The 54,717-nt window shown below is 37.7% G+C and carries 62 protein-coding genes, 5 tRNA genes and 1 pseudogene (2 of these 68 only partly in view); 24 read left to right on the top strand and 44 right to left on the bottom strand.

The window, feature by feature from the left end:
* Nucleotides 1-436, top strand: partial view of a ferritin family protein gene (locus tag CVT13_RS06035; protein ID WP_021091887.1) — the 3' portion only. 209 nt of this gene lie to the left of the window's left edge; the window shows 436 of its 645 coding nt (coding positions 210-645); the start codon falls outside the window, past its left edge; its stop codon occupies nt 434-436.
* Between the two features lie 99 nt (nt 437-535).
* Nucleotides 536-826 (top strand): DUF5339 domain-containing protein, encoded by a 291-nt coding sequence (locus CVT13_RS06030; RefSeq protein ID WP_084109925.1) that lies wholly within the window; start codon nt 536-538, stop codon nt 824-826.
* A 29-nt stretch (nt 827-855) separates the two neighbouring features.
* On the opposite strand, the gene rmuC is transcribed toward CVT13_RS06030, so the two are convergent.
* Together rmuC and ilvD are read right to left on the bottom strand one after the other, a co-directional pair.
* Entirely contained in the window at nt 856-2,424 is a 1,569-nt protein-coding gene (gene rmuC / locus CVT13_RS06025; protein ID WP_107811942.1) for a DNA recombination protein RmuC, read from the bottom strand.
* 80 nt (nt 2,425-2,504) lie between these two features.
* The gene (gene ilvD / locus CVT13_RS06020; RefSeq protein WP_107811941.1) at nt 2,505-4,178 is read right to left on the bottom strand and encodes a dihydroxy-acid dehydratase; all 1,674 of its coding nucleotides are present in this window, start codon (nt 4,176-4,178) and stop codon (nt 2,505-2,507) included.
* Between the two features lie 318 nt (nt 4,179-4,496).
* Between ilvD and CVT13_RS10550 the strand changes: the two genes are divergently transcribed.
* Both CVT13_RS10550 and CVT13_RS06015 read left to right on the top strand, forming a co-directional pair.
* Nucleotides 4,497-4,625, top strand: a complete 129-nt coding sequence (locus CVT13_RS10550; RefSeq protein WP_258030572.1) for a hypothetical protein — start codon at nt 4,497-4,499, stop codon at nt 4,623-4,625.
* Nucleotides 4,626-4,700: 75 nt separating this feature from the next.
* Entirely contained in the window at nt 4,701-5,051 is a 351-nt protein-coding gene (locus tag CVT13_RS06015) for a hypothetical protein (protein WP_107811940.1), read from the top strand.
* 35 nt (nt 5,052-5,086) lie between these two features.
* Here the strand turns inward: CVT13_RS06015 and CVT13_RS06010 are convergent, their stop codons facing one another.
* The 4 genes from CVT13_RS06010 to CVT13_RS05995 all read right to left on the bottom strand — a co-directional run bounded on the left by CVT13_RS06010 (nt 5,087) and on the right by CVT13_RS05995 (nt 9,991).
* The gene (locus tag CVT13_RS06010; RefSeq protein WP_107811939.1) at nt 5,087-6,856 is read right to left on the bottom strand and encodes an aryl-sulfate sulfotransferase; all 1,770 of its coding nucleotides are present in this window, start codon (nt 6,854-6,856) and stop codon (nt 5,087-5,089) included.
* 265 nt (nt 6,857-7,121) lie between these two features.
* A complete protein-coding gene (gene cydB / locus CVT13_RS06005; RefSeq protein WP_107811938.1) occupies nt 7,122-8,246 on the bottom strand; it encodes a cytochrome d ubiquinol oxidase subunit II in 1,125 nt (374 codons plus the stop codon).
* On the bottom strand, nt 8,239-9,774 hold the full coding sequence (locus CVT13_RS06000) for a cytochrome ubiquinol oxidase subunit I (protein ID WP_107811937.1): 1,536 nt from the start codon (nt 9,772-9,774) through the stop codon (nt 8,239-8,241). The genes cydB and CVT13_RS06000 overlap by 8 nt, the downstream gene beginning before the upstream one ends.
* A 1-nt stretch (nt 9,775) precedes the next feature.
* Nucleotides 9,776-9,991 (bottom strand): DUF4492 domain-containing protein, encoded by a 216-nt coding sequence (locus tag CVT13_RS05995; protein WP_072595258.1) that lies wholly within the window; start codon nt 9,989-9,991, stop codon nt 9,776-9,778.
* Nucleotides 9,992-10,117: 126 nt separating this feature from the next.
* Between CVT13_RS05995 and CVT13_RS05990 the strand changes: the two genes are divergently transcribed.
* From CVT13_RS05990 to CVT13_RS05970, 5 genes are all read left to right on the top strand, one after another.
* On the top strand, nt 10,118-11,752 hold the full coding sequence (locus CVT13_RS05990) for a CTP synthase (protein WP_107811936.1): 1,635 nt from the start codon (nt 10,118-10,120) through the stop codon (nt 11,750-11,752).
* Between the two features lie 161 nt (nt 11,753-11,913).
* The gene (locus CVT13_RS05985; RefSeq protein WP_107811935.1) at nt 11,914-12,522 is read left to right on the top strand and encodes an outer membrane beta-barrel protein; all 609 of its coding nucleotides are present in this window, start codon (nt 11,914-11,916) and stop codon (nt 12,520-12,522) included.
* Between the two features lie 312 nt (nt 12,523-12,834).
* Nucleotides 12,835-14,409, top strand: a complete 1,575-nt coding sequence (gene recJ / locus CVT13_RS05980; RefSeq protein WP_107811934.1) for a single-stranded-DNA-specific exonuclease RecJ — start codon at nt 12,835-12,837, stop codon at nt 14,407-14,409.
* 226 nt (nt 14,410-14,635) lie between these two features.
* Nucleotides 14,636-16,645, top strand: coding sequence for a TonB-dependent receptor domain-containing protein (locus tag CVT13_RS05975; protein WP_107811933.1), 2,010 nt, complete (start codon nt 14,636-14,638; stop codon nt 16,643-16,645).
* Between the two features lie 186 nt (nt 16,646-16,831).
* Nucleotides 16,832-17,416, top strand: a complete 585-nt coding sequence (locus CVT13_RS05970; protein ID WP_107811932.1) for a hypothetical protein — start codon at nt 16,832-16,834, stop codon at nt 17,414-17,416.
* A gap of 36 nt (nt 17,417-17,452) precedes the next feature.
* Here the strand turns inward: CVT13_RS05970 and CVT13_RS05965 are convergent, their stop codons facing one another.
* From CVT13_RS05965 to CVT13_RS05900, 14 genes are all read right to left on the bottom strand, one after another.
* On the bottom strand, nt 17,453-18,085 hold the full coding sequence (locus CVT13_RS05965; RefSeq protein WP_072595253.1) for a protein-L-isoaspartate(D-aspartate) O-methyltransferase: 633 nt from the start codon (nt 18,083-18,085) through the stop codon (nt 17,453-17,455).
* Between the two features lie 60 nt (nt 18,086-18,145).
* The gene (locus tag CVT13_RS05960; RefSeq protein WP_107811931.1) at nt 18,146-18,913 is read right to left on the bottom strand and encodes a carbon-nitrogen hydrolase family protein; all 768 of its coding nucleotides are present in this window, start codon (nt 18,911-18,913) and stop codon (nt 18,146-18,148) included.
* Nucleotides 18,914-19,402, bottom strand: coding sequence for a hypothetical protein (locus tag CVT13_RS05955; RefSeq protein WP_107811930.1), 489 nt, complete (start codon nt 19,400-19,402; stop codon nt 18,914-18,916).
* Entirely contained in the window at nt 19,392-20,414 is a 1,023-nt protein-coding gene (locus tag CVT13_RS05950) for a ribonucleotide-diphosphate reductase subunit beta (RefSeq protein ID WP_009494790.1), read from the bottom strand. Before CVT13_RS05950 ends, CVT13_RS05955 begins: the two co-directional genes overlap by 11 nt.
* Before the next feature lie 71 nt (nt 20,415-20,485).
* Complete coding sequence (locus CVT13_RS05945; RefSeq protein WP_107811929.1) at nt 20,486-21,610, bottom strand: PepSY-associated TM helix domain-containing protein; 1,125 nt, start codon at nt 21,608-21,610, stop codon at nt 20,486-20,488.
* A 75-nt stretch (nt 21,611-21,685) separates the two neighbouring features.
* A complete protein-coding gene (locus CVT13_RS05940) occupies nt 21,686-22,420 on the bottom strand; it encodes a spore coat protein (RefSeq protein WP_107811928.1) in 735 nt (244 codons plus the stop codon).
* Nucleotides 22,421-22,852: 432 nt separating this feature from the next.
* Nucleotides 22,853-23,131, bottom strand: coding sequence for a type II toxin-antitoxin system RelE/ParE family toxin (locus CVT13_RS05935; RefSeq protein ID WP_107811927.1), 279 nt, complete (start codon nt 23,129-23,131; stop codon nt 22,853-22,855).
* On the bottom strand, nt 23,125-23,367 hold the full coding sequence (locus CVT13_RS05930; RefSeq protein WP_107811926.1) for a hypothetical protein: 243 nt from the start codon (nt 23,365-23,367) through the stop codon (nt 23,125-23,127). The genes CVT13_RS05935 and CVT13_RS05930 overlap by 7 nt, the downstream gene beginning before the upstream one ends.
* A gap of 117 nt (nt 23,368-23,484) precedes the next feature.
* Complete coding sequence (locus CVT13_RS05925) at nt 23,485-23,817, bottom strand: hypothetical protein (RefSeq protein WP_107811925.1); 333 nt, start codon at nt 23,815-23,817, stop codon at nt 23,485-23,487.
* Nucleotides 23,814-24,260, bottom strand: coding sequence for a hypothetical protein (locus tag CVT13_RS05920; RefSeq protein ID WP_107811924.1), 447 nt, complete (start codon nt 24,258-24,260; stop codon nt 23,814-23,816). The genes CVT13_RS05925 and CVT13_RS05920 overlap by 4 nt, the downstream gene beginning before the upstream one ends.
* A complete protein-coding gene (locus CVT13_RS05915; RefSeq protein ID WP_107793616.1) occupies nt 24,257-24,448 on the bottom strand; it encodes a helix-turn-helix domain-containing protein in 192 nt (63 codons plus the stop codon). Before CVT13_RS05915 ends, CVT13_RS05920 begins: the two co-directional genes overlap by 4 nt.
* A gap of 100 nt (nt 24,449-24,548) precedes the next feature.
* The gene (locus CVT13_RS05910) at nt 24,549-24,887 is read right to left on the bottom strand and encodes a hypothetical protein (protein WP_107811923.1); all 339 of its coding nucleotides are present in this window, start codon (nt 24,885-24,887) and stop codon (nt 24,549-24,551) included.
* Nucleotides 24,884-25,120, bottom strand: coding sequence for a hypothetical protein (locus CVT13_RS05905; RefSeq protein ID WP_107811922.1), 237 nt, complete (start codon nt 25,118-25,120; stop codon nt 24,884-24,886). The genes CVT13_RS05910 and CVT13_RS05905 overlap by 4 nt, the downstream gene beginning before the upstream one ends.
* A complete protein-coding gene (locus CVT13_RS05900; RefSeq protein ID WP_107811921.1) occupies nt 25,117-25,350 on the bottom strand; it encodes a hypothetical protein in 234 nt (77 codons plus the stop codon). The genes CVT13_RS05905 and CVT13_RS05900 overlap by 4 nt, the downstream gene beginning before the upstream one ends.
* A 147-nt stretch (nt 25,351-25,497) precedes the next feature.
* Here CVT13_RS05900 and CVT13_RS05895 point away from each other — a divergent pair, with 147 nt between their 5' ends.
* A complete protein-coding gene (locus CVT13_RS05895; protein WP_107811920.1) occupies nt 25,498-25,722 on the top strand; it encodes an acyl carrier protein in 225 nt (74 codons plus the stop codon).
* A 197-nt stretch (nt 25,723-25,919) separates the two neighbouring features.
* Here the strand turns inward: CVT13_RS05895 and CVT13_RS05890 are convergent, their stop codons facing one another.
* The 11 genes and pseudogenes from CVT13_RS05890 to CVT13_RS05840 all read right to left on the bottom strand — a co-directional run bounded on the left by CVT13_RS05890 (nt 25,920) and on the right by CVT13_RS05840 (nt 33,160).
* Complete coding sequence (locus CVT13_RS05890; RefSeq protein WP_107811919.1) at nt 25,920-26,786, bottom strand: TIGR01777 family oxidoreductase; 867 nt, start codon at nt 26,784-26,786, stop codon at nt 25,920-25,922.
* A 103-nt stretch (nt 26,787-26,889) separates the two neighbouring features.
* Nucleotides 26,890-26,955: pseudogene (locus tag CVT13_RS05885) on the bottom strand (30S ribosomal protein S18); the annotation flags it as partial.
* An 858-nt stretch (nt 26,956-27,813) separates the two neighbouring features.
* Nucleotides 27,814-28,572, bottom strand: coding sequence for an aspartate carbamoyltransferase (locus tag CVT13_RS05880; RefSeq protein WP_107811918.1), 759 nt, complete (start codon nt 28,570-28,572; stop codon nt 27,814-27,816).
* 62 nt (nt 28,573-28,634) lie between these two features.
* Nucleotides 28,635-29,465, bottom strand: coding sequence for a phage antirepressor KilAC domain-containing protein (locus CVT13_RS05875; protein ID WP_107811917.1), 831 nt, complete (start codon nt 29,463-29,465; stop codon nt 28,635-28,637).
* On the bottom strand, nt 29,462-29,698 hold the full coding sequence (locus tag CVT13_RS05870) for a hypothetical protein (protein WP_107811916.1): 237 nt from the start codon (nt 29,696-29,698) through the stop codon (nt 29,462-29,464). Before CVT13_RS05870 ends, CVT13_RS05875 begins: the two co-directional genes overlap by 4 nt.
* A gap of 94 nt (nt 29,699-29,792) precedes the next feature.
* Complete coding sequence (locus CVT13_RS10410; RefSeq protein WP_234411983.1) at nt 29,793-29,930, bottom strand: hypothetical protein; 138 nt, start codon at nt 29,928-29,930, stop codon at nt 29,793-29,795.
* Nucleotides 29,927-30,385, bottom strand: a complete 459-nt coding sequence (locus CVT13_RS05860) for a hypothetical protein (protein ID WP_107811915.1) — start codon at nt 30,383-30,385, stop codon at nt 29,927-29,929. The genes CVT13_RS10410 and CVT13_RS05860 overlap by 4 nt, the downstream gene beginning before the upstream one ends.
* Nucleotide 30,386: 1 nt before the next feature.
* A complete protein-coding gene (locus CVT13_RS05855) occupies nt 30,387-30,578 on the bottom strand; it encodes a helix-turn-helix transcriptional regulator (protein ID WP_107811914.1) in 192 nt (63 codons plus the stop codon).
* Between the two features lie 242 nt (nt 30,579-30,820).
* Nucleotides 30,821-31,672, bottom strand: a complete 852-nt coding sequence (locus tag CVT13_RS05850; RefSeq protein ID WP_107811913.1) for a hypothetical protein — start codon at nt 31,670-31,672, stop codon at nt 30,821-30,823.
* The gene (locus tag CVT13_RS05845) at nt 31,673-32,893 is read right to left on the bottom strand and encodes a tyrosine-type recombinase/integrase (RefSeq protein WP_107811912.1); all 1,221 of its coding nucleotides are present in this window, start codon (nt 32,891-32,893) and stop codon (nt 31,673-31,675) included.
* A 191-nt stretch (nt 32,894-33,084) separates the two neighbouring features.
* A tRNA-Ala gene (locus CVT13_RS05840) sits at nt 33,085-33,160 on the bottom strand.
* Between the two features lie 105 nt (nt 33,161-33,265).
* On the opposite strand from CVT13_RS05840, the gene CVT13_RS05835 reads away from it, so the two are divergent.
* The 5 genes from CVT13_RS05835 (at nt 33,266) to CVT13_RS05820 (ending at nt 33,850) form a co-directional block, all read left to right on the top strand.
* Nucleotides 33,266-33,340: transfer RNA gene (locus CVT13_RS05835), tRNA-Gly, on the top strand.
* An 8-nt stretch (nt 33,341-33,348) separates the two neighbouring features.
* Nucleotides 33,349-33,435: transfer RNA gene (locus tag CVT13_RS05830), tRNA-Leu, on the top strand.
* 6 nt (nt 33,436-33,441) lie between these two features.
* A tRNA-Cys gene (locus CVT13_RS05825) sits at nt 33,442-33,515 on the top strand.
* Nucleotides 33,516-33,547: 32 nt separating this feature from the next.
* Nucleotides 33,548-33,703 (top strand): hypothetical protein, encoded by a 156-nt coding sequence (locus CVT13_RS10275; RefSeq protein ID WP_199907278.1) that lies wholly within the window; start codon nt 33,548-33,550, stop codon nt 33,701-33,703.
* Nucleotides 33,704-33,760: 57 nt separating this feature from the next.
* Nucleotides 33,761-33,850 (top strand) — tRNA-Ser (locus tag CVT13_RS05820).
* A 472-nt stretch (nt 33,851-34,322) separates the two neighbouring features.
* Here the strand turns inward: CVT13_RS05820 and frr are convergent.
* From frr to CVT13_RS05795, 5 genes are all read right to left on the bottom strand, one after another.
* Nucleotides 34,323-34,880 (bottom strand): ribosome recycling factor, encoded by a 558-nt coding sequence (gene frr, locus CVT13_RS05815; RefSeq protein WP_107811911.1) that lies wholly within the window; start codon nt 34,878-34,880, stop codon nt 34,323-34,325.
* A complete protein-coding gene (locus CVT13_RS05810) occupies nt 34,870-35,829 on the bottom strand; it encodes a polysaccharide deacetylase family protein (protein ID WP_107811910.1) in 960 nt (319 codons plus the stop codon). Before CVT13_RS05810 ends, frr begins: the two co-directional genes overlap by 11 nt.
* 2 nt (nt 35,830-35,831) lie before the next feature.
* Nucleotides 35,832-36,161, bottom strand: a complete 330-nt coding sequence (gene secG / locus CVT13_RS05805) for a preprotein translocase subunit SecG (protein WP_107811909.1) — start codon at nt 36,159-36,161, stop codon at nt 35,832-35,834.
* A gap of 66 nt (nt 36,162-36,227) precedes the next feature.
* The gene (locus CVT13_RS05800) at nt 36,228-36,611 is read right to left on the bottom strand and encodes a thiamine-phosphate pyrophosphorylase (protein ID WP_107811908.1); all 384 of its coding nucleotides are present in this window, start codon (nt 36,609-36,611) and stop codon (nt 36,228-36,230) included.
* Entirely contained in the window at nt 36,604-37,302 is a 699-nt protein-coding gene (locus CVT13_RS05795) for a Bax inhibitor-1/YccA family protein (RefSeq protein WP_021091071.1), read from the bottom strand. Before CVT13_RS05795 ends, CVT13_RS05800 begins: the two co-directional genes overlap by 8 nt.
* Before the next feature lie 170 nt (nt 37,303-37,472).
* Between CVT13_RS05795 and CVT13_RS05790 the strand changes: the two genes are divergently transcribed.
* The 5 genes from CVT13_RS05790 to CVT13_RS05775 are packed head-to-tail and all read left to right on the top strand — an operon-like array spanning nt 37,473 to nt 42,294.
* Complete coding sequence (locus tag CVT13_RS05790) at nt 37,473-38,117, top strand: carbonic anhydrase (protein WP_072595207.1); 645 nt, start codon at nt 37,473-37,475, stop codon at nt 38,115-38,117.
* Complete coding sequence (locus CVT13_RS05785; RefSeq protein ID WP_107811907.1) at nt 38,110-39,954, top strand: mechanosensitive ion channel domain-containing protein; 1,845 nt, start codon at nt 38,110-38,112, stop codon at nt 39,952-39,954. Before CVT13_RS05790 ends, CVT13_RS05785 begins: the two co-directional genes overlap by 8 nt.
* Before the next feature lie 10 nt (nt 39,955-39,964).
* Nucleotides 39,965-40,123 (top strand): hypothetical protein, encoded by a 159-nt coding sequence (locus CVT13_RS10270; protein ID WP_021091126.1) that lies wholly within the window; start codon nt 39,965-39,967, stop codon nt 40,121-40,123.
* A 46-nt stretch (nt 40,124-40,169) separates the two neighbouring features.
* A complete protein-coding gene (locus CVT13_RS05780) occupies nt 40,170-41,249 on the top strand; it encodes a GGDEF domain-containing protein (RefSeq protein WP_234411982.1) in 1,080 nt (359 codons plus the stop codon).
* Nucleotides 41,242-42,294, top strand: a complete 1,053-nt coding sequence (locus CVT13_RS05775; protein ID WP_107811906.1) for a GGDEF domain-containing protein — start codon at nt 41,242-41,244, stop codon at nt 42,292-42,294. Before CVT13_RS05780 ends, CVT13_RS05775 begins: the two co-directional genes overlap by 8 nt.
* 25 nt (nt 42,295-42,319) lie before the next feature.
* Here the strand turns inward: CVT13_RS05775 and CVT13_RS05770 are convergent, their stop codons facing one another.
* Genes CVT13_RS05770 through CVT13_RS05760 form a run of 3 tightly spaced genes read right to left on the bottom strand, consistent with a single transcriptional unit; the run spans nt 42,320 to nt 45,149 of the window.
* Nucleotides 42,320-43,603 carry a TRAP transporter large permease gene (locus tag CVT13_RS05770; RefSeq protein ID WP_107811905.1) on the bottom strand — a complete coding sequence of 428 codons (1,284 nt, stop codon included), beginning with the start codon at nt 43,601-43,603 and terminating at the stop codon, nt 42,320-42,322.
* A gap of 11 nt (nt 43,604-43,614) precedes the next feature.
* The gene (locus CVT13_RS05765; RefSeq protein ID WP_087578033.1) at nt 43,615-44,157 is read right to left on the bottom strand and encodes a TRAP transporter small permease; all 543 of its coding nucleotides are present in this window, start codon (nt 44,155-44,157) and stop codon (nt 43,615-43,617) included.
* On the bottom strand, nt 44,157-45,149 hold the full coding sequence (locus tag CVT13_RS05760; RefSeq protein WP_103559406.1) for a DctP family TRAP transporter solute-binding subunit: 993 nt from the start codon (nt 45,147-45,149) through the stop codon (nt 44,157-44,159). The genes CVT13_RS05765 and CVT13_RS05760 overlap by 1 nt, the downstream gene beginning before the upstream one ends.
* Before the next feature lie 442 nt (nt 45,150-45,591).
* On the opposite strand from CVT13_RS05760, the gene sodB reads away from it, so the two are divergent.
* Nucleotides 45,592-46,209: a superoxide dismutase [Fe] gene (gene sodB / locus CVT13_RS05755; RefSeq protein ID WP_107811904.1), complete on the top strand. Its 618-nt coding sequence runs from the start codon at nt 45,592-45,594 to the stop codon at nt 46,207-46,209.
* A gap of 502 nt (nt 46,210-46,711) precedes the next feature.
* Here sodB and CVT13_RS05750 read toward each other — a convergent pair.
* Nucleotides 46,712-47,878, bottom strand: coding sequence for a MalY/PatB family protein (locus CVT13_RS05750; protein WP_107811903.1), 1,167 nt, complete (start codon nt 47,876-47,878; stop codon nt 46,712-46,714).
* Nucleotides 47,879-47,977: 99 nt separating this feature from the next.
* Between CVT13_RS05750 and CVT13_RS05745 the strand changes: the two genes are divergently transcribed.
* The 3 genes from CVT13_RS05745 to tpx all read left to right on the top strand — a co-directional run bounded on the left by CVT13_RS05745 (nt 47,978) and on the right by tpx (nt 50,331).
* Entirely contained in the window at nt 47,978-48,433 is a 456-nt protein-coding gene (locus tag CVT13_RS05745) for a DIP1984 family protein (RefSeq protein WP_085658451.1), read from the top strand.
* Nucleotides 48,434-48,649: 216 nt separating this feature from the next.
* The gene (locus tag CVT13_RS05740) at nt 48,650-49,792 is read left to right on the top strand and encodes a trans-sulfuration enzyme family protein (RefSeq protein WP_107811902.1); all 1,143 of its coding nucleotides are present in this window, start codon (nt 48,650-48,652) and stop codon (nt 49,790-49,792) included.
* 14 nt (nt 49,793-49,806) lie between these two features.
* Nucleotides 49,807-50,331 (top strand): thiol peroxidase, encoded by a 525-nt coding sequence (gene tpx / locus CVT13_RS05735; protein WP_103624906.1) that lies wholly within the window; start codon nt 49,807-49,809, stop codon nt 50,329-50,331.
* Between the two features lie 45 nt (nt 50,332-50,376).
* On the opposite strand, the gene CVT13_RS05730 is transcribed toward tpx, so the two are convergent.
* From CVT13_RS05730 to CVT13_RS05715, 4 genes are all read right to left on the bottom strand, one after another.
* A complete protein-coding gene (locus tag CVT13_RS05730) occupies nt 50,377-50,928 on the bottom strand; it encodes a ribonuclease HII (RefSeq protein WP_107811901.1) in 552 nt (183 codons plus the stop codon).
* On the bottom strand, nt 50,928-51,782 hold the full coding sequence (locus tag CVT13_RS05725) for an S-adenosylmethionine tRNA ribosyltransferase (protein ID WP_107811900.1): 855 nt from the start codon (nt 51,780-51,782) through the stop codon (nt 50,928-50,930). The genes CVT13_RS05730 and CVT13_RS05725 overlap by 1 nt, the downstream gene beginning before the upstream one ends.
* Before the next feature lie 78 nt (nt 51,783-51,860).
* Nucleotides 51,861-52,955 (bottom strand): ATP-binding protein, encoded by a 1,095-nt coding sequence (locus tag CVT13_RS05720; protein ID WP_107811899.1) that lies wholly within the window; start codon nt 52,953-52,955, stop codon nt 51,861-51,863.
* 36 nt (nt 52,956-52,991) lie between these two features.
* A protein-coding gene (locus tag CVT13_RS05715; protein ID WP_107811898.1) for an Eco57I restriction-modification methylase domain-containing protein crosses the window boundary here: on the bottom strand, nt 52,992-54,717 show its 3' portion. 1,238 nt of this gene lie beyond the right edge of the window; only the last 1,726 of its 2,964 coding nucleotides appear in the window; the start codon falls outside the window, past its right edge; it ends in the stop codon at nt 52,992-52,994.

Genomic DNA, 54,717 nt, shown 5'->3' with positions numbered 1-54,717 from the left:
CTATCACGCAATAGCTAGACACTTTTACGAAGCAGCTGAAAATGAGAAATGGCATGCAAGAGCTGAGTTTAAAAAATATCACGAGCTAATGAACGATCCGATCGATAAGATGGATAAAAATTTACTTGATGCGGCAGCTGGTGAAAACTACGAGCATACGACGATGTATCCAGACTTTGCAAAGATCGCAAAAGAAGAAGAGTTAAGAGATGTTGAGAGGCTATTTAACGCGATCGGCAAGGTTGAGGTTGAGCATGAAAGAGAGTATTTAGAGCTTAAAAAGATGCTTGATGAAGAGGGCTTTTTTGAGAGCGACGAGGAAGATATCTGGGTTTGTGAGGTATGTGGACATGTTCATAGAGGCAAAAAAGCTCCAGGCGCTTGCCCGCTTTGCAAAGCTCCAAAAGAGTATTTTAAACGTGAATTTCTAGGCTAAAAGCCAAAATAGTCAAGGTGTTTACCTTGACTATTAATTTAAGTTATAAAATATTATAAAAATGATACAATCCTTTCAAATTTTCACAAGGAGAAAGAGATGAAAAAATCACTTTTAGTTTTAGCTACTCTTGGCTTTGCACTAAGCCTAAACGCTGCAGATCTTACAGATACTTGCAAGTCTTACTTCTCAGACATCGATAAGATGGTCGAAGCTTACAAAAAAGCTGGTCAAGAGCAACAAGTAAAAATTTATGAAGACCAAAAGAAACAATCAATGGATCAACTTGCTGCACTTCCAAAAGAGCAACAAGACGCTACTTGCAAGCAAGCTAAAGAGATGTTTGCTCAAGTAATGGAACAAATGAAAAAACAAGGTCTTTTAAAATAAATTTTATGGCTAGTTTTTCTAGCCATATCCTAATCCTCTTTTTCTAATTCGTTATTTACGCCGATCTCTTTTACTTCTATATCTTTTTGATCGTCTGGAGACAAGCGTTTAAAATTTTCAAGTCTACTAACAAGACCATCTCTACCACTAAAACTTGATGCAAGGGCGTTAAAGTGTTTATTTGCAGTATTTAGTGTATTGCTAAGTCTATTCATGTGCTCGGCCACATTGCGGACTTTATCATAAATTTTAATCGCACTCTTTACGATATTTTTGGCCTCTTCATTGCCACGCTCTATGCGCCATAAATTTGCCACTGTACGAAGAATAGGCATAAGCGTAGTGTGAGATACTAGTATTACGCGCTTTTGAAATGCGTAGTCAAAAAGAGAACTATCAAATTTCATAGCCTCGATATATGCTGGTTCAATTGGTATAAACATCAATACAAAATCAGGACTATCAGGTACGATCTCACCGTAATTTTTACTATTTAAGCTATCTATGTGATTTTTCATAGAAGCAATATGCTCTTTCAATGCTAAATTTAGCTCCTCTTCATTGCTGGCTGTGATAGCCTTTTCGTAAGCTATAAGTGAGACTTTAGAATCAACTATTAGGTGTTTGCCATCTGGTATCTTTACTATAAAATCAGGAATAAGACGTTTGCCTTCTTCGTTCTTAAAATTTTGTTGTGTCAAGTAATGCTCATCTTTTACAAGTCCAGAAGCCTCAAATGTGCGTTCAAGCTGTATTTCACCCCAGTTTCCAAGTGTTTTATTGCTACCTTTTAATGCAGTAGCTAGTGAGTTTGCCTCTTTTGACATTGAGATACCAATTTCACCTATGTGCTTAATCTGCATTCCTAGCGCGCTCATGCCTTTAACGGATTCGTCGTGGACTGCATTTACGCGCTCTTGAAAGGTTGAAATTTGCTCCTTTAGTGGCTTTAGTAAAAGATCTAAAGAATTTTGGCTATTTTGTGTGAAATTCGCACTTTTTTCTTCAAATATTTTATTTGCAAGATTAGAAAATTCCAAATTTAACTCATTTTTTACTTTTAATAAATTTGCCTCTTGCTCTTTTAGGCTATTTTCTTTTGCTTCTATTTCATTTCTAAGCACAGCCATATCACGTTTTAATCTATTTTCTCTCTCACTTGCTTCAGCTAAAGCATTTTTATTTTGATTTAGTTCAGCTAGTGTTGCAGTAAAATTTGCCTCGTTATTCTTGGCTCTTTCATTTGCTGTACCGATACTCTCTTTAAGCTCATTAATCATGCGCTCCATAGCATCTTCGGCTTCATCTTTTTGCGCTATTTTGGTTTTTAGCGCATCGATCTCACTGATGAGCTCGTCTATTTGCTCGTGATTTGACATAAGCCTTGCTTTTTGCTCGCTAATTAGTTGCAGATTTTCACTATTTTTAGATACTAAATTTGTTAGATTTGATGAAATTTCAAAATTTTCTTGCTCTTTTTGTGTCAAATTTCTTTTTAGCTCGAGTTTGTCCCTATTAAATGAATAGATGACAAATATCGCAATCAAAAATAGTACTCCTAAAAATATGGCAGCATAAAAATAGAAATCTTGTTGCATTTAGTATCCTTAAAAAATGAAGAAATTTTTATATTTTTACAAAAGCAAAGAGACTACTCCTTACTTTTGTAATAAATTTTTTATGCTTCTAGTACTGCTCCGTTGCTTGCGTTTGTGACTAGTTTGCGGTACTGCCTTAGCCAGCGAGATGTTAGCGCTTTATCAACTGGCTTAAATTCCGCTCTTCTCTTTGCGATCTCAGCTTCGCTTAGGCGAACGTTTATCTCGTATTTATCGACGTCTATATCGATTATGTCGCCATCTTGTAGCAAGCCTATCATGCCGCCCTCGGCTGCTTCTGGGCTTACGTGGCCGATGCTTAGACCTCTTGTCGCCCCGCTAAAGCGACCATCTGTGATGAGCGCTACATCTGCACCAAGGCCTCGTCCCATGATGAGTGAAGTAGGGCTTAGCATCTCTTGCATGCCAGGGCCTCCGCGTGGGCCTTCGTAGCGGATGACGACGACATCGCCTTTATCTACTTTACCGCTTGAGATGCCAGCTATTGCTTCATCTTGTGAGTTAAAGCAGACCGCTTTACCGCTAAATTTACGCTCACCAACGATGCCAGCTGTCTTGATGACACAGCCTTGCTCAGCTAAATTTCCAAATAAAATGGCAAGTCCGCCAACTTGTGAATAGGCGTTTTCTACTTTGTGAATGATGCTTTCATCTTTGATGTCACTTATCTTTACGCGCTCTCCAAGAGTTTCGCCGCTAACTGTTAGGTTGTCCAAATTTAGCATGCCATTATCTCTGCGTGAAATTTCTTTTATCACTGCATTCATGCCACCAGCTCTGCCGATGTCCTCCATGTGCACGTTTTGCAAGCTTGGACTGATCTTGGCGATGTGAGCGATGTTTTGGCTGATTTTATTTAGCTCTTTGATGTCTAAATTTACGCCAGCCTCTCTTGATATGGCTAGCATGTGAAGGACGGTGTTGCTGCTACCACCCATTGCCATATCAACGACAAGTGCGTTGCGAATCGCTTTTTCATTTAGTATATTTCTGATTTTAAATTTCTCATCAAGTGCGATCTCACAGATTCTGCGAGCAGCCTGCCTGATGAGCTCCTCACGCTCTGGGGTTAGTGCAAGGATAGTGCCGTTGCCAGGGAGCGCTATGCCCATCGCCTCGCAAAGCGTGTTCATAGAATTTGCTGTAAACATACCGCTACAGCTACCACCACTTGGACATGCGTTGCACTCGATATCTTTTAGTTCAGCCTCATCTATCTCTTTGGTCTCAAATTTACCAACCGCCTCAAACGCAGTCGCAAGATCAATTGGCTTGCCATCTTTTGTGTAGCCCTTTTTCATTGGGCCACCGCTTACAAACACGGTTGGTACATTTACTCTTAAAGCGCCCATAACCATGCCAGGGACGATCTTGTCGCAGTTTGGCATACAAACAAGTGCGTCAAGTGCATGAGCGTTCATCACGGTTTCTATCGAGTTTGCGATGATCTCGCGGCTAGGCAAGCTATATAGCATGCCTCCATGCCCCATCGCTATGCCGTCATCCACACCGATGCAGTTAAACTCAAATGGAATACAGCCATTTTTGCGAATTTCATCTTTTAAAATTTGTGCGTATTTGTTTAAGAAAAAGTGCCCTGGAATGATCTCTATAAAGCTGTTTGCAACTCCGATAAAGGGTTTAGCAAAGTCATCGTCTTTTAGCCCGGTCGCACGTAAAAGTGAGCGGTGCGGGGCTCTTGTGTAGCCTTTTTTGATTATGTCGCTTCTCAAATTTGATCCTTTTTTAAAATTTGAGAGGATTTTATCACATATAAAGTATCAAAGATTTTAAAAAAAAATTGCAAATTTAAAAATTTTTTTATTACATAAATAACACATTAAATTTTTAAAATTTAGTCAAAAAGGATGAGCTAAATAGCTATGAAATTTCGGTAATTTTAATCAAAGCAGTATGCAAAATAATAACGTAAAAATATTATCAATGTGTTATAAATATTGATTTATAGGGCTTTATTGTACTCTGGTACAATTTACAAGATTTATGAAAATTTATACAATGCGATAAAATTTTTTAACAAGGATGAGAAAATGATCGCAAAAACAGAGGGCATAAAAGTGATGCCAATGCAAACTAAAATTTTAAATTCTGGCGCAAACTTTTATGAAAATAACTTCACAAATACAACTTTAATTTTTCCTTTTTACGCGAAGAAGTAAAACAACTTCTAATCTCCAAAACAAGAGCGATTTAGCTTTTATTTTAAATTTAATTTATAGTTAAGAGAGTTTTATATGCAAAGTGAAAAAACAGAAATTTTACTTGATGAAGTGAATGAAACAATAGATTCGATATTTAGAACCTGTAATAAAAATGGTGGAACAAAGAAAGCTTTGGAAAATAGAAAGCTAAATAAAGAAATTTTGAAAGATAAATTTGTATCGATCTTTTTAAAATTTGACCAGATAGACGATGATAATTTTAAAAGCATAGTTCTTGCAAGTGATGAAACAAAAGAGCTAAGCGATATGGTAAAAGCTTTTGAAGCGGATAAAGATATAGACTTGCCAGAACTAGAGCGAGCGATAAATTTTAACCTTACTAGAATAAAAGAAGCAATCTACAAATTTCAAAATAACAACTAAAAGCTGGTGCGAGAAATATCTCACACCAGATACTGCTAATAACTAAATACCTCCGGATCAATAACCATCGCCCTATAAGCGACATCATCTCTTGAAGCAGAGTCCACATCCATCTCAAATTTGATCTCATTTGTCTTTGGATCGATCTCAACTAAGACCATTTTGATAGTCTTGTCAGGACGGAGTAAATTTACATTTGAGCTTGAGATGAAGTAGGTATTTTTATCCTTTTGCCACTCGACGTTGCTAGTAACTGCGCTATAAAAGTCAAATCCACGCTCTTTGCCAAACTGCCAAGTTTGTTCAACCGTGCCCTTTTTCTCATCTATCTTATATTCAACCGCACGGGAGTATTTATCCTCTTTAAAGGCTGGCTGCTCCATGCCCCTTGCATCGCCATTGTCAAATACGCTTAGGTGTTTTATGCTGCCTTTGTTGTCGTATCTTGGCGTTAACCATGCGGTGTGCTGAGTCCATGACCAGTCAAATTCGCCCTCGCATTTTGAGTTTTCGCATTTTATCTTATTGCCTTTGCTATCGACTGGAGTTAGCACTTTGGCTTTAAATTCTTCACTCCAGCCCTCAGGCGAAGCTAATATCCATTTTACTTTCTTGTCACGTCCTATCTTTACGATGCCTTGGTGACGAAGTGAAAGGATGATACTATCGTCGCTCTCATCATATGAGATAGAGTTTACGTGAGCCCAGTTTCTACCTGTGCCAGTAGAGGTGATGTCGCCAAATGGCTGATCGTCGCTTATCTTGATCTCTTTTGCGTCCATATCAATATTTAGGCAAACAGCTCTAGCATCAAGCGCTTTTATGAGGTTGCTGCGGTAGACATTGTTGCCAAAAATTTCATTTAGATCCCACTCTTCGACCACCTTACCGGTGCTATCGACCTCTATGATGTGGTCTCTTATGGTGTGAGAAATTTTGCCATCTTTGTGGTGGTAGTTGTATTTGCCAACCCTAAGAAGTGCGTGATCATCCTTTAATGGCATAACTTCATGGCTTAGATCGATGTAGCCTCTTGGAAGCGGGCGGTTATAAATTTCTTTTCCCATAAGGTCATATCTTAGATATCTTTGAGCCATGCCAAAGCTGATATCGCCGTTTTTTAGCTGATGAAAGCCCATCATCATGCCTCCATCCATCACTCTGCGCTCGCTGCGGTCGTAAAATTTCTGATAGTCAAGGTACCATCTAACCTCGCCTTTGGTATCTACGATGTAGTTTTCGGTAAAGTCATTCCAGCTAGCAGCTCCGCCATTTTTCCAATCAAGTGGTTTATAGACGCTTGTGATCGTGTTATTTATGAGATAGAGCCTGTTTTTAAAGGCAGGATCGACCTTTTTGACGCGAGTCTTTTGCATGTGAGAAAATCTAAAATCACGGCTATATGTGACGATAGGCTGGGCGTAAATTTTATACGTTTCTACCTTTTTAGCTCCGTTAAATGTGTAGCTTACGACTACTTCATTTAGATAGTCAGGGTAAAGTCCCCAAATAGGCACGCCATCATGCGTAAGCAAAGCATGCTCTGAGACGTTGTAGTCGATGTCGATACCGCCATCTGGCTTGCCTTTTACTTTGACATGGATATCTTTGATGTCTTTACCAGCTCTATCAATGATAGCAGTTAGAGGCGATACGTCGTAAGGATTTATAAAGACTGATCCAAGCTCACCTTGAACCTTTACGTGATGAGCCAGGACTCCAGCCTCTAGTGGTGTGATACCTATACTAAGACCACTAACCAAAACAGCCGCAAGGGCAACAGAACCTAAGAAATTCTTGCTCATTTTCGCTCCTTTAATAAAATTTAATGATATCTTACTACCCAAATTTCACACAAAACTAACGCTTATATGAAAAGTGGCTTAAATAAATTTATAAAAGAGTTGTTTTAAAGGGTAAAAATAAAAAGAAGAATTTAGGAGCAAATGCCCCTAAATTTTAGTTATTTGCGTCAAATTTCTTAAGAGAAAAAAGAACAAATTTATAGCTAGCAAATAGTGTCACTGGCCAAAGTATCAAAAAAATTCCTGCTTCTAACATCTTTTATCCTTAGTATGCGTGATGATCGTTTTTGATCTCGTCTTGCGTGATCTTCTTGCTATCTATCGCTCGCCAAACGACGATGATATAAGCAAGTACTACTGGCACTAGCAAGCTAACATATGCCATAACGCCAAGTGTGTAGTGGCTAGAGCTTGCATTTTTGATAGTTAGTGAGCTAGCAAGGTCGCTAAATGACGGATAAAATGCTGTGCCATTTAGCCCCGATATCAAAAATAACGCGGTAACTACGAGCACGACGCCCACGCCGAAAGGCACGATACCGTAGATGCTTTTCGTAAACGCGCCCTTAAATACGCCAAACAGTACGCCGCAAACGCCCGCGACCGCCGCAATGGCTACTATCGGCATATCGGCGAAATTGCGAGCGTATTTAAACGTGACTATGGAAACTTCGCCCGCTTCGTCGTAACCAAAGCCCGGCTTACTAAGCACCCAAGCGGCAAAAGCTAGAAAGAACGGCAAAAAGAAAATCGTATTTTTTAGCGCCGCTTTTCTAGCATTGGCTCTTATCTCCGCATCGTCGATGTTGTTGATGAGGTAGAGCGCTCCGCCCACGCGAGCCAGGAAAAACATCGCGATGCCTAGCGGATAGAGCATGATGTTGCCCAGCGCTTCAAGCCCGCGAAACGGCGTCTGCCACTGCACGAAGTTGTGCTCGTTTAGTAAAAAATAGCTTCCCGAAAAAAACGTACTAACCGCCATACCGATAAGTATAACGCCTAAAGAACCGTTTATGAAAAGGAAAATTTCATAGGTTTTTTGGCCTAGGAAGTTGTCCGGTTTTTTGCGGTATTCGTAGCTCACGGCTTGGAGGATAAAGCAAAACAAAATCGCCAGCCACACCCAGTATGCACCGCCAAAGCTTGTGGCGTAAAATAGCGGAAATGCCGCAAAGCACGCGCCGCCGAACATTACGAGCGTGGTAAAAGTAAGCTCCCATTTGCGCCCGATAGAATTTATCACCATGTCCTTTTGAAGCTCGTTTTTGCAAAGCCCAAAAAGCAGCGTCTGCCCGCCCTGAACGAACATCATAAATACCAAAAGTCCGCCAAGAAGGCTAACTATAAACCACCAATAAATTTGTAAATTTTCTAAGCTTAAACTATGCATGGTCGTTAAATCCTATCTTTATTTGCTTAAGCATGATTTTGATCTCGGCAATCAGCAAGACCGTAAATAAAACAGCAAATAATATAAATGAAATTTTCACATTTGAGTCAGATAAATTTGTAGCTCCTACGCCAACGGTCATGAGATCTTGTATCACCCAAGGCTGACGACCGACCTCTGCTACTATCCAGCCAGCTTCAGCTGCGATGTAGCCAAGCGGTATGGTAAAGAGGCAGATCCACAAAAACGCTCTTATGTTTTCAAATTTATATTTTCTTGAAAGATTTAGATAGAGCGTAATAGCAAAAAGAGCTATGAAGTAAGTGCCAAGTACAACCATAATATGGAAGCTATAAAATGTCAGCCCAACTGGTGGCACAGCCTCTTTTGCATCTTTAAGATAGCCATATCCTAAGAAATTTAGATTGCTCTCTAAATTTGAAAGCGAGCTTTTCATAAGGCTCTCATCATTTGCTTTTTTAGCCTCTTTGTAGTTTTTAAGAGCTTCGATAGCTACTTTACCTTTTGCCATCTTCTCTTCAACGCTTATTAGATTGTGCTCGCTATTGCCATAAAGTAGGTCATTTATACCTGGTGTAAATGAGTCAAGCCCTCTGTTTGCCATGATGCCAAGTGCGTAAGGCACCTTTATCTCAAGCAAAAATGGCTCGCTCTCGTCGCCAAGCTCTTTAGCTAGGTTTAAAATACCAGCGGCAACTAGACCAGCGTTTTTCTCGCCATTATAAAGTCCTTCCATCGCAGCAAGCTTCATAGGCTGCTTTTGAGCTACAAAATATGCGCTCTCATCGCCGCTAAGTAGTAAAAATGCCGAAGTGATAAGACCAAATGCGCTAGCAACGACGATACTTTTTTTAGCTAGCAAAATATGGCGTTTTTTGATTAAAAACCAAGCAGAAATTCCTATCACAAAGATAGCCGAGATAGTGTAGCCACTAGTTACTGTGTGTAAAAATTTGCTAATTCCAAGAGGATTTAGCGCAACTTCGAAGAAATTCTCCATCTCCATTCTAGCAGTATCTGGGTTAAATTTCATGCCGATAGGATACTGCATCCAGCCATTTGCGATCAAGATCCAAAGCGCGCTTAAATTTGAACCGATCGCGACAAGCCAGGTTGAAAGTAGGTGAAATTTCTTGCTGACTTTATCCCAGCCAAAAAACATAATGGCAAAAAATGTACTCTCCATGAAAAATGCGAGCAAGCCTTCTATTGCAAGTGGAGCGCCGAAGATATCGCCGACAAACCAGCTGTAGTTTGCCCAGTTTGTACCAAACTCAAACTCCATGATGATGCCAGTAGCAACGCCGATAGCGAAATTTATACCAAAGAGCTTTAGCCAAAATTTCGTTATCTCAAGCCAGACTTTATCGCCGGTTTTAACATATATCGTCTCCATAATGGCGATGATAAAACTTAGCCCCAAAGTAAGCGGGACAAACAAAAAGTGGTAAATGGCAGTCAGCGCAAACTGAGCCCTAGACCAATCAACAAAATCCATCTCAGACATTTTATTCCTTTATTAAATTTCGAATTACAAATTCGCTTTTTTCTTCGTCGGTTTGAAATTTGGTATTAAGAGTCTCATCAAAGATGAAGACCTTTAAAATTCCAAACATAATGATAAGCTTTATTATTATGAGAAGCCATAATTTTTTGCCTATTTTCATATTTTTAAAGCCCTCTATATATAAAGAGGCAATGATGTTTAGGTAGTTTTTTATCATGATTTTTGAAGTCTATAACAAAAAGACTTAAAGAATAATTTTTAAAATTTGCACGATTAATGCCTTACTAAATATTTAAGGGGTATAATCGGCAGATAAAAAAATAAATAAATTTAAGGAAATTTAATGGCAAAAGAGACGAAGTATATTTTTATCACAGGTGGCGTTTTAAGCTCACTTGGAAAAGGTATTGCAGCTGCGTCCATCGCGACTCTTTTAAAAAATTCCGGACTAAAAGTAAGTGTTTTAAAAGCTGATCCATATATCAACGTAGATCCTGGCACGATGAGCCCGCTTGAGCACGGCGAAGTTTTTGTTACAGATGATGGCGCGGAGACAGATCTTGACCTTGGCCACTATGAGAGATTTTTAGATGAGAGCCTAAGTCAAGATAATAACTTCACAACGGGTAGAGTTTATAGCTCGGTCATCGAAAAAGAGCGCCGTGGTGACTACCTTGGAAAGACTATACAAGTGATCCCTCACATCGTTGGCGAGATCGTTGATCGCATAAAAAAAGCAGGCGAGGGTAAAGATGTGCTAATCGTTGAGATCGGTGGAACTGTTGGCGACATCGAAGGCTTGCCATTTTTAGAGGCGATAAGAGCGCTAAGAGTAGAAGTTGGTAAAAAAAGAGCGCTAAATATCCACCTAACGCTTGTGCCATTTATCAAAGTAGCTGGAGAGTTAAAGACAAAGCCAACCCAGCATAGCGTAGGTGAGCTAAGACGTATAGGCATAACACCAGATATCATCATCTGCAGATCTGAAATGCCACTAAACCGCGAGCTAAAAGATAAGATCGCAGCAAGCTGTGGTGTTGAGAAAAATTGTGTCATAGAGAGCTTAGACAGCGCAAGTATCTATCAAATTCCACTTTCATTTTTAAAGCAAGATATACTAACTCCAATCGCTGAAAATTTAGGCTTTAATGAGCTAAAACCAGACATGGCAAAGTGGGATAGTCTAGTAAAAAGAATCATAGCTCCAACAAATGAAACTACAATAGCATTTGTGGGCAAGTACATCGATCTAAAAGAGAGTTACAAGAGCCTAACTGAGGGCATCATCCATGCTGGAGCAAATTTAGACGCTAGGGTAAATTTACGCTGGATAGATAGCGAAAAGATAGAAGAGAACAATGTAAATGAGCTTTTAAAAGATGTTGATGGCATCTTGGTCGCTGGCGGCTTTGGTGAAAGAGGCGTTTTAGGCAAGATGCAGGCTATAAAATTTGCTCGTGAAAATAAGATCCCTTATCTTGGAATTTGCCTTGGTATGCAGCTAGCGCTCATTGAGTTTGCAAGGGATGTTTTGGGCTTAGAAGATGCAAATTCTATGGAATTTGACAAAGAGTGTAAAAACCCTATCATCTATCTAATTGATAGCTTTATCGACGCTCACGGCAAAAAACAGATAAGAACGCACACAAGCCCACTTGGCGGCACGATGAGGCTTGGAGCATATAACTGTGAGATAAAACCAAAGACACTTCTAGCTGAAATTTATGGTAATGCAAAGAGCGTAAAAGAGCGTCACCGCCACCGCTACGAGGCAAATCCAAAATATAAAGAAATTTTTGAGAAAAATGGTCTTTTAGTAAGTGGCGAGAGCGATGGGCTGATAGAGGCTATCGAGCTCAAAGGCCATCCATGGTTTGTGGGCGTGCAGTGCCATCCTGAATTTACTAGCCGTCTAACTAAGCCAAATCCTGTGATATTAGGCTTTATAAAAGCAAGCTTGGCTAATCACGTAAAATGATAAATTTGGCAAGCTTTCTTGCCAAATTTTCTTTGAATTTCTCTCAAAATTTATATTAAAAATAAAAGTAAATGTATTATTGATAAAATTTAAATTATTTAAGTATTTTTTAATCTTGCTAAACATACAATGCTTACGCAATCATTTATAAAGGAGAAAAAATGAAAAATTGCGTTTTAAAAAGTGTTTTGGCACTTTCACTTGCTGGCTCATTTGCTTTAGCGCAAGGTGGATTTGTCGGAGTTGAGGGCGGCTATGATTTTAGCTCAAAGCTAAAAGACAATGATGGTCTTAGTTTTAAGGATAATAGACCAAATCTTGGCATTAAAGGCGGTTATGACTTTGACGTAGCTAGAGTTTATGGTGGATACTTCTATCATACAGAGGCAAAAGATAACTTTAACTATACTGATGATGGCGTAAAACACGATGTTAGTATAAAATGGACAACACATAAATTTGTAGTAGGTGGCGATTATACTCCAGCTATAACAGATAACTTTAAGTTAATAGCAGGCTTATACACTGGCGTTTCAGTTGTAAATTTTAAAGCAAGACTTTATACAAATACACTTAAAGCGACTTATGATACAACAAAGGCTGGTTGGTTAGTTGGCACAAGACTTGGTACAGAGTATAGCTTTGATAAAAATAATGCACTTGAATTTGGTATAAAAGCAGATAGATCTTGGTATAGCACTGATGAAGATCTTGATAACCTTAAATCAACAGATATCGGCGCTTACCTAGGCTACACATATAAATTTTAATTTTTGGGGTCTTATGACCCCTTATTTTTACTTAAAATTTCTCTCATTTTTTACTTCAAATTTACAATGGCTAATTTATAAAGAGTATCAATTTAACAAAAGTTTTTTGCCCTAAAAATCTTACTTTCAATGAAAATTATAAGAAATTAAATTTCAAAAAGATATAATCAAAGTATTCAAAATAAAGACGAAAGATTGCAATGAAAAAGAAGTATTTTTATAACCAATTTTTTGGCAATATGGGTGTAAATTTAAGTGAACAAGTGGCATTAAATAAAGTTGGCAAGTTCTTCAAAAAATCTTGCCAAAACCATGCTAAATAAAGAGGACATAAGGAATTTACTAGCGCATAGATTTTGTAACGACATACATAAAAAAATTAGTGAAATTCCGACACCAAGTGCCTTAAAAGATATCTACAAGGGCGCTAATCGCATAAAAGAAGCGATCGAAAAAAACGAGCGCATAGCCATTGTGGGCGATTATGATGTTGATGGTGTTGTTTCGAGCGTAATTTTGGCCGAGTTTTTTGATGATCTTGGCGTGAAAGACTACCTAGTAAAAATTCCAAATAGATTTAAAGATGGATATGGGCTAAATCCTGAGATAATAGACGAACTCTCAGCCGATGTAAGCTTGATTATCACCGTTGATAACGGTATCTCTGCAAACGATGCGGCCATTATCTGTAAAGAAAAAGGCATCGATCTTATTATCACTGATCATCACATGCCTCCAGCTGTTCTCCCAGAAGCTTATGCGATCATCAATCCAAAACAAGAAGACTGCAACTTCCCAAATATCGAAATTTGTGGCGCTGAGGTCGCTTGGTATTTGGTTGGAGCGCTAAAGGATGTTTTTGGACTAAATTACGATATGAGCAAATTTCTAGAGCTTTTAGCTATCGCAATAATCGCTGATATGATGGAGCTAAGAGATATGAATAGAATGCTTGTTCGCCTTGGCATTTGTAAGCTAAATGCGTCTAAGCGTTCCGCATTTCACGCTATAAAAGAGTTTTATGGTAAGGAAAAATTTGAGTGTGATGATATTAGCTTTCTTATAGCTCCGCTTATAAATTCAGCCGGACGCATGGACGATGCGATGAATTCATTTGACTTTTTACGTGCTAAAAGTATCGAGGAAGCTTACAACTACCTTGATACGATCATTGAATTTAACAACTCCAGAAAAGAGGAAGAGCGCCAACTCTTTGAGTGCTCGCTAAAGGACGTAAAAGAGGACGATGAAGTCATCATCACTTGGGGTGAGCAGTGGCACGAGGGCGTGATAGGTATTGTGGCTAGCCGCTTAGCAAAGCACTTTGCAAAGCCAGCTATTGTCTTTAGCATCGATAAAGGTCGTGCAAAAGGTAGTGCTAGAAGCATTGGTAAGCTTGATATCTTATCTCTTATAGCAAGCCACGAAAATTTACTAACAAGCTACGGTGGTCACAAAGGAGCGGCTGGACTTACGCTTGCGCCTGAAAATTTGGTGAAATTTAAAGAAGCGATAAATAAAAGTTGCTCATTCCTAAATATGCAAGATTGCAAAAGCTCAGACGAGCTACTTGGCGACATAATGCCAAGCGAGATAGACTTTGAGCTGCTTGAAATTTTAGAATTTTATGAGCCATACGGACAGAAAAACCCTCGCCCAGTCTTTAAGATAAAAAATGCTCTTGTTAAAAACGAAAGACTTATAGGCAGGGATCAAAACCACTTAAAGCTCATCTTGCAAAAGGATAATAAAACGCTTGAGGCTCTATTTTTTAACTTTACAAGACATGCTAGAGTTGGCGAGATGATAGATATTATCTTTTGTATATCAAAAAATTCATTCCGCGGACTTGTTACTCCACAACTACTCATAAAAGAGATTTTATAAATTTTATCTCGGTTTTATAATGCTAAAATTTTAATAAAACCGAGATTTCTTCGGTTTTAATTCACAAAAATCGTTTCTTTATATATTTAATGCAGTCCAACTAAAATAATACTATTTGACTCAAATTTCTGTATTGTAAAATTAATGTTATATAAATATTTATACTTTATTTAAGTTTATTTTTGCTTTAATTTTAATTTTAAATATTAATTTCATAGGACTAAACATGAAAATTTCTTACGTTTTAGCATTTGCTCTAGTACCAAATTTAATGCTTGGTGCTGAAGAAACGATAGACTTGGCTCCGGTTACCGTTTCTGCAAAGATACAAAAGTCCGTTCTTGACGAACCGACAAAGGCTCAAATAGTAGGCAAAGGCGCTATACTAGAAAACAGCGATATCGCCAAATCGCTTTTAAATTTGAGCGGCTTTACGATGGAGCGCAAGGGCGGAGGCGGCAGCGAGGTTTATTACCGCTCGCAGACGGCGGCCAGACTGCCGGTGCTAATCGACGGTAGCACGCTAAACGGCGGTTGCGGTATGCGCATGGATACGCCCATCACTTACATCTCGGCGCAAAATTATAGCTCGGTTCGCATCGTAAAAGGCCCACAAGACGTCAGATACGGCGCGCTCATTAGCGGCGGTATATTTTTCGATAGAGAGATAGCAAGGCTATCTAAACCGAGCTTTGGAGGAAACGTAAGCGTACTTGGCGGTAGTTTTAGAAGATTTGAAACTGCTGCAGACGTAGCGGCGGGCAACGAGCTGGGCAGCTTAGAAATTTCCGGCGGACACTACCAGAGCGGCGATTATAAAAGCGGCGACGGACAGAAAATGCATACGCACTATAAACGCAACAGCGTCTCACTCGTGGGTACGCTAACGCCCACAGATACTACCGCATTGCAGTTAAGCGCGGATCTAGGCGATGGCGAAGCAGCGTATGCCGATAGGATGAGGGACGGCATACAGTTTGACCGCAAGTCTTTCGGACTAAAATTTGAACAAGACGTCGGCGAACATAAAATTAGGCTAAGTTCGTATTATCATCAAATCGATCACATAATGGATAACTTTACCATGCGTCCGGTGCGTCCGATAATAGTGCCTGGTAATGTAATGGGCAGAGGATATAGCATCAGCCACCCGATACGAGATATGTACGGCTTTAAGGCTGAGGGCGAGTTAAATTTCGATAATCTAACGAGCTACCTTGGTGCTGGATATTCGCAGGATACATTTAAATGGCGAGGTGCTGGTACTGGCGGAGCCGGCGTGCCTAAAGCCGAAATGGACGCCGCCCTATCAAAACCGCACGTAAAACAGCGCAAGGTAACGTATAAAACTATATACACTCAAAACGAATACATCCTTGAAAACGACTACGGACTTTTCGGCGGACTTAGGCTAGATGTCGGCGAGAGGAAGCAGCTACTAACGCATAAAAGTAGGAGCGAAAATTTATTCTCCGGCTTTTTTAGATACGAAAAATATCTACAAAATTTAACGCTTTATGCGGGACTAGGTCATGCGCAAAGGTTACCGGATCACTGGGAAACGAATCAAGACCCAGATCTTAAGCTAAATAAAGAAAGAAACACTCAGCTTGACTTCGGTACCGTGCTAAAAGATAAAAACTACGAGCTAAACGCGAATTTCTTCGTCTCGAAGATGGATGATTACATAATGATAAAATATAGTCCTATGGGCATGTCATCAAACGTATTTAATACCGATGCTTTACTATACGGCGGCGAGATCGAGGGCGACACGCTACTAGCCGATATATTTAGACTGGGTGCCGGCGTATCCTACGTCTACGGAAAGGTGACTAAAAACGCGGGCGGCCTAAAAGACTGCGACGCGCTGCCTAAGGTTTCTCCTCTAACGTTTAAACTAAGCGCCGGCCTAGAAAAGCCAGACTGGTTCGTCAAAGCCGACTTCTACGCTAACGCGTCGCAAAACCGCGCGCAAAAAGGCTACGGCGACATGGGCGGCATGGACCTGGGCAAGAGCGATAGCTTTTGGACGCTGGGGCTAAGCGCGGGCTATAAATATAAAAATTATCAATTCTTGCTAGCGGCGGAAAATCTAAACGATGCCAAATACTCCTATCATAACTCAAAAGGCGGCTACGGTGGCGGTATCGCAGGATATGAGACTATCCCGAACGGCACGAGGCTTTATGAGCCTGGCAGAAGCTTTTGGGCGAAATTTAAGGTGCATTTTTAGGGCTTAACTTAATAAATTTGGCATGGCTGTGGGCTTAGGATTTGCCCTAAAGCTGTGCTAAATTTAAGTATTTCTACTCTTATCTTCTTAATAATACTCACGCTTGCTACATTTACTGTTGCGAATAAATTTGAGCTAAATTAAAAGCTTAGATATAAAATCTCAGAAATTTTTTAAAGGAGAGGTATGAAAAATTTACTTGTAAAATCAAGCTTGATTCTAGCTTTGGTAAGCTCAGCAGCACTAGCTCAAGGTGCATTTGTTGGCGGTGAAGGTGATTATTCGTTTAATTCAAAAATAAAAACAAAAAACATAGCAAACAGTGAGAGAAATAACTTCAAAAAAGGTCACTATGGTCTTGGCTTTTATGGCGGTTATGATTTTGACAGCTATAGAGCATATGGCGGTTATTATTATGACTTTAAAGCTAGGAAAAATGCTGGTGAATCAGATGCAAAATGGAGTAAGCATAAATTTTTAGGCGGCGTTGATTATACACCAAGCATCACTGAAAATTTTAAAGCCGTTCTTGGCGGATACACAGGCCTTGGCTACTTGAGCGTTAGAGAGAGATTTAATAACGAAACAAGTAAGAAAAATTTCAAAGGCTTACTAGTTGGCGCAAAAGCGGGCGGTATCTACTCATTTGACGAACATAATGCGATCGAGTTTGGCTTAAAAGCTGATAAGACTTTTTATAAGAAAAATAGCGGAGCTCAGCTAAGAGATACGACTATAGGAATTTATACAGGCTATACTTATAAATTCTAACCTTTAGGCAAGGCTTAGGCTTTGCCTTATTTTGGGCTACTCTCTACCTTCAAGAAGTGGCACAAAAAGGCACTCATCCAAGTACTCTTTTTCTAAATTTCCATCTTTATCTTTTTTAAATTTAGCGATAAATTGCTTGCCATCTTTTTTCATTGGAGCTACTAAAATTCCACCATTTTTAAGCTGCTTAAATAAATTTGGCGAGATCTCATCAGCAGCTGCCGAGAGCAAGATACGATCAAATGGTGCGTAGCTTCGCCAGCCATTGTTGCCATCGTCATACCTTACATGCACGTTTTTTATTTTTAGTGCCTCGAAGCGTTTTTTTGCCTCCATGGCTAGCTTTTCTATTCGCTCGACACTAAAAATTCTATGTGCAAGTTTGCTTAAAATAGCTGCTTGATAGCCACTGCCGCAGCCTATTTCTAGGATATTGTCCATATTCTCGCACTCTAGTGCCATTGTCATTTTTGCCACAGTTAGCGGCGAGCTGATCCATTGATTGCCCAGTATGGGCTGCGCGTCAAGTTTATAAGCATGTGCAGTGATTGGTACAAAAATTTCACGCTCAGTGGTAGCTATCGCATCGAACAAAAGTGGGCTTAGCGTGATCTCGTCGGCTATATCGCTAGCCAAATTTTGGCATTTTATCGCTTCTAGTTGGGTCAAAATTTATATCCTAAATAAAAATTAAATCGTTATTATACGATTTAAAACTTATCTTAAAATTTATAAAATCCCTAAATTTGTCTTGATCTCTTTTATTAAATTTGCATCAAATATCGTCTCTTTAACAAGTGTGCCATCTGGTAAAAATACTCCAGCAACTTCTAATGCAAGTGAGCTTGAGATCATGACGTAGCAGTTATTTGCGATAGCTAGAGCCTTGCAAAGACTAAGATAAGCATCCTCTCTAGCCTTACCCCACATGGCAGGTACCACGATGATGTCACATCCTTTTAGCTTTGCCCAAAGCCTGCTATCACGCAGCTCAAAGCATATTAGCACGCCAAGCTTTAGCCCTCTAAAGTCAAAGGCATTTATATCGCTCACATCGCCAGCGGCAAAAATTTCATGCTCTAAATTTGGCCGAAAAAGTTCGGCTTTCAACTGCGAATGAAAGACATTATTTGAGTTAAGAAGCAAAAATTCGTTATAAATCTTTGGTTGGTGTGGATTTAGATTTGAAATTTGAGCGAGCCCCGCGCTTTTATTTAGGCTAGTAAGGTGCGTAAAACCAAGAAATTTATCTGGACTAAGTGCCTCTTGCAAGCGTTCAAGCAACATCGCATCAAAGCTACCTATCATACCACCAAGCATCGCTTTGTTCGCCCCAGCAAAAAAGCCGTCAAAGTCATAGCCGCTGATGCAAAGCTCGCTTGCAAGAATGAGTGAGTTTTCAGGCGCAGCCTCAACTAAATTTGCAAGCTCCTCTAGGCGATCCGTTGCATTTTTTGCCTTTAAAGTTAGGCTTATTAGGTTTAAATTTTCGCTCATTTATTTTCCAAATACAAATGTCATAGGTTTTTCGTCGTGGCAGTCTTTTGGAATTTTGCAGTTTATATCCGTGCCACCGATGTTTGGTGTGGCTTTTAAAATAACGCTTATAGCTGTGATTTTATCATCGCGCTGGGAGAGCGGATCATTAAAAACCCAGACCTCAAAGCCAAGACCCCTAGCCTCATCATGTGAAACTATTCTTACCTCTTTTAGATCTTTTGCTTCAAAGCCACACTGTTTGTTTATGCCAAACATCACGTCATTTCCTAGCACAGATCCTAGCGGTGCGAAACTTGGTGCAATTTCACCGTTTGGCATCTCTTGATAGATTTCCGCTTGGCTTGTCTCTTTTACCTTAACAAGCTTGTAGGCGTAGAAATTTTCGAGATTATTTTTATTTGCTCGATCAATTATCCTTTGATTGCTGCTCGCACACCCCACAAAAAGCACGCAGGCAATGGCTAAGATGCCATTTTTAAAAGTCATCAAAGCTGATACTTCCCTTGCTGTAGTTTGTCACCTTTGCTTCAAAAAAATTTGACTTTTGATCGTTAAACTTCGCAAAGTCATCGACCCATTTGATCGGATGAGCGACGTTGTATTTGCGTTTTAGACCGATCGCAACTAGGCGCTGGTCGATGAGATAGTGGATGTACTGCTCGATGATATCATCAGTAAAGCCCATTATTTGGTTTTGGGTGATGTATTTGCCCCATTTGATCTCTAAATTTCCAGCTTTTTCAAACATATCATAAATTTTTGCCTCAGTCTCAGGCGTGAAAAGATCGGGTCTTTCTTTGCGGACTGAATTTATCATGTTTTGAAATAAAAGCAAGTGCGTGATCTCATCGCGTTGGATGAAGCGTATCATCTGTGCTGAGCCTAGCATCTTGCCAGCACGAGCTAGAGCGTAGATCGCTGTAAAGCCACTGTAAAAATAGATCCCCTCTAAAATTTGGTTGGCAACCATCGCAAGAAGTAGTTTCTCGTCAGTCACTTCGCCTGCAAGCTCCTCATAGACGCTTGAGATGTAGTCGTTTTTCTCGCGTAAGACGTCGTCGTGCTTCTCCATCTCATAGATGAGGTCTGTGTTGTCACAGATCGCTTCGACCATGACAGCGTAAGACTTGCTGTGGTTTGCCTCTTCGTAGGCTTGGCGGCTTAGCACGGCGTTGATCTCTGGTGCGGTGATGTAAGGGTTAATGTTATCAGCTAGGTTATTTGTCTGAAAGCTATCCATCGAGATGAGCTGGCTCCAGACTAGGTCGTACATGCGTTTTTCAGCCTCTGTGAGGTTGTAGGCGTAGTCGCGCACGTCATCGGTGGTATCGACCTCTTTTGGAAACCAGGTATTTGCCTCCATGAGGTCCCAAAGCTTTAACGCCCACTCGTATTTTGCCTTGGTGAAATTTAAAATGCCGTGTGGGTTGCCGTTAAAGACTCTTCTGTCGGTCAAATTTTCATTTGAACTTGGGTTGTAGATGCGTTTTCTATTCATAAATTTCTCTCTTGTTTGTAGTAAAAATTTCTTAAAATCTTACCCAAAGCAAGGTAAAAATTTACTTTTATTTAGAGTGCCTTAGTCCTTTTTATGGTCATCAAAAAGCCAGTTATGATTAGTAAAACTGCGATCACACATGATACTGCAAACACTACCTGACCAATTTCGCCAAACATCTCTCCAGTGTGCAGACTAAGTACTTTGCGACCAGCCTTTTTTGCCTCTGGGATGCTTTCACTTTTACTAACTAGTTTATTCTCTTTGATCTTGCCAGCGCTCGCGTCAAGCTTTAATTTGCCCACTTGGCTCTCGCTAGTTTCGTAGTTTATCGTGTAGGTGCTTTGGTTGTTTTCAGGCACATTTATCGTGAGCGATTTTAGATCTAGTGTGACATTTTCTTTAAAAATTTGCTCCGCAGTCTCTATCTCTTTAAATTTCTCGTCGCTTATTGGGGTCAAATTTCTTTGAGGCATTGCCCTTTGCGCCTGGCTTGGTTTTAGGTCGAAAAATATGCTATTTACGCTGCTTCTTACCCAGCCATAAGACCAGTAAAGACCAGTTAGTGACATCACTACAAGCAAGATCGCCACGTAGGTGCCAAGGCTAGTGTGAAGGTTGTAGAAGCAGGCGTAGCCCTTTGCTTTTGGTTTAATTTTTAGTGAATTTAAGAAATTTCGCTTGATCGCTGGTGCGTAGAGGATGAGGCCACTGATAGCAAGCAGAGCCATGATGATAGAGCTAATGGCAACTATTTGTTTGCCGATATTGGCTGGTACTTTGCTATCAAGCAAGGCAAGACCTAAATTTCTATGAAGACTTAAGATAATGATACGAAATTTCTCACCCCAATCCTCACTGATCACCTCGCCACTTCTTGGATCTATAAAGAAATTTAATTGCTTTTTATCCTTTGTAATGCTTATACGATAAGCTTCATTTGCTCCACCTATTTGTAAGCTTTCAAGCGTATCAAATTGAATCTTACTTTTTGCTTTAGCTAGGAGTTCATTTAAGCTTAAATTTTCTTTTTCGCTAGGAACTAAGTTTATAAAATTTTTATTTATTGCACTTTTGATCTCTTCTCTATAAGACGCAAATGGTGCCGAAAGAGTCATGAATATTAGCGGAATAGCCGCAATTAGTCCAATTATTAGGTGGATGTTGAAAATAATTTTTCCTCTTTTTAAAAACATTTTTTTCCTTTAAATTTTAATAGCGAATATTATTTTATTTTTTGTTAAGAGGAGATAAATTTGGTAAGAAATTTGCTATTTATTTTGAGCGATCGGTAAGAGATACTCAAAGGTTCTGATGACTGCGTTTAGATCCTTTTTATTTAGAGATTTAAATGGTTTTAGCAAGTAGTAAAGTGGTTTAAATTTTATAATTAGCTGTAGTGAGCGCGCGTAAATTTGAGTCCCACCAGCTATCAAATATTCACTAATGACTTCGCTTGCAAACTCGTCTGAAATTTTAAAACGAAATAACTCGTCTATAAAAACAAGCAGATCGCGACACTTTTGAAGCTCTAGGTCATGGCTAAAAAATTTTGACTCAAAGTCTAAAAATTTTATCTCGTCATTTTTTATGGCGATATCCCTAAGGGCCGGGCGTCCGTGCGCAAAATTTAGTGTATGAAGCCCAGCTAGTGCGCGGGCTGCTTTTAGTAGAATTTCATGTTTAAATTTTTCATCGTTGCTATACTTAAAAAGCTGAGAAATCGGTTCACCGACATCTTCTATCACGAAAAACTCAGCACTTTTTAGAATGAGTTTTGGGGCAGGAGCTTTAGCTTCGTTTAAAATTTCAAGTTTTTTTATCTCGTTGGCAAATGATTTATAAGGATTTGGCTTGAAAATTTTAGTTAAAAACCCACCTTTAATGTTTTTTTCAATACGTTTTAACCAAAATTTTTGTCCATCAAATTTAAAGCTAAAGACACGATCATTACCGTCACTATGACTTTTTAAAATTTCATTGACATATTGTTTTAAATTTTGCATATTTGTAATTTAGCGAAAGAAATCTGAATTTTTACATATATGTAGCATAAATTTTAGTAAAAAATGGTGAAAATATATTAAGCAAAAGATGTAGTAAAGCACTGGTGGAGTTAAGCGGGAAATGATTTTAGCTTTAAAGCTCGTATTTATCGACTTTTAATAAAATTAAAAGCAATAATTTTTACACTCTTTTATACACTCGAGCTTTTTAAGCTTTAAGTGTTTGATTTGTTGGTTATGAAAAGTTTAGTTTTCAATACAAAACTATCATAAGTGCCTAAAATAGGGGATTGTGAAGTAGTAAAGTTAAATGATTTAAGTTTCGGACGCTTAAAGTGGTCGTTTTGGCTTAAGATTTAGTAGTTTTCATCTCTTTTTTGCTCGAAAACTTAATTAAGGTTATTTTGTGAAACATTACCGCCTTATTACGTTTCACGCTTCCCACTCGTTAGCCTTGTAAATGCCTAGCACATAAATAACCTCATCATCTATCAAGTAAGGTATTACATAGCTTTTAAATATCAAGTCGCGAATGCTCTCATCGTTAAAATTAATAGACTTACGACAAATAAAAGGCGTCTGTGCTGTGCGTTCTATCTTTGCAATAAGTTCGTCCCTAAACTCTCGTGCTCTGCCTAGGCTGTCTTTGGCTATGAAGTCAAACGCCGCTTTTAATTCGTGGTTAAAACGTGCTGTGCGTCTAACTACCATTTTTCCATCTCGGCTTTTAACGTTTCTAGTGGATAGGTTTCAAGCTCTCCGCGTCTGATAGCCTCAATATCCGCTTCGTAATCGGCTATCCTTTGCTTCATCGTCTTGCCATCGTCGTAAATCGGATAATCCTCATCGATAATTAGCTTTTGATTAGTCGTATTAGCTAGAGCCTTGCTTATTGCTATTATTTGGCTTATTAGTGCTTCATCTGCTCGTATGGTTAGAGTTTGCATATCCTAGCCTTTGTTTTAAAATCCAATCTTATTTTAACCGCTCGGGGCTTAGGGTTTGATTAGCGTTCGTTTTTTCGTCTATCCGTATGCGCTAAATACGGCTTAATCGCGCTAAATTTAAGTGTTTTTGCGGCGCTCGTCCGTTCGTTTTTTGTCGTAACTCCTATTAAACATACTGTAAGCTTCTGCGTTTGCGAAGTCGTCGCGGTCAAATATCGGGCTTTTATCTCTAAACTTCATCAATAAATTTAAATAAGCCTCTTTCGGGTTATCGCTCACGGCTAATAAAGCCTCTAAATACTCGTCCTTGTAGCGTCCGAATGAAAAATCCTTGTAAATCGTCTTAGCGTTTAAATTTAACTCATAAGCCACGGCGTGAGCCATAAGACGTAAGTCGTCTTTAAAAAATCTAGATAGCTCGTAAAATAGGTCTATGTCGTAAGTTTTCACGCGTCGCGCTTTATTATGATTTGAGTAGAGGCAAACGGCACGCCTTGCTCTTGTAGCTCGTAATTTTTGCCTAGTATCGTTTCTTTGCTCCTAGCCGTTATTCTGCTATGTAGCTCAATATCGCTTAAATCTCTAGCTTCTTTTAATAGCCTATTAGCCATTATTTGGTTTTTAACCGCCGTTTGCTTGAAAAAAGCTAAAGCGCGCGCATTGTCGCTTACTACCTGCGCCACCGCTTCGCGCTCGTATTCGTTCATCTCCGATAGCTCGGCTAGATACTGCGTGCCTTTATTTATCGTGCTTTTTAGGTTTTGTTCTACGCCCTTTGTTATTTTATTGACCGCGCCTGCGCTTAGGTTAAACGTTTTTTGTATTTTTCTTTGGCTGTCGCCTGCTTTGTGCCTAGCTAGTATTTGGGCTTTTAAATCGGGCGTTATTTTCATTTTACCGCCTTTAGCTCGCTTACGGCTTGATTTACCGCCTCGCGCTCGTATCTTACGGCGCGTCCTATCTTGATAAAGGGTAAAACGAAGTTAAAACGGTCTTTGTATTTGTCGCTTCTCATCTTGGTAAGCGTGCTTTGCGATAGGTTTAAAATTTGCCCTACCTGCTTTGCGGTAAGTAGCTCCATTGTTTGCCCTTTATGACGTTTTGAGGTATTTTAACGCGTATTATGGCGTTCGTTGGTTTTGCGATGAGGTCTGGGGCTAGCCTCGCCCCCTTAGATTATATTAGCTTGCTTGCATATCGTTTTGCAAGCTCGCGCCTTTTAAGGGCTTGTGCCATTTAAAAATCCCTTTGGCTTCTAGGGGATTATTTTTGTTAAAGTCCTCTTTGCTTCTATCACCAGGGCTTAGGCGGTCAAGCTGTCTTTTTAAGTGCTTTACTTGTGCTTCTGCGTGCCTGAGCTCGTTAATGTAATAATCTACGAATAGCCACGCCTTGGCACCTGCTTGATAAATGGCTTCATCTCTGCTAACGTCCTGGCTTTGCTCTAGTGTGTTTATTAGCTCATCAAAGCTACGAGCCTTTTCAAGCTCGTATAATTTTGCGTATCTTTTGGCCGTCATTTTCTTTGCTCCTTAGTCGCTTTTGTGTCTTTTAGCGCATAATCATCAAGCGTTGATGCAATATCGAGCAAAATGCCACTTAGTAGATAAGTAGCGTTTAGCCTCTCATTGTCGTCTATGCTCTCGTGTTTATTTGCTAGTGCTAGCATTAGCGTTGATACTTGTCCTAATACGCAAGTTACCTCAACGCCTAACTCAAAATTCTTGTTGATTTCGTTAAAAACTAACTTCATTTTTGCTCCTTTTCGGATATTTTCTTGTCTGCGTAATCTCGTACGGCTTGGGCTACGTCGTCGATAACGCCGCTTAAAAAATAGCCTACATTTATCATCACGTCGCTGTTCATGTTTGTAGCCTTTTGAAGGTGCGGCAAAGCTAATACTAACGTGCTAATATTGTTTAGCGCGCTTGGTATCTCGTTGGTTAGGTCTAGCTCGTCGGCTATGTTAAAACTTAGTGTCATTTGTTCTCCTTTAAAGTATGCATCAGCATTAAAATAATTTAGAAATTATATGCTTATGCACTTTAAAATAAACTTAATAAAATATACATAAGCATTTTTTAATAAGTTGTTTAATATGCTAACGCATATTTTTTTAAAGGGTTAAAAATGGATAGAGATGAATTTAACGAGCTTATGAAACGTGCAGGGCTTAATAAAAAACAATTAGCTGAAATTTTAGAAACAAGCTATCAGGGTGTAAATAGTTGGGGGACTAATGGGCGAGGTTATCCGTATTGGGTAAAAAGCTGGCTTGAAAACTACATTAAATCGCTTGATATGGATAAAATCGTTGAGGTGGTTAAGCCCTACGCTGAAAACAAAGAGGATTAATATCATTTGTAACGAGTTCATCCGTTATATGTAACGTTACACGTGTTACCCTCTAGGGTGTCAGCTGTGACATCATTTAAAAGCTACCAGTATTTAATTCCCCAAGCTTTGATCTTAGCTCTAGTTAGGTAAAATACGATATTCTTTAACATTTAGGGGCATTTTTGATCTAACTAGATACGCCCCTTTAAAAAATCTCAGCTTAAAATTTCACTCAAAGCAGCGTTTAAATCACCAAATTTAAACTCAAAGCCCTGTTTTAGTAAATTTACAGGTCGCACATCTGCACCTTCAAGCAATATCGCCGAGCCTTCGCCAAATTTTAGCTGCAAAACAAAGCTTGGGACATTAAAAATGGCTGGGCGTTTAAGTGTGTTTGCAAGGGCCTTTGTGAAGCTTTCATTGGTAGCAAATTCTGGCGAAACAAGGTTAAAAATGCCTGAAATTTCACGATTTAGCACAAGCTCATAAGCTTTTAGCAAATCGTCCAGATGCACCCACGAAAAGCTCTGCTTTCCGCCTGCCAAAACGCCGCCAAGACCTAGCTTAAAAATCGGCAACATCTTAGCCAAAGCACCGCCCGTTTTGCCATCAACCCCTCTGCCAAGCACTACGCCAAGCCTAAAAATCGCCGTTTTCACGCCAAGCTCACTGGCCTTTAACGCTTCATTTTCCCAAGCCACCGCCAATTTTCCCAAAAATCCTTTATTAAAATTCTGCGAACTTTCATCGTGTATTAAACCGCTCTCATAAATGCCAACCGCCGAAGTTGAGATGAAAATTTTGGGCTTTTTTGAAGTCTTTGAAAGTGCCAAAACAAGGTTTTTCGTACTTGCAATTCGGCTATTAAAAAGCTCATTTTTATAGCTTTGACTCCATCTTTGCGAGATGTTTGCACCAGCTAAATTTATTAGAGCATCACACTCTTGCAAAATCTCAGTCAAAGCTGAAATATCCGCATAAATCTCACGCTTTATTTTTAAAATTTCATGCCCTTTTGAAGCTAAAAACTCACACAAATTTGAGCCAACAAAACCACTCGTGCCATTTATCGCTATTTTCAAGTTTGTCCTTATCAAATTTTCTTAATTGCAATTTTCACTTTGCTTCAAAGCGTGTATTTTAAGAAGTTCATCCTTTTTTGGTTTTTTAGATTATAACAAGCGTGATTTTAAATCTCTCTGACAAGCAATACTTTAAAAGTGAAGTGTCTTTGTAGTCTATAAAATCAATCTTTGCTTCTGTAAATTTGCAATTAACTCATCTCACTTTTTTTGTAAAAAAATTTCTCATTTTTAACCTTAATGTAAATATTTTTAGCCCTCTTAATAATTAATTTTTTCATTTAAGGAAAAGTGGAGATTTTTTGTAACAAAAAGGTCATTGTAGGGTAGTTTTACAGGGGCACACTATACGTTGCTTTTCTTAAATTGTGATTTTCGCTCGTGCGTGGCTTGCGTGCTAAGCTCTAGCCCCTCGGTGCTGGCTTTGATTTTTGATCTTAAAAGATAGACGAAAAACGCTAAAAAAATGATAACGAGTGATATTTTCTGCAATACCCTTTTTTATGAAAACTTAAGCAAGCAAAAAAAGGGCTATTTTGGCTTAAGGTTAAAAGCCGTTTTCATTTTTTTGTGAAATACATTTTTATTGCTAGGGTTTTCATCAAAAAAGGCGATAACCTGCTCCCCAAAAATGGGGAGCTTCATATAATCCACCCCTTTGGCTGCTATCGTTCCCCAAAAATGTGAAACGATGAGGTAAGTCAAACTTAGGTCATCTTTTGCGTTCCATTTTTTTGTGGAGCAACGACGTAACCGATATTTTAGCCCCTATTTTAAAGCCGGCTACGTTTAACGTATGGAGCTTTTACGTTTCACTTGCAAGGCTCAAGCGTTGATAATAGGATTATTTGGGTTTCATTGTTAGAGCTAGTTGAGCGGATAGCCTATTTTTAGGGGTCGACTCGTGTCCTTAATTTTAAGGGGACGGATAAAGCTCACATTTAAGGGCTTTGCTACGTAAGCCAAAAATTAGGCTAACGCATAAAAATATCCGTGCGTTGAGGTAACGAGCCAAAATCTCGGCTGGTTATGCTCTTAGCTCTCTTTTATTCTCTTTTGACTTGTAGGACTTGTTCGTGCCTTGCTCTTTCGTGGTCTTATCCAGTATGGATTTAAACTCATCTAGGGCGTATGGGAGTTGCAAATTTAGCCTTTGTTTGAGAGGCAAGGGGTTATCTTTGCTTTTGGGATTTATGCTTACTACGGCTTCAGCTCGGTAGATAGGCAAGTTTAGATTATTCTTTTTTGCCTTGTCATAAAAATACACTCTAGCTAATACATCGTTGTTTTTTAGATACTTGGTATTTTCAAAGCTAATAACCTCATCGCAAAAGGGGTCAAGGTTAAAGGGGCTATCCTTATCAAAACAAAGGTCAAGAGATGAAACGTTATTTATCACGCCTAGGAGCTCCGCTATTAACTCTTTTGGTGGTGGTGTCTTATTGTATTGCCTAAGTCCATAAACTTCAAATAACGCCTTTTGTGGCTCATTGCCTGCGTTTTTTAGCGTGGCGTAGAAAATAGGCAAGTCGCTAAGCATATAAATATTAACTATCTCATAATCTCGAAACTCATAACGGCGTTCTATCTTGATGGCTTTTTCTGTCTGCTTATCCAGCTTTAGCCATTTTTTGCCATATTTTCGAGCGATTAAGTCTAAAAGCTCTATTTTTGTATAGGTCTTTTGAATGATAGCTTTTTTGAAAAATGTAGCCCTTATCGTGTCTATGTAAATTTTGCTCTCGGCTGGGTTGATAATGCTCTCAACTTCTGCTAAAATATCCACGTTTGTAACCTTGTTAAGGGCGGCTAAACTTGCTCGGCTTGACCGCCCCTAAAATTCTTTGATTAACTCTTTATTCGAGGCGTATTTTTAGCTTTTATAGCCTCGATTAGCTTTTTAGCTAATTTTACTTGACCCCTTGGCGTTATTAGAGTGATAAGGTCTAAGCATTGCTCGCCGTTTGGCTTTGTAAATGGTTGTGGTTTATATTCAAAATAACCCATATTTGAATATTTTTGATAAGGCTCATTATTTTCTTTTAAAATCTTTAGCTCTCTCATCAATTCAAATAATCGGTTTTGCCCTGTATTTATGCCTTGCTCTTTATTGCAAAGCGTTTTCGCATAATCGCCTATTTTAATACTGCCTTTACTGCTTTCAATTGTCTTAGCATATGCAATATAAGGCTTATTTTCTATCGCCTGAGCTTCGAGGCGGTTATTTTCCTCTAGTGTGTCGGCGTATCTTAGGGCTAGTTCTGCAAGTGAGCGAGGATTATCTAAAAGCTCTTGAATAGTAGTAGGGCGGTTACTGCTGTTTAGGATAAAATCGCTCGCCCAGTCCCTAAAGGCTATTGTCTGAGGTGTTTTATTTAGTTTAAATCCTAAAGTAATAATGCCTTTTTTAGTCCAAAAGACCATTTTCTGGGTATTTCTTGACACCCCGCCCGATTTGTCCATGCTTTCTATTAAGCCACCTTTGCCATCGTTATACATATCTTTGTAATAATAATGCACGCCCTCGATGTATTCAGTCGCTCCCTGCGTTCTTTGTTTTCTTACTGCTTCTTGTGTAACTCCAAAGCCCTCAGCTACTTGCCTATCTGATAAGCTCCACGTGTCTTGATACTCCAAAATCTCTAAATTTAGATCATTAAATGCTACTATTGAGCTCATATTTTGCTCCCTAAATATCTTTTAGCCTTTTGGAAATCGTCGATACGCCATAATTTAAACCGCCTTTTAGGGTTATTTGCGTCCGTGCACCATCTAAATTTAACGATTTTTTCTCTAAAAAGCTCTACTAAATACTGATTGGCGTTACTTATGCCAAATACTCGCCCCGCGGTTATTTCCGTTCCGTCCCACATCATTTTTATTAACGCCGTTTTATGTCTGCTTCGTATCATAGGTTATTCTCCTCTCTTATGCCTGCTTTTATTTCTAACTCTTTTATGCTCTTGCTTTGCGTCTGCACGATATGAAACAAATCATAAGCGCAATCTAGCAAAGGTTGAGTGACGCCGTCCATGCTCGCCACCTTGTAGAGTAGATATGCAAATGCTTTTTGAATGCCTTTAGCATAACCTCATCACCTGCGCTAAAGCAAAATTTGCTAGGCGTAAATACTAGCTTACTCATCGCGCGCTCCTATTGATAAAAAAGGTTTCTATTAGCCTTTTGTTCTCGTCTCGTAATGCGTTTAGCTCTCTTGCCTGCTCGGTCAAAGCGTAAAACAAATCAAAGGCTACGGGCTTAAAGTCCGCCGTATCGTCTCCGCTTTGTTCGTCTTGTAGGGATTTGAAATAAATATCGGGGTAGCACTCTTTTAGCATTTTTACGTAAAGTTCGGGCGCGCTTTTTATCTCTTTGCACTCTCGCGCTATTTCGCATATACTCTTTTGATTTAGCTCCGTTTCGCGCTCCTCAAATAAATCAAAAGCCACACAAAGGGCTTTATTCACGCCTTTTTGTAGCTCGCTTTGCTCCTGGTCGTCCGTCTGCGCGTAAATCGCCTTAATATCGGGGTATTTGGATAAACGGGCATAAAAACGCCCGTATAGCCTAGCTTCGTTATTGTCTTTAAATGCTTTCATCTTACGCGCTCCTATCTTGTAAATATGTGTCAAGGTCACTTTTTAAAAAGCGTATTGTGCGCTCGGTTAGGCGTTTAGGCTTCGGAAAATCGTCGCGCTTCATAAAACGCCATAATGTGGCGATTGAAATGCCTAAATACTGCGCTGTTTCTTTTGGAGTTAGCGCATTGCTTTTAATGGTTAATGGGTTCATAATAAAAACTCCTTATGAGTGATATTATTTATCCGTGTGCGCACTTGAATAAATATGAAGTGATTTTATCTGATAATAAAAGCTATTGTAAGCCCTAAAAAGCGGCAAAATTACGGCTTTTTATTGGGTGTAATAATGTGGTAAAAAATGGATTTTTTTATGCGGTGGACTTTTCTAAAAAACGGCAAAAAATATTCCCCTAAAATTTTAATATTTTTGATAAAAAATAGGGGAATAAAAAATTAATCTTTTTTTGATTTTTTTAGGTATTCGTTTAGCCCCTCTCTCACGGCGATATTAAACTCGTTACTGTCGATTAGCTCTTTAATGCCTAGCTCGAAAAACTCGTTAAGCCCTCTTAATAAGCGGTTGATAGCTTCGTATTCATCTCTTGGGTTTTGATAAGACCATAATTGCCCCTGTGTGCTTTTCAAAACATCAAATAGGCGCAATACGTATTCAAAATCGTATTTTGTTAAATCTTTGCCTAATATTTGTTGAAACGTAAAAGGCTCTATTCCTCCGTTTTTGATTTGAAATTTGAAATTAAATATTTTTTCAATCGTCTCAATCTGCTCCAACTGCTCATCGCTCGAGAATTCAAAACAGAAACAATAAAGCATTTTTAGTCGCGCGAGAGTTTTATCTGCGTCTTTTATCTTTTCTTTTAAATACTGCGTTTCTATTAGATTTTTTGTATTGTTGTAATATTTTTGTAGTTGTTGAGCTGTTTTGTCGTCTCGCTTCTTGTTTAACCCTCTGGCGGTAGAAATGGAATAATTCACAAGACACAATAATTCGCTAAGAAATAAATCTAGCGGGGCTAGTTCGCCGTAATATGGGTCAAAGTGGTAAAATTCACAAAATGCAAAAATGCTTGATAAATCCTCCTCGCTTACTTTGCGCGACTTTATTCTATCCACCTTTATTTCATCTAAAAAGTAACGCAATCGCCCATTAGCTAAAAAAATTAATAAATCAGTGCTACATTCCAGAATACAATTTTTATCACATAAAAAAGTACCTATCACTTCGGATTTTACGAGCTCTAAAAAATCGTCCGTAACACCCTTTAAATCCCTTTTTAACGCCATTTACCCACCTTTCACTTCGTCTAAATAATCGCTCCACCACTGCATTAGCTTCGCCCTCTCGTCCAGCCTTTGGCTTCGGTCGTAAATTGCTTTAACACTGCTTCGCTCTTTGTGGTCGAGGCAAAGCTCTATCACATCACTGCTAAAGCCGTGATTTTTGATGTTTTCATTTAATAGGGTGCTTGCTGTCGTGCGTAAGCCGTGAAATACCATTTCATCGCCAAAGCCTAACCGCTTAATTGCTTGGTTGAGTGTGCTATCGCTTAGCGGTCTTGTCGCACTTATGCCACTAGGAAAGACAAAATCGCCCCTTTTATGCTCTAGCATTGTTTTTAAAAGCTTCTTGACCTGCTTACTCATTGGCATATAAAAAACTTCTCTTAACTTCATCGCCTCGCCTGGAAACGTGATTAAATTATTCTCAAAATCCACGTATTGCCATTTTAGTTCTCTTACATTTGCACTACGTAAAAAGGTATGCACGCCAAAGATTAACGCTTGCTTAGTGCAAAAAGAGCCTTGATAGTCCTGCATTGCTCTTAATAGCTCTTTTAGCTTGCTTGGCTCGGTTATTGCCTTGTAGTGGTTATTTGATGAGGTCTTGAAAGTATCATTAAAAATAATATCTCGTGTTGGATTGTGTTCGATGTAGCCCTTATTTACTGCTAAATCTAAGATTTTACGGAGTAGCCTAAATGTTCGCTCTGATGTTTCGTGGGTTAGCCCTCTTTTCGTTTCTCGCGCTTGTATCTGCTCGATTACCTGCGTATAATCTCTACGCTTTAGAGCTGTTATCTCTTTGCTGCCTAAATAAAAGATGAGATGATTTTTTACACGCCCTATTTGCTTATTGGTCGATACTAGGCTTTTACTCTGCTCTTTTTCTATCCACTCATCGGCTACATCTTTAAACGTGATAGCCTTTTGCTTTGCTGTGGCTAGCTGTAAATCCTCGCCCCTATCTCTTAGCTTCTCTAGCTCCAAAGCTTTTGCTCTTGCTTCTGCTAGCGTAATGCTTGGATATTTGCCTAGCCTGATTTGTTTTGTTGTTCGCTTCTCGTCGCTCTCTTGATATTTGAAATAAAATGTTTTGGTGGTTTCTTTTTGGGTCTTGTATGCAAGCACATATAAAAATTTCACTCCGTCATCTTTTATCCACTCACGAATTTTATTTTTGAGTGTAAATTTTTTTAGTGCCAAATCGTTCGCAAAGCTTGCCATTTCGTAACCCTTAATTTTGAGTGTAAAAAGTTAGAAAAAATATTTTTTTACACTCAGATATACACTCAAAAGAGTGATATTTGATGAAATGCAATGATAAGAGATGAGAGCTTAAAAAGTGGTAAAATCCCTAAATTTGGGCTTTAAAAAGCATTTTTTGACAAGGTTTGAAAACCCCTGAAAACGTCTGTTGGTGGAGTTAAGCGGGATCGAACCGCCGACCTCTTGAATGCCATTCAAGCGCTCTCCCAGCTGAGCTATAACCCCAAATAGATTTTGACATTTTATCTTTTTATGGCTTACAATATTTTGAAATTCGTTTTAGTAAAATAAAATTTTAAGCAATTTTTGGATAACATTGCAAACTTTAACGCGGGAATAGCTCAGGGGTAGAGCACAACCTTGCCAAGGTTGGGGTCGCGAGTTCGAATCTCGTTTCCCGCTCCATTAACTTAGCCCGAGTGGCGGAATGGTAGACGCAAGGGACTTAAAATCCCTCGGTAGTTTTTACCGTACCGGTTCAAGTCCGGTCTCGGGCACCACGATATGGCGACATGGCCAAGTGGTAAGGCATGAGCCTGCAAAGCTTTGATCCCCGGTTCGAATCCGGGTGTCGCCTCCAAATTTCAAAAATAACTACTCGAAGGAATAATAGTGAGAAATTTATTTTTATCAGTGTGTATAGCATTTTTTGTAGCTGGTTGCTCAAATACTTGGCATGGTGTAAAAGAAGATACCCATAATGCTAAAGAATGGACCAAAGAAAAGATAAATGATGGAGCTACATATATTAAAGAAAAAACAGAGTAAATTTTAGAGATTATAGTAAATTTTAAGCAAAGTTGGTTATAATCACAAATCTTAATTCGGGAGATGGCTGAGCGGTCGAAAGCGGCGGTCTTGAAAACCGTTGAGGTGTGAAAGCCTCCTGGGGTTCGAATCCCTATCTCCCGGCCACCTATCTAATTCCTTGTATATTTTAGAAAGCATTACCTAGATTTATTATTCATAATGGCTATAAGAAAATTTTTATAAAAATTTAGTCTAAAATTTACTAAAACTAAAAATAGTATAAAATTACTTATTCAAAGTAAGATACTGTAAGATAATGGAAAGTTTAAGAGTTTTTATATTTTATTTTTAGCTACCTTAAATTCTTAAAATAATATATGTAAAATTAATAATATTGAATAAAGAATTTAGGACGAATCCAAAATAAAAATTTAAATTAAAGCAATCCATGGAAATAGCTTAAAGACAAAGTGGTGGCTATGTTTTATGCAGTCTAGGTTCTATTTATATTTAATAGGTAAAAGCACAACAGACAAAAAATTAAACTACTTGCTGATAAATATTTTTTTGAAATATTATTTTGAGAGAATATCTAGCTACATAAAAGTAGCTAGATAAGGAAAAATTTCTAAAAATTTTAGATTTTTAAAAGCTCAGCCTCTTTCTCTTTTACAAGAGTATCGATTTTTGCAGTGTAGGTGTCAGTTATCTTTTGAACCTCATCCTGTCCCTTTTTACTCTCGTCCTCAGTTATAGCTTTGTCTTTTTCAAGCTTTTTGACTTCATCATTTGCATCTTTTCTTACATTTCTTATACTGACTTTGGCTTTTTCTCCCATTGATTTTGCATGTTTTGCATTTTCTTGGCGTTGCTCAACTGTCATAGGTGGAAAAAATAGCTTGACACTCTCACCATCACTATTTGGATTGACGCCGATATTTGCTGCTTGAATAGCCGATGATATGGCTTTTATCATACTTTTTTCCCAAGGTGTGATAGTGATAGTTGAAGCGTCGCTTGTAAGCACAGTGGCTACTTGGTTGAGTGGAGTTGGCGAGCCGTAATAATCAACCATTACATTATCTACGATATTAATGTTTACCTTGCCCGTTCTAAGTGTTGTAAAGTCGCGTTTTAATGAAGCTATTGCTTTTTCGCAGCCTTCTTTTTGTGTTTCGTAAATTTTATTTAGCATTGATGTCCTTTATTAGAAGTTTTGTACTTCGTTGATGATCTACTTTTAGTGATATTAAAACTTTGCGTTTATCGAGAGGCGGGTTAAATTTACACTCAAAAATACCATTTGTCATAGGTACTTTTTTAAAGCCATTAAAGCCAGTCATAAAAAAACTACCTTCGCTAGCGTTTGTATCAGTTTTTATAATGAGTTTGTCTATCGCATTATTTTGTGGATAGCTATCTGGAAATATCCACTGGGCATTTAAAAATTTGCTATTAAACGTTAGTGCTATTTTGGTACCGTTCATTACTGGTGTTCTATAAAGATCGTAAACATCACTCTTGTCTGAAACCGCACCTGAGTTTTGATTTAAAAGGGCTAAAAAGCCAAATTCTTTTGCCAAAGAGACAACTCTGTTATCGATCTCGCCGTATGGCACTGCGAAATATTTTGGCTTATAACCCATGTGCTTTTCAAAGGTCTCAACGCCCTTTTGAAAGTCCTCTCTTAATGCCTCATCGCTAAGCTTCGTCATCCTTGGATGAGCGTACGAATGGTATCCAATCTCGCCATAAGCCTCAAGTTCTTTAATCTGATCAAAATCCAAATAATCGCCATATTTATTTGCACTGGCTTCCACATAAAGCATTAGTGCAAATGGATAGTTGTACTCTTTAAATACACTAAGGGCCTTGTCATAGAAACTTTTATAACCATCATCTACAGTGATGACGATCCAGTTATCAGGTATTTTTTCGCCAGCATTTACAGCATCGACTAGCTTTGAGAGTTTAACGACTTCATAGCCATTATTTTTGAAATATTCAAACTGCTCTCTTAAATTTTTAATAGAAATATCAGTGCTTGTATGTCTTGGATCGTCAAAGCGATGATAGACTAAAATATGAGCGTCTGCTAAAGCAAATGTTAGCGTCAAGAATGACGCTAAAAGTGTTTTTATCATTGTTATTTTGCTGGAGTTTGTGGTGCACTAGGAGCTGGTGGTACGTCGTTTGACTTTGGTATGACTAGAGATTTACTATCGACGCTATCAACGATAGAGCGTTTTAGATCTTTATTATAGAAGTATCCAAGTGCAAGTGTGTTTAGGATAAACAAAACGCCTACCACAAAGGTAAATTTAGCTAAAAATCCAGCTGGTCCTTTTGCTCCAAAAAGGCTCTCGTTGCTTCCACTGTATGCTCCAAGACCGATAGATGAGCTCTTTTGGAGTAAAACTGCGATCGTGATAACGACAGCTAAAACAAATTGCAAGATTAAAAATATTAAACTCACGAAATTTCCTTTAAATTTTTAAAAATAATTGGTTGCGATTATACAAGAAAAGATTTAAATTTTTAGTTAAAGTTCTTTTTCAAGCTCATAAAGCTCGTATCTTATGCTTTTAAAAAGCTCGGCTTGTTCTAAATTTATGAGCTTAAAGCACTCTTCAAGCACGCGGGCGCTCTCCTGGGCACGCTTGAAATTTGCAGTGATTATCTCATCTAAATTTTCTCTAGCTTGCTCGCTTTTTGTGCTAGTTTTTAAGACATCTTCTTGTGAATTTCTAAATTTTAAAAATTCTTTTTGTGGGATCTTTGCCTTGTGGCGGAGGGATTTTATTTTATAGGCGAGCTTGGCGTCATCAAAGACATATCTTTTTATATCTTCAACAACGCGAAGCCCTTCTTTTAGCCTATTTAGATTCGCATCTATTACTCGGTAGATGCGCTCATCCTTAGTCATTTCTATTAAAAATTCCTAAAATTTGTAGTAACGATGTAAATAGATTTACAAAATCAAGATACAAAGCAACTGCGCCTTCAACTGGAGTTTCATAGTTTCCACGGATAATATTTTGCGTATCAAAAAGTATATATGCGCTAAATAAGATCGATGAAATACTTGCGATTACAAGTTGAAACATTGTACTTTTAACAAAGATATTGATAATAGCTGCTGCAATGATAACAATTAAGGTTATGAATAACATTTTACCCATTGTTGTAAAGTCACGTTTTGTATTCATCGCAAAGACGCTTAACGCACCAAAAGCAACTGTTGTTAGTCCAAATGCTTGAGCTACGATACCAGCTCCACTTGGCATGGCAAGGATTGCTGAAAGTAGCGGAGTTAGCGTAAGGCCACTTATGAAAGTAAACGCAAATAGAAGTATTAAATTTAATCCCTCTTTACGTTTAGCTGCCATCAGTCCAAAAAGTAGCGCAAACTCGACTATTACAAGTCCCCAGAACAAAAATCTATTTGCCGCAAAAACACCAGCGATGCTAATGCCTACATAGGCGCCAGCTGTTGCTGAAAGTAGTGATGCTGCAAAAAGTTGATAAGTTTGTTTTATAAAAGTACTTAGTGAGCTTTGAGAGTACGCAAGTTCTTCTTGATTTTGTTTTGCGTAGTTCCTATCATACAGACTCATTTTATCTCCTTATGAATTTTTGAATGAGTTTAGCCTAAAATAATTAAACAATGAATAAAAAGAATTTTAACAAATTATATTAGTTAAAAATTTATATATTAAAGTATTTTTTAGATTAAATAAAAGTTGCTATAATCGCGTAAAAATATAAAAAATGGAGATAAATTTCTATGGATGACTCGCTACTTGAAGGTGCGGTAAAATTTATGGAAGATGGCTTTTTGGAGCATGAAGAGCTCTTTAAAAGTCTACAAAATAGACAAGACCCACATACCCTTTTTATATCCTGTGTTGATTCAAGAGTGGTGCCGAATTTGATAACAAACTGCCTTCCAGGTGAGCTTTTTATGGTGCGAAATATCGCAAACATCGTGCCACCTTATAGAGTGAGCGAGGAATTTTTGGCAACGACCTCGGCTATCGAATATGCATTAGAGCTTTTAAATATCAAAAATATCATTATTTGCGGACACTCCGATTGTGGTGGATGTGCAGCGCTTTATATGGATGAAAAAAAGCTCAAAACTACGCCAAATGTTAGAAATTGGATAAAGCTAATAGAGCCGATCAAACGAGAAGTGCTTAAATTTACAAGCGACGATCCAGCAAAGATGGCGTGGCTAACTGAGAGATTAAATGTGATAAATTCGATCGAAAATATAATGACTTATCCAAATGTAAAAGAGGAGTATGAAAGAGGAAACCTTCAAATTTATGGCTGGCACTACATTATAGAAACCGGCGAAATTTTCAGCTACGATTTAAAAGAGGGCACATTCAAACTTTTAGCAGATAAGAGGGGTGAAAATGCGTAAAATTTTAACCATCATCTTGCTCTCATTTGTAATTCTTCTTGGTGCTGAAAATAATAAAACTCAAGAAGAAAATATACTAAGCCTAACAAATCAAATTTTGACTTTAAATAATCAAATCCAAATCATAAAAGCACAGCAAAAAGATACGAACTCAACAAAAGCTGATAATTCAAATTTAGCTGGACTTCAAAAGAAAAAAAATGACCTTTTGGAAAAAATTCCACTATATGTTATGCAGATTGAAGTAACTCAAAACGATATTGATAAATTTATTTTGCAAAAAAATAATTTAGAAAAAAAAGTAGCTAGACTAGAGAAGCAATCAAACAAAGATGCTTACGTTCAAAGCGCCATTGAGCTTGAGAAAATGAAGATAGATTATGCATACTTCTCAGCTTTAATTAATCTTGAAGAGATATTTAAAAAAGGTGCTAAAGCAAACTCTATAAAAGAGGTGATAGATAACGGACTTTTAAATTTACAAACAAATTCTTACGTCAGCATAAAAGAGCTAAAAGATTCTCTAAATGAGACTTCAAGCTCTTACGATAACGCATTTGCCGAGCTTGATTTAAAAAAAGAGACTGATGAGGAAATTTTAATCTATCTTAAAAATAATGCTGATCTTCTAAGTTCAAGCATGATCTTATCAGAGCTAAATTTAGTCGATACGGTCGAATATATAAATAAGCTAATTCCTATAAATTCGGCAAAATTTAACGTTGGCAAGATCGTAGTTATAATCGTAGTATTTTTATTTTTTGTCTCACTTACAAGAATTCTTGCCAAACTCACATATTGGCTTATGTCACTCATTGCATCGGGCGAAGGCGTAAAGGAGGCAAAGGATCAGATAGTAGATATCGTTAAAAAGCCTATCTCTGCGCTTCTTATCATTTATGCACTAAATATTTGTATCGGTGTTGCCTTTTATCCAGTGCCAGTGCCACTAACTCTAGCAAATATCTTCTCAATCGTCTACATAGTCGCATTTTCATGGCTTGTTTTAACCATCCTAAATGGTTATGGCATAGTAATAATCGATAAAATCGCTCAAAAAAGCAGACGAAAAGAGGTCGTAAATTTAGTTTTAAAAGTAGTCTATGTAATTGTATTAATAATCGCACTTTTACTAATTCTTCAAAAGCTTGGCTTTGATATATCAGCACTCATAGCTTCACTTGGTATCGGTGGTCTTGCTGTTGCATTTGCTGCAAAAGACATCATCGCAAACTTCTTTGCTTCTGTTATGATGCTCTTTGATAACTCATTTTCGCAAGGAGATTGGATAGTTTGTGGTGATATAGAGGGCACTGTCGTTGAGGTTGGCTTTAGAAAGACGACTATCAGAAGTTTTGATAATGCTCTAATCTTTGTACCAAACTCAAAACTAGCAAGCGATCCTGTTAGAAACTGGAGTAGAAGAAAAGTCGGTAGACGTATCAGAATGCTAATTGGCATTGAGTATGGAGCGACAACTGATGAGATTAAAAAATGTGTAGATGACATAAAAACTATGTTGATAAATCATCCAGATATTGCCAAAAGCGAGGATATAACAGCAAAGAAAAAAGGGCTAAAATATAGACAAAGTATAGTTTCGGTTGATGATTATGCTGGATATAAATCAAATTTATTTGTCGTGGTTGATGATTTCGCAGATAGCTCGATAAATATCTTAGTTTATTGTTTTGCAAAGACTATCGTTTGGGGAGAATTTTTAGATGTCAAGCAAGATGTAATGCTAAAGATTATGGATATTTTAAAGCAAAATGGTCTAAATTTCGCATTCCCAAGCCAAAGCTTGTATATTGAAAGTGTCAAAGATAAAATTTAAGGAGAAAACAATGAGTGATGATTTTGACTATGAAGAAGTAGAAGAAGACTACTCTGAATTTAATGACGATGAGGACGATAGTAGCGATAGTTATGACTATAATTACGATGAAAATGACTACAACTACGAAGATAGTGACGAGGATGAGGATAGTTACGACTCTTATTAGAATGACTTAATGAAATTTAATGGAATAAATTTACAGGGAGTTTTGTTTGACACACGATTTTGTAGATCAAAGTAGTTATAAAGCGATCGATGATATCTATAAAACGATATTAGACGTTATGATAGCTGCAAATGCACTATCTTTGTTGCTTTTTATGATCATAGCTACACCACTACTTTTTATGTGCTTATTATTTATAGCAGCTGGAATATTGCTTAGAATAAAATTTGACATAAAATATAGAGTATTAATATCCCTTGCATTTCACCTAAATATTATATTACTTGTTACTATTATTGTTACTACTATGGGTTGGAATACTGGAATTTGGATAATACTCGTTGGTGTAATTTTTATAAACTACTTTCTAGCGTTTGATTCAAAGAGTCTTACTTATATAATGGCATTTTTAGAATTAATCTTGCTTATACTTCTTTATTTTATTCATAAAGATGAGGCGCCGCTGATCCCATCAGCTATACGAGGGGTGATAGTCGTGTGCAGTATTGTTTTTGCTTTTTTTATTGTTTTAAGACTTTCAATGTTTGCAGATATTATCACTTCTAGTGGATATCAGCAAATAAGAAAAGAGACGGAAGAGCTTGAAAAGGACTCAAAACATGATTTTTTAACTGGTCTTTTAAATAGAAGAACAATAGAAAAAACTTTAAGATTTGAACTAGTTGCTAACAATGAAAGAAGCGGTAATACAAATTTAGTCATAATGTTAGGCGATATTGATAATTTTAAAAAAATAAACGATACATATGGGCATGACTGTGGCGATGAGGTCTTAAAAGATGTAGCCAGTGCTTTGAAGAAATCATTTAGAGGTAGAGATTATGTTTGCCGCTGGGGCGGAGAAGAATTTTTGATAATCTTGCCCGATACAAAGATAGAATTTATCCACGAAGTGAGCAAAAGGCTTAAAAAACAGATAAACAACGCAAAACTTCCAGATAAAACTCCAGTTACTATGACCTTTGGCATGCTAATATGTGCAAATGGTGTTGAGGTTGATTTTGAGCAAGCCATAACTTTAGTAGATAAGCTGCTTTATGAAGGAAAGCTAAATGGCAAAGACCGCATCGAATTAGAAATTTTAAAAAAGGGCTTGGATGCGTAGAATTTCACTCTATACGGCTCAAAAAATCATCATATTTTCAATATTATTAACTCACATCTGTTATTTTTTCATTTTCTTATTTATGAAAGAAGAAATTCTAGCAGTTACGAATGTATTTTCAGTAGCAACCTATCTTTTTCTTTTAAGGCTTATTTACGATAGCCCTGAAAATAACAAGATAACAATGCTTATAGTCCAGCTTGAAATTTTATTTCATGCATTGGTTTGTATGCTGACACTTGGATGGGGATACGGTTTTGGGTTATTGTTTTTAGCATCGTCGCTAATACTATTTTTTACATCATTTTCCTATAAATTTTTTAACTACATAATAGTTGCAACGCAAATAATTTTATCCATAGCCTGCTATGTATATTTAGATGGCCAGCCTGTAAAAAATTTTGACGGCTTTAGAGATCTACTTTTTGTTTTTAACTTAAGTATGGTTTGTGTGTTTTCGGTTGTTGTTTCGTACCTTTTGGAGAGCTCAAATTTATTTATATTTTTAAGTATCTTAGAGGAAAAAGAGATGGCTGAAAATATCTTAAATCACGATCCATTAACAGGGCTTTTAAATCGTACTTCGATGCAGAAAATTTTAAGTCAAAACGATCTATATAAAAATAGGGACTTTGCTATCGTTATGTGCGATATTGATAACTTTAAAAAGATAAACGACACTTATGGACACGGCGCAGGAGATGCTGTTTTAAAAAGCTTATCAGGCATATTTAAAAGCACATTTAGAGATAAAGATAGAGTAGCTAGATTTGGTGGAGAAGAATTTTTAGCAGTCGTCTTGGGTGTAAAAAAAGATGCAGCTGTAAGTATCGTAGAGCGTGTTAGAGAGACTTTGAGTAAAAATATAGTTGAGTTTGAAAACATAAAGATCAACGCAACTATGACTTTTGGAGTAGTTGCTCATGATGGTACGGGAGAATTTAGCTTAGAAAAGATGATAAAACAAGCTGATAATCTACTTTATGCTGGTAAACGAAGTGGTAAAAATATCGTTATGAGTGCGGATTACGATCCAAAAGCATAAATTTAGAGGCCTAAGCCTCTAAATTTTAATGTCCATACATTAGGTTTGGTAACCAAAGAGAAATTTGCGGTATATAAGTAACCAAGATAAGTCCAAAGAATAAAGTAAGTATCCAAGGCAAGCATGCCATGATGACCTCTTTTAAGTTCATATTTGTAAGACCGCTTGCGACAAATAAATTTAGTCCAACAGGTGGAGTAACCATACCTATCTCCATATTTACAACTAAGATAATGCCAAAATGTATCGGATCTATGCCAAGTTGCGTTGAAATCGGAAGCAATAGTGGCACCATGATCATGATAACGCTTGAAGGCTCCATAAACTGACCCATGATAAAGAGCAAGATATTTACAAATATCAAAAATCCTATCATACCGATATTCGCGTCAAGTATCATCGAAGCGATAGCTTGAGGGATCTGCTCGCTAGTTAGCAAATATGCAAAAACAACGGCATTTGCAATGATGAAAAATATCATAGCTGTTGTAAGAGCTGAGTCTAGGCAGATGTCCCAAAGATCTTTTATCTTTATATCTCTATAGATAAAAAGTGAGATAAATAGCGCATAGACCGCACTTGCCGCAGCAGCTTCAGTTGGAGTAAAAATTCCTCCATAAATTCCACCGATGACTACAACGACGATCAAAAGAGCCCAAAATGCTTTTGCAAATTTTTGCACTCTTACTTTAAATGGCTCGGCCTTAGTTGCTTTAAAACCAAGCTTTTTTGCGCCAACATAAGTTTGAACAAGCATAAAAGCGCCGAGCATAAGACCGGGTACAACGCCTGCCATAAAAAGCTTGCCAATACTAACCTCAGCAGTTACGCCATAAACTATCATAACAACTGAAGGTGGGATCAAAATTCCAAGTGAGCCAGCCGTAGTTATGCCACCCACCGCGTACTCTTTTGGATAGCCAGCTTCTTTTATAGCTGCAAACATAATTGAGCCAATAGCTACAACCGTCGCAGGTGAGCTTCCAGAGACCGCTGCAAAGATGATGCAGGCAAATATCGCACTCATAGGCAAACCACCTGGCAAGTGTCCGACCATAGACTTTGCAAAGTCGATGATACGTCTTGCTGAACCACCTTTACTTAGTAAATTTCCAGCCAAGATAAACATCGGTATCGCCATTAGCGAAAATTTATTGATACCATCAAATATAAGCTGTGGGATCGTAGCGATGTCTATATCTGTAAAAAATATCATCGTTAAAACGGTGCTAGTTCCCAGCGAAACAGCCACAGGCACGCCTATTAGCATTAGCGCAAAAAGTAGGATAAATAAAAATGCTATTGTCATCTTTTTTCTCCTTAATCTTTGACTACGCTACCATGAGCTAGCTCGTGCGCTTCGTTACTCACAACGTTTTCAGCAGGCGTTAGAGCTACTTTTATGGCTTTTTCAGTAGAGCGGTAGCTAGCTGTAACGAAGGCTATTGGAAGTACTACCATAGGTACCCATTGTGGTATGCCAAGGTCTATTATCATCTGCTCGATCTCGTGAAGAATTTGTAGATAATCAATCGAATAGACTGCGATAAATAACAAAAATACAGTGGTTAGCACATGAGAGAAGATTAAACATGCTTTTGCAAGGGCTGGTGGAAATTTTTCCACCAAAATAGTCACACTGACGTGAATACCCTTGTTAAAGCCATATGCCGCGGCAAAAAACGCCGACCAGATAAAAAGATAGTTTGATAGCTCGCTTGCCCATGACCAGCTTTTATCGAAAAAATATCTAGCCATAACATTTGCAAAGGCTAGCAATGTTCCACTTGCGAGCCCAACTACTGCGATAGTTTTATTTAGTGAGGCTATCGCTATATCAAAGACATTAAAAAAGCTCTTCATTATTTTGTCCCAAGAGTCTTTTCTATGAGGTCTTTACCGATAACATCATAAAATTTAGGATAGATTGATTGCATAACCTTTTGCCACTCAGCCTTTTGTGTATCATCGATCTTATAAATTTCTAGTTTTTTACTAGCAGCGATGTATTTTTCAAGCTCAGCTATGACGTGAGCGTCCTCTTTTGCTGTCTCTTCTCTCTCGAAAGCTGTCGCTTCGCTTAGAGCTTGTTTTACATTTGCTTTCAGATCATCTGGTAGCTTGCTCCAAAATTTATCACTCATAACGACTAAATAGCCCAAATATCCGTGACTTGAAAGTGTAAGCGAGCTTTGAACTTCGTGAAATTTTGAGTTATAGAAATTTGAAAGTGGGTTTTCTGTCGCATCAACTACGCCTTGTTGAAGTGCAGAGTAAACTTCTGAAAATGGTAGAACTTGTGGATTGCCACCAACTACTTTAATTTGTTCTTCAAGTACCTTTGAGCTTTGGATTCTAAATTTTTGTCCTTTTGCATCTTCTGGCACAAGAACTGGCTTTTTGCTTGAGCTAAAGTGCTTAAATCCAGCATCCCAATAATCAAGCGCCACAAAGCCTTTTTTTGTAACAAGGGCTTTTAGCTCCTCGCCGACCTCGCCGTCTTGGACCTTATGAAGGTGTTCTGCGTCTTTAAAGATGAAAGGTAGGTCAAATAGCTGAAACTGTGGCACAATAGGCGTAAATTTTGAAAAACTTGGAGCTGCCATTTGAACATTGCCAAGCTTTAACGCACCAAAAACTCTATCATCATCAAGTAGCTGAGCTGATGGGAATACTTGAACTTTTAGTTTACCGCCACTTAGCTCCTCAGCACGTTTAGCAAAAAAGTCAGCTGCCTTGCCTTTTGGCGTAGAAGCTGCGACAACGTGAGCAAATTTGATCGTATAGACCTTATCAGCACCAAATGCTAAGCCACTGATGGCACAAGTGAAAAGTAAAGCTTGTAAGAATTTCATCTTTTATCCTTTGTAATGGTTTTGTTAAACGCATTATAAATTTCAAAAATAAAAATTTAGAAATTTTGTTTCGTAAATTCACAGCTATTTATTTTTATATGTGTATTTTAGTAACAAATATGCTTTTAAAAGCTAATTTATATTTTCAAAAAATTTTTATAATTTTTCAATAACTAAACTTTTAAATTATATTTGTTACTTTTTTACACATAAAATTTATTTTATTTTTACATTTAATAAATTTTTGAATCCATTTAACCAAATGTATGGGATATTTTTGCTCTAAATTTGCTTTTTCATAAGTTTAAAAGCCAGCCAAAAATGTAAGTTTTGTATTGCTTAAATTTAGCCTATATTTTGTGTCTAAATTTAAAAGATTTTTATTTATTAATTTTTTATGGCTATAATACGAAACAACAAATTTTATTATTAAGGAATTATTATGTTTGAACTAAGAAAACTTCCGTTTGACGCAAACCACAACGCAGTAGTAAGTGCTAAAACCTGTGAATACCACTACGGCAAGCACCACGCGACCTATGTTGCAAATTTAAACAATCTCATAAAAGATACAAAATTTGCCAACGTATCATTTTATGAAATTCTAAAAAATAGCGAAGGTGGCCTTTACAACAACGTCGCTCAAGTTTATAACCACGACTTTTACTGGGACTGCATCGCTAAAAAAAGCGAGATGTCAAGCGAGCTAAAAGCTGCGATCGAAGCAAATTTCGCAAATTTTAAAGAGGAGTTTTTAAAGGCAGCTACAACGCTTTTTGGCTCAGGCTGGGCATGGCTTGTATTTGATCCTAGCAGCAAAAAGCTAGAGATCGTGCAAACTAGCAACGCAAAAACTCCAGTGAGTGATGGCAAAGTGCCACTTCTAGTAGTTGATGTGTGGGAGCACGCTTACTACATCGACAACTTCAACGCTCGCCCAAAATACCTAGAGACATTTTATGAGAACATAAACTGGGAATTTGTAAGCAAAGCTTACGAGTGGGCACTAAAAGAGGGTCTTGGCTCAGTTGAGTTTTACACAAAAGAGCTTCATAAATAATATCTGGCGGGGCTTTCCCGCCTTTAAATTTCTACTTTTATCTAAATTTTTAAAGTCATCAAATTTATCAGCAAGAACTACCTTGTTTTAAAAGAAAGTGTAACTTCAAAAATGGCTCAAAATTTTGTTTTAGCAAACAAATTTCTCTTAAATTTAAAGCCAGTGTGAGCTATCTCAACTTCAAATTTCTACTTTGTTGAAAATTTTAAAGCCACTGCTAAATTTACAAGCTATGGGCATAGAATTTACCACTTCAAAAAGGCATAAAACGCTCGCTTTTATCGGTCTGCTACATTGTGGTTGGGCGGTTTTATACTTAAATTTAAAGCAATCAAATACAAACTAGCGTAGGTCATCTTGTCTTTAAATTTATTAGCAAAACTTGATTTGATATTTAAAAATGTTGGGGCAATATTTACTGCTTCAAAAATTCCCCGAGCTGTATCAATATCAGGCAGGAGTAGCTTTAAATTTTAAAGCCACTCAGCCAAATTTACTCAATTTATCTTTTTGAAGTGTATAAATTTATACCATTTTGTAAGCGTTTTAGTCCTTCAAGCACTCTCTCGCGCTGGGTTGCGATATTCATACGGAGGAAAAATCTATCTCCTCTGTAAGCATTGCCGTCATTTAGCCAAAGTCCAGCTTTATCACGCAAGAAATTCATAAAGTCGCTCGAATCCTCGCAAAACGCGCTACAATCAAGCCATAAAAGATAAGTTGCATTTGAAGGCAGAAGTTTTACTGGCAAATTTTGCTCTTTTATGAAATTCATAACGATTTTTTTATTTTCAAAGAGATAATTTCTAAGCTCGTCAAGCCATGTTTGGCTATCATTAAATGCCGCTATTGTCGCAGTTATTGCAAATGCATTTGCTTCACCTATCTCATCATAATTTACAGCCGCATTTATTCTGGCGCGTATCTGCTCGTTTGGTGTGACGATAGCTGAGCTTTGAAGTCCTGCGATATTAAAGGCTTTTGTTGGTGAGATGCATGTGATTGAGTTATTTTTACACTCTTCACTAACGCTGATAAATGGCACATAGCTTAGCCCAGGATCAGTTATGTCGCAGTGGATCTCATCGCTGATAACCAAAACATCGTGCTTATAGCAAAGCTCGCCTATTTTTTTAAGCGTCTCTTTGTCCCAAATTTTTCCTATTGGATTGTGAGGATTGCAAAGGAGCATCATAGTTGTTAGCGGCTGAGCTAGCTTTGCTTCAAGATCTTCAAAGTCAATCTCATAAGAACCATCTTTATAGACAAGGTCATTTGATAAAATTTCACGGCCATTATTTTTGATGCAGTTAAAAAATACGTGATATACGGGAGCTTGAACTAAAATTTGATCCCCTGGATTACTAAATCTTCTAATAGCAGTAGAAATCGCTGGTATAACGCCAGTGCAAAAGCACATCCAATCGTTTTCAAAGCTAACATTATGACGCCTCTTCCACCAGCCTTTAATCGCTTCGTTCCACTCTTTTGGGATAAATGAGTAGCCAAAGACGCCATTATCAAGACGCTTTTGTAGGGCATTTAAAATTTCAGGTGCAGCCTTAAAATCCATATCAGCAACCCACATTGGCAAAACATCGTTTTTCATTCGCCACTTCGATGAGTTGGTGCCATCTCTGCTAATAAGCGTATCAAAATCGTACTTCATAGCTTTTCCTTAAAATAAAATTTTAAATCAATTATAACCCAAAAGATACTAATATAATTTGAAATTTTCTCTCAATTTAATATTTCAAAAGGAAAAATGATGAAATTAGCTCAGGCTCTCATTTTAAGAGCCGATACACAAAAACGTTTAGAGCAGCTAAAAGGTAGGTTGCTCGATAATGCAAAAATGCAAGAAAATGAAAGACCTAGCGAAGATCCAAAGCTTCTTTTAAAAGAGCTTGATAGGCTAAGCGATGAGCTATTTAGGCTGATCTTGGCTATAAATTTAACAAACTCAAGTGCAAAATTTGAAGGCTTGAGTCTAACTGAAATGATCGCTAAAAAAGATACGCTAAGCCAAAAAGCAAGCGTGCTTAGGGATTTTGCCAAAAGCGCAAGCCAAAAGGTCGATCTTTACTCAAATAGTGAGATAAAAATTTTAAGTAGTGTTGATGTGGCCACGCTCCAAAAGCAAATAGACGAGCTTTCTAAAGAGATCAGAGAGCTAGATATGAAGCTACAAGAGGCAAACTGGCAAGTTGATCTTGTAGAGTAAAATTTATGGTGAAAATGTAGCTAAAGGCGAGTAAAAAGAAAAATTTATTAGGCTTGCGGGGAGAGAGCAAAAGTTTAAATTTATCCCAGCAATTTAAAAAATGCATTCTTAAAAATAAATGTTACTACCACTTACTGATTTAGCTACGTTTTGGGTGGGTTTGGGGAAGATTAATCTTTATTATGTAAGATTTCATAAAATTTTAAAAGGAAATTTATGAAACTTGACACATTGATCGTAAAAGGCATTGAAGCTAAAAATAATCCAAATAAAGCTGTCATTCCGCCTATTTTTTTAGCAAGTACATTTGTGCAAGATGATCTTGAGAATTTTCAAGAATTTGCATATTCGCGTGGTAGCAACCCAACCAAAAAAGCATTTGATGAAATTTTTGCAAAGGTTGAAGGCAGTAAATACGCTTTTAGCTTTGGTTCAGGTATGGCAGCAACAGCAGCCGCACTTAGCCTTATAAAAACGGGGCAAAAGGTCCTACTAAATAGTAACGTCTATGGCGGCACTTATAGGTATGTCACGACTGTTTTTGAAAGCCACGGCATAAAGAGCGAATTTGTAGACGATCTAAATTTTTTAAGCGAAGATGATATAAGTGACGACGTGGCGGCGATATTTATTGAAACTCCGTCAAATCCTCTCTTAAGAGTGACAGACATCGCTAGAATTTCAAAGATCGCTCACAAAAAAGGCGCTATAGTCATCGTGGATAACACATTTTTAACGCCTTATTATCAAAGAGTGCTTGAGCATGGAGCTGATATCGTGGTTTATAGCGCTACAAAGTATATCGGCGGACACGCTGATGTGATCGCTGGTATCGTCACGCTAAATGACGATGCTTTGGCTGAGAAGATAAAATTTGCTAAAAACACGCTTGGTGGCATCATCAGCCCGATGGACGCATACTACCTAATACGTGGGCTTAAAACGCTTAGCGTTAGGTTTGATAGACAAACGCAAAATACACATAAAATCATCAAATTTTTGCAGAATAATGACGCTGTTAGCGTGGTGCATTTTGCTGGTTCATATAGCGAGCAAGAGGCAAAGATACAAGCAGCTCAAGCAAGCGACATCGGTGCTCTCATCTCATTTGAGCTCGATGAAAAATATGATGTAAATAAATTTGTAAAAGCACTAGAAATTTTTGATCTAGCGGTAAGCCTTGGTGGCGTAGAAAGCCTTATTTGCAGGCCTGCGACGATGACACATGAGGCGTATCCAAAAGAGGTGCTAGATAAGATCGGCATAAAGCAAAACTTGCTTCGCCTAGCAATCGGTATCGAAAACGCTGATGATCTAATAGCAGATCTTGATCAAGCATTTAAAAAAGCAAAAAAATAATAAAGGAGATAAATATGGCAACTACAAAATTTAAAGGTAGTGAGGTAAATTTAAGTGGAAATGAGGTCTTTGTTGGCTCTTATGCACCTGAAGCAAAAGTCGTAGCACAAGATCTTAGCGAGTTTAGCGTAGGCGGAAATAATGGCGTAGAAGTACTTGTTTGCTTGCCATCACTTGATACCGGAGTTTGCGCAGCAGAGGCTCGTAAATTTAACGAAAAAGTAGCTGGCAAACACGGCGTAAAACTAAGCATCATCTCAAATGATTTGCCATTTGCGATGGGGAGATTTTGCACGACTGAAGGCATAGAAAATTTACATGTTGGAAGTGACTTTAGATACGGAGAATTTGCTAAAAACTATGGCGTTTTAATGAGCGATGGCCCACTAAAAGGACTACTTGCAAGAGCGATATTTGTCATCAATGATGGCGTAATAATTCACAAACAAATCGTCCCCGAAGTGACAGAAGAGCCAAACTACGATGCTGTATTTGATGCTATTAAAAGTAGCGGTAGTTGTGGTTGTGGCTGCCATTAAAAAAGGCGTTATCTAAGCATCTATTTGATGCTTAGATAATTAATCTTAGTCAAATAGAGATTTTTCAAAAGATTTTACTACAAAGCTTTTTCTATGAAGGCTTGAATAGCCAAACTCGGCAATGGCTTCTAAATGTGCCTTTGTGCCGTATCCTTTGTGCCCAGCAAAGCCATACTTTGAGTAAATTTTATCCCAGCCTTTCATCAAACTATCACGACTGACCTTTGCTAATATGCTAGCAGCGCTTACCCCAGCGACTTTGCTATCAGCTTTTATCATCGTTGTGATACCAACTCCATAGTCTAAATTTCCATCATAAATAATCTCAAAACTCTCAAAATGCGCCTTAAAAATTTTGAGCGCTCGTCTTAAGCACTCGCTTAGCCCAAGTTCGTCTATTTGTGCATTTGAGAAGTAGATGATGAGAAAATTTGAGCTTTTTATGATCTCTTTAAAAAGTTCCTCACGCTTTTTTGCGGTTAGTTTTTTGGAGTCGTTTAGGCCTGAAATTTCTTTATTAAGCACGCAGGCCGCTACGCTTAAAGGCCCAGCTAAAGCCCCACGTCCAGCCTCATCTATGCCACAAATTTTTGCCATTAAAGTCCGATTTCATCGCTAAAGTAAGGCCTTAGCTCATCAAGTGGCACGCTAATTTGCTCCTCATTTAAAAAGGTAAGTCCAAGTGGCGAAAGTATAAAATTTTCGCTAACACCTGCTGTTGCGAGGATTGCTTTTAGATGAGGGTCGTTCATATCTTTAAAAATCTGCTTTAACTTTAGCTTTTTGTTGGTTTTAAGTAAGACAACATCGCAGCTAGTTTTGTTATTTTTATAGGTACAGATGCTTTTTATTTTGTCATTTATATAGTAGATGTTATCTAGGCTTTCAAATTGGTTATTTGGCCATTTTTTACGCTCGCTTTTTAGGTCATAAAGTGTCGAGAGTAATTTATTTTTATTTTTTTTAGCCGATTCTTTGGCAAATATGTCGTTGATGATAGCTTCGTATCTCGTGCCATTTGCTTCGATCATTTGGATGCCAATATTTAGCATTTCATACTCTTTTTCTTTTTTAATAGTCGCATTATAGGCTTTGTTTTTAACGATTATTTTGCCCTTTAGCTCGCCATTTTCATTTTTAACGTCTAAATTTATCTTATCAGATACAGCATTTAGCGATGAAATTTCACTGCTATTTTGCTCAAGATTACCTTTTTCGTAGTCATATTTTGTACCATCAAAAAAGATATGTCCGCTTATCTTGGCTGGCACTTTAAAGCTCTTGCTCTGCTTAAAATTTTCAAATTCATCTTTAAAATAGTTCATATAAACTTCAAATTTTATACCATTTGCCTCACCAATAAATTTATAAAATTTTGCCCAGTTTTCGTGATTTATCTCATAGCCAAATAGGCTTCCTATAAGTATAAAAATCCCAATAAATGCTCTCATGTCCGTCCTTCATAGTTTTTTTGATTATAGCTTCTTTACTTTAAGCTTTTAAAACAATAATCAAATAAAGGTTTAAATTTATAAACCTAGACTCCACCTAGAAAAGGGCAAAATTTCGCATTTTATGCCCTCAAGGCTAAGCTCAGCTTGATTTGCGACGCTGATTATCTGAAGCTTACTTACGCCTAGCTCTTTTAAGCTTGCATGGAGTTTTTTAAATTTCAAAAAGATGATCTCTGGCGCAGAAAACGGCACACAGATAATCGCAATCTTCCTTTTATTAAGGAAGAAATCAATCTCTTTTGTGTAGTAAATTTCATCTTTAAATTTAAGCAATTCGCAAAAAACGACATTTGCAAAGACAGCCAAAAAGTCCTTTTTTAGGTATAAAGCGTTGCGAAGTGCAAAATTTGTAAAGTAGAGCTTTTTGCTCGTGCTGCTCTCATCTAAATTTGGTACTAATTCTATAAAGCCATTTTCATTAAGGCTGGTTACTGCGTTATAGACACTATCTTTTGAAATTTTCATCTGCTCTTTTAGGTTTTTGTAGATACCAAAAGTACTAAGCACATCGTGGCATTTTGGAGCACATTCTTTTAAAATCGCAATGCTTTGCTCGCTTAAATTTGCTTTTAAGAGCTGCTGCAAGTGTGCCGTGACCTCGCTGGAGTCTAAAAAGGCACTTGCTATCTCGTTGCCGTGAGCCAAAAAATAGCTAAAAAGCAGGTCTTGGTCTAAATTTTTCTTAAAAAATAGTATAAATTCCTCGTAGTCGAGATAGTTTAAATTTATGCGTGCAAAGCCGTCAATCGTGAGTGAAAATTCCTTACTTGTAAGGATAATGTTTTCAAGTGGGAGCCCATTTAAAAAGCTTAAATTTGCAAGGTCAGCAGCTTGTAAATTTTCAACTGCGAGCACCTTTATCTGGGCATTTTTTTCTAAAAATTCTTTTAAATTTGCTAAAAGCAAGGCTCTGTCTATCCTTAGATCGTCTAAATTTACATAAAGCCTCTCCTCGCTTTTATAATGGCTCAAAAACTCATAAACAAGGGCTGTTTTGCCACTTGAAATGGCACCTATTATAAGCGTTTTTGGCGAGATGATTTCATATTTTCTGGGGATAAATTTACTTGATTTAAGCGGCTGATTGTAATAAAGCTCTAATTGGTTCATTTTCTCCCCTTTGTAAGATGTATATGTAAATTTTTGTTATACCGTCAATTTCCCCCCCCCTGTTATAAGCGCGATCTCATCGCTTGTTAGTTCATAAAGCTCAAAAACAAGTTTGTCTATTTTTTCGTCACTTGCCTTGATTTTGTCGTTTAGCGTATCGATATTTTCTTTAGCTTCTAGCTTTTCATCAAGAGTTAAAGTAGGCATATGCTTCTCGTAAAGCTTGATTTTTTCATTAGCTTTTAAAATTTCATCAACCAAATTTATTATCTCGTTTGATAAATTTTCATTTTGTGGCGTGATTTGTGGGATAGGTAAAATCTCTAAGCGATTTATTTTTATTTCGCCTTCAAGTCCGCCTCCAGCATAGAAAAAGTTGAAAATTTTATAAACAGCTGTTGAATTTAAAAAAGCTAATAAAAATTTTAAATTTTCGCCAGTTATGCAATATGCAGTATTGTCTGGAATATTATTATTTATATCGTAAGCAAATTTTGGGCTTTGCACCATTCTGGCACATAAAATTTTCTCTTTTTCGAATTCCTCCAGATATGCGCAGTTTCGCAGATTATAAGGAGTGGCTCCTTTATCAGAACGATTGGAAAGTTTCGGCTCAAATTTATCAAGATATAGTTTTAGCTTAGGAAAATTATCTATATTGATGCGAGGCTCGGTGCCATATCCATTATGGATATTTATGAGCCATATCCCAGCCCACTCATAGTCATAACGCTTTATGTCGCGACCCCTTAAGATCGGTCTAATGAGCTTTTGTGTCTGTTCTCTTTCGTCCCCAATGCATGTGCTTAAAATTTTATCACGAGTTTTGCTATCAATAATGAAAGCTTCGTTTAGTCCAGTTTTGACACCATAATTGATATTCACACCCCAATCTTTTAATGGCTTTGCGACTTTTTCGATCTTGCTTTTTAGTTCAAATTTGCTGCTATCTAGGAAAGTGAAATTTGTTTCGTTTAGCGTGGATTGTGGTATTTGGATAAATTTTTGCGTTTTTAAATTTATGGTGCTTGAGGCTAGGAAATTAAATTTTGAATTTTCACCAGCTCTTATTTTTCTAAAAATAGTAACCGCACTATCTACGCTCGCATCTTCAAAAACTTTAACCCCAGCAAAATCAATAATATGTGTTATTTGCGTATTTTCTAATATAAATTTACGTAAATTTTCACCATAGCTGGCACGGAAAAATTTATTTGAACATATAAAACCTAAAAGTCCATTTTCTTTTAGATGCGTAATGCCAAGCTCATAAAAATAGACAAACAAATCAGCCGTGCCGCTATAGACTTTATATTCTTGTAGGGCAGGCTTTTGCTCTTTTATCGCCTCTTGTCTAACATAGGGAGGATTGCCGATAACGACATCAAATTTAAAGTCAAAAGGAAATTCTAAAAGCGAGTTTGCAGCTACTAAATTTTTACTAAGATCTGTTAAAACTCGTCCTTTTGCAGCTGTGCGGAGCCAAAGAGATAGCCTAGCGATCTCGACCGCATCGGCATTTATATCTACGCCGTAAAGGTTATTTTCTAAAATAGTGCTTTCTATATCGTAAAGTCCCAAGCCCTCGCCCTCATATACTTTGCGATAAGTGTCTAATGTGCCATGCTCACTAATTAGAAATTCTAAAGTTTGGTTTAAAAACGCACCAGAGCCACAAGCTGGATCAAGTATCTTAAGAGATAAGAGCCACTCGCGGTAAGCATAAATTTTGTCTTTGATCTCACTTTCTGCTTTGGTTAAT

The sequence above is a fragment of the Campylobacter concisus genome (genome assembly GCF_003049085.1).
Taxonomy (GTDB): Bacteria; Campylobacterota; Campylobacteria; order Campylobacterales; family Campylobacteraceae; genus Campylobacter_A; species Campylobacter_A concisus_H.
This window is presented reverse-complemented; position numbering and strand designations above follow the sequence as displayed.

Excerpts from the sequence above, each read along its gene's own strand:
- CVT13_RS06030 (WP_084109925.1), top strand. The coding sequence starts at position 536 with ATGAAAAAATCACTTTTAGTTTTAGCTACTCTTGGCTTTGCACTAAGC.
- rmuC (WP_107811942.1), bottom strand. The coding sequence starts at position 2,424 with ATGCAACAAGATTTCTATTTTTATGCTGCCATATTTTTAGGAGTACTA.
- CVT13_RS10550 (WP_258030572.1), top strand. The coding sequence starts at position 4,497 with ATGATCGCAAAAACAGAGGGCATAAAAGTGATGCCAATGCAAACTAAA.
- CVT13_RS06015 (WP_107811940.1), top strand. The coding sequence starts at position 4,701 with ATGCAAAGTGAAAAAACAGAAATTTTACTTGATGAAGTGAATGAAACA.
- CVT13_RS06010 (WP_107811939.1), bottom strand. The coding sequence starts at position 6,856 with ATGAGCAAGAATTTCTTAGGTTCTGTTGCCCTTGCGGCTGTTTTGGTT.
- cydB (WP_107811938.1), bottom strand. The coding sequence starts at position 8,246 with ATGCATAGTTTAAGCTTAGAAAATTTACAAATTTATTGGTGGTTTATA.
- CVT13_RS06000 (WP_107811937.1), bottom strand. The coding sequence starts at position 9,774 with ATGTCTGAGATGGATTTTGTTGATTGGTCTAGGGCTCAGTTTGCGCTG.
- CVT13_RS05995 (WP_072595258.1), bottom strand. The coding sequence starts at position 9,991 with ATGATAAAAAACTACCTAAACATCATTGCCTCTTTATATATAGAGGGC.
- CVT13_RS05990 (WP_107811936.1), top strand. The coding sequence starts at position 10,118 with ATGGCAAAAGAGACGAAGTATATTTTTATCACAGGTGGCGTTTTAAGC.
- CVT13_RS05985 (WP_107811935.1), top strand. The coding sequence starts at position 11,914 with ATGAAAAATTGCGTTTTAAAAAGTGTTTTGGCACTTTCACTTGCTGGC.
- recJ (WP_107811934.1), top strand. The coding sequence starts at position 12,835 with ATGCTAAATAAAGAGGACATAAGGAATTTACTAGCGCATAGATTTTGT.
- CVT13_RS05975 (WP_107811933.1), top strand. The coding sequence starts at position 14,636 with ATGAAAATTTCTTACGTTTTAGCATTTGCTCTAGTACCAAATTTAATG.
- CVT13_RS05970 (WP_107811932.1), top strand. The coding sequence starts at position 16,832 with ATGAAAAATTTACTTGTAAAATCAAGCTTGATTCTAGCTTTGGTAAGC.
- CVT13_RS05960 (WP_107811931.1), bottom strand. The coding sequence starts at position 18,913 with ATGAGCGAAAATTTAAACCTAATAAGCCTAACTTTAAAGGCAAAAAAT.
- CVT13_RS05955 (WP_107811930.1), bottom strand. The coding sequence starts at position 19,402 with ATGACTTTTAAAAATGGCATCTTAGCCATTGCCTGCGTGCTTTTTGTG.
- CVT13_RS05950 (WP_009494790.1), bottom strand. The coding sequence starts at position 20,414 with ATGAATAGAAAACGCATCTACAACCCAAGTTCAAATGAAAATTTGACC.
- CVT13_RS05945 (WP_107811929.1), bottom strand. The coding sequence starts at position 21,610 with ATGTTTTTAAAAAGAGGAAAAATTATTTTCAACATCCACCTAATAATT.
- CVT13_RS05940 (WP_107811928.1), bottom strand. The coding sequence starts at position 22,420 with ATGCAAAATTTAAAACAATATGTCAATGAAATTTTAAAAAGTCATAGT.
- CVT13_RS05935 (WP_107811927.1), bottom strand. The coding sequence starts at position 23,131 with ATGGTAGTTAGACGCACAGCACGTTTTAACCACGAATTAAAAGCGGCG.
- CVT13_RS05930 (WP_107811926.1), bottom strand. The coding sequence starts at position 23,367 with ATGCAAACTCTAACCATACGAGCAGATGAAGCACTAATAAGCCAAATA.
- CVT13_RS05920 (WP_107811924.1), bottom strand. The coding sequence starts at position 24,260 with ATGAAAATAACGCCCGATTTAAAAGCCCAAATACTAGCTAGGCACAAA.
- CVT13_RS05915 (WP_107793616.1), bottom strand. The coding sequence starts at position 24,448 with ATGGAGCTACTTACCGCAAAGCAGGTAGGGCAAATTTTAAACCTATCG.
- CVT13_RS05910 (WP_107811923.1), bottom strand. The coding sequence starts at position 24,887 with ATGACGGCCAAAAGATACGCAAAATTATACGAGCTTGAAAAGGCTCGT.
- CVT13_RS05905 (WP_107811922.1), bottom strand. The coding sequence starts at position 25,120 with ATGAAGTTAGTTTTTAACGAAATCAACAAGAATTTTGAGTTAGGCGTT.
- CVT13_RS05900 (WP_107811921.1), bottom strand. The coding sequence starts at position 25,350 with ATGACACTAAGTTTTAACATAGCCGACGAGCTAGACCTAACCAACGAG.
- CVT13_RS05895 (WP_107811920.1), top strand. The coding sequence starts at position 25,498 with ATGGATAGAGATGAATTTAACGAGCTTATGAAACGTGCAGGGCTTAAT.
- CVT13_RS05875 (WP_107811917.1), bottom strand. The coding sequence starts at position 29,465 with ATGAGCTCAATAGTAGCATTTAATGATCTAAATTTAGAGATTTTGGAG.
- CVT13_RS05870 (WP_107811916.1), bottom strand. The coding sequence starts at position 29,698 with ATGATACGAAGCAGACATAAAACGGCGTTAATAAAAATGATGTGGGAC.
- CVT13_RS10410 (WP_234411983.1), bottom strand. The coding sequence starts at position 29,930 with ATGAGTAAGCTAGTATTTACGCCTAGCAAATTTTGCTTTAGCGCAGGT.
- CVT13_RS05860 (WP_107811915.1), bottom strand. The coding sequence starts at position 30,385 with ATGAAAGCATTTAAAGACAATAACGAAGCTAGGCTATACGGGCGTTTT.
- CVT13_RS05855 (WP_107811914.1), bottom strand. The coding sequence starts at position 30,578 with ATGAACCCATTAACCATTAAAAGCAATGCGCTAACTCCAAAAGAAACA.
- CVT13_RS05850 (WP_107811913.1), bottom strand. The coding sequence starts at position 31,672 with ATGGCGTTAAAAAGGGATTTAAAGGGTGTTACGGACGATTTTTTAGAG.
- CVT13_RS05845 (WP_107811912.1), bottom strand. The coding sequence starts at position 32,893 with ATGGCAAGCTTTGCGAACGATTTGGCACTAAAAAAATTTACACTCAAA.
- frr (WP_107811911.1), bottom strand. The coding sequence starts at position 34,880 with ATGCTAAATAAAATTTACGAAACACAAAAAGAAGGCTGCGAAAAAGCA.
- CVT13_RS05810 (WP_107811910.1), bottom strand. The coding sequence starts at position 35,829 with ATGATAAAAACACTTTTAGCGTCATTCTTGACGCTAACATTTGCTTTA.
- CVT13_RS05800 (WP_107811908.1), bottom strand. The coding sequence starts at position 36,611 with ATGACTAAGGATGAGCGCATCTACCGAGTAATAGATGCGAATCTAAAT.
- CVT13_RS05795 (WP_021091071.1), bottom strand. The coding sequence starts at position 37,302 with ATGAGTCTGTATGATAGGAACTACGCAAAACAAAATCAAGAAGAACTT.
- CVT13_RS05790 (WP_072595207.1), top strand. The coding sequence starts at position 37,473 with ATGGATGACTCGCTACTTGAAGGTGCGGTAAAATTTATGGAAGATGGC.
- CVT13_RS05785 (WP_107811907.1), top strand. The coding sequence starts at position 38,110 with ATGCGTAAAATTTTAACCATCATCTTGCTCTCATTTGTAATTCTTCTT.
- CVT13_RS10270 (WP_021091126.1), top strand. The coding sequence starts at position 39,965 with ATGAGTGATGATTTTGACTATGAAGAAGTAGAAGAAGACTACTCTGAA.
- CVT13_RS05775 (WP_107811906.1), top strand. The coding sequence starts at position 41,242 with ATGCGTAGAATTTCACTCTATACGGCTCAAAAAATCATCATATTTTCA.
- CVT13_RS05770 (WP_107811905.1), bottom strand. The coding sequence starts at position 43,603 with ATGACAATAGCATTTTTATTTATCCTACTTTTTGCGCTAATGCTAATA.
- CVT13_RS05765 (WP_087578033.1), bottom strand. The coding sequence starts at position 44,157 with ATGAAGAGCTTTTTTAATGTCTTTGATATAGCGATAGCCTCACTAAAT.
- CVT13_RS05760 (WP_103559406.1), bottom strand. The coding sequence starts at position 45,149 with ATGAAATTCTTACAAGCTTTACTTTTCACTTGTGCCATCAGTGGCTTA.
- sodB (WP_107811904.1), top strand. The coding sequence starts at position 45,592 with ATGTTTGAACTAAGAAAACTTCCGTTTGACGCAAACCACAACGCAGTA.
- CVT13_RS05750 (WP_107811903.1), bottom strand. The coding sequence starts at position 47,878 with ATGAAGTACGATTTTGATACGCTTATTAGCAGAGATGGCACCAACTCA.
- CVT13_RS05745 (WP_085658451.1), top strand. The coding sequence starts at position 47,978 with ATGAAATTAGCTCAGGCTCTCATTTTAAGAGCCGATACACAAAAACGT.
- CVT13_RS05740 (WP_107811902.1), top strand. The coding sequence starts at position 48,650 with ATGAAACTTGACACATTGATCGTAAAAGGCATTGAAGCTAAAAATAAT.
- tpx (WP_103624906.1), top strand. The coding sequence starts at position 49,807 with ATGGCAACTACAAAATTTAAAGGTAGTGAGGTAAATTTAAGTGGAAAT.
- CVT13_RS05730 (WP_107811901.1), bottom strand. The coding sequence starts at position 50,928 with ATGGCAAAAATTTGTGGCATAGATGAGGCTGGACGTGGGGCTTTAGCT.
- CVT13_RS05725 (WP_107811900.1), bottom strand. The coding sequence starts at position 51,782 with ATGAGAGCATTTATTGGGATTTTTATACTTATAGGAAGCCTATTTGGC.
- CVT13_RS05720 (WP_107811899.1), bottom strand. The coding sequence starts at position 52,955 with ATGAACCAATTAGAGCTTTATTACAATCAGCCGCTTAAATCAAGTAAA.